Source organism: Methylophaga thalassica MP (assembly GCF_000214595.1).
GTDB lineage: Bacteria > Pseudomonadota > Gammaproteobacteria > Nitrosococcales > Methylophagaceae > Methylophaga > Methylophaga thalassica.
Map to the genome: position 1 here is coordinate 749,728 of NZ_AFIG01000003.1, position 57,671 is coordinate 807,398.

Sequence of the window (57,671 nt, forward strand, 5' to 3'; positions counted from 1 at the left end):
TGATTTTAACACAGCTTTTGAAGTTAGATGCTTGTCCAAAATCATTGCAATGGTTACTCTAACCATAGATATCTTATAACTCTCTTGGAGGCACCTCTTATGGCTGACAGCAAACACTGTCGTTTACTGATTTTAGGCTCTGGTCCTGCGGGCTACACTGCTGCGGTTTATGCAGCCAGAGCAGCATTAGAGCCCGTATTGATTACCGGCATTGAACAAGGTGGACAATTAACCACGACCACCGATGTTGATAACTGGCCGGGTGATGATGAAGGTGTCCAGGGACCAGAACTCATGCAGCGTATGCAACGTCACGCTGAACGTTTCGGTACGGATATCATCTTTGATCATATCCACACGACTGATTTATCTCAGCGTCCATTTCGTTTGATTGGTGACGCGGGTGAATATACAGCCGATGCCTTAATCATCGCGACAGGCGCCTCTGCAAAATACTTAGGTATGGAGTCTGAAGAAGCGTTTAAAGGTCGTGGTGTTTCTGCTTGTGCAACTTGTGATGGTTTCTTCTACAAGGGTCAGCATGTCGCTGTTGTTGGTGGCGGCAATACGGCTGTTGAAGAAGCGTTATATCTATCGAATATTGCCTCAAAAGTGACTGTTATTCACCGTCGTGACTCCTTCCGTTCCGAAAAGATTTTATCGAATAAACTGTTGAAAAAAGCAGAAGAAGGTAATGTCGAAATATTATGGAACCATACACTGGATGAAGTATTAGGTAACGATTCTGGTGTGACCGGCATCCGGGTGAAAAGTACAGAAGATGGTTCAACTCAGGAAGTCCCGGTTCTCGGTGTGTTTATTGCGATTGGTCATCAACCTAACACCGGCATATTCAAAGGCCAGTTAGAGATGGAACATGATTACATCATTCTCAAAAAAGGCACTCAAACCAGTGTCCCTGGCGTGTTTGCTGCTGGCGATGTATCCGATCCTATTTATCGTCAGGCGATTACATCTGCTGGCGCCGGCTGCATGGCAGCATTAGATGCAGAACGCTTTTTGGATAATGATTAAATAATACGATTAGGGGGCTTAACCAGCCCCTTTTTCATGAGGGAATAACATGAAATATCAGCACATTTTGATTGCGACGGACTTTTCAAAACAAAAAGATATGATCTGTGCAAAAGCGCGTGAACTCGCTGAACAGCATCAGGCAAACCTCAGCATCTGCCATATTATTGAAGACTTTCCTCTAACCGACTTTGCTTATGAACCAATGATAAGCGTCGATATCGATATGCGTGATGCCCTATTGGAATCTGGTAAAAAACAACTGGCAACGCTGGCTGAAAGTTTATCGATTCCTGCAAGTCAGCAGTGGGTTGAATTAGGCACGCCAGGACATGACATCGTCCGTGTTGCTGACGAAAATAATGTTGATCTGATTATTGTTGGTTCACATGGTCGACATGGCTTTAAGCGTCTTTTGGGCTCAACAGCTAATGCGGTACTTCATCACGCTCACTGTGATGTGCTCGCTGTCAGACTTAAGGACGACTAATCGTTGAAACCATCCAACCTGTTGAGCACGGTAAAATTACCGGGCTTTATGAGCTTTATTGCCGTGGCTTTTATCAATGCGATGGTTGATCTGGGTCATAAGATTATTATTCAAAATACCATTTTCAAAATTTATGATGATCAAACACAGGTTGCGCTGACTGCCGTTGTTAACGGACTTATTCTTTTACCCTTCATTTTTTTATTTACACCGGCAGGCTTTCTGTCAGATCGCTTTTCCAAACCCTTTATCATGAGAATCTCGGCTTTCTCAGCCATCATCATTACACTGTTAATTACATTGGCTTACTATCAGGGATGGTTTGTTTTCGCCTTTTTCATGACATTGATACTTGCCATCCAGAGTGCAATTTATTCTCCAGCAAAGTATGGCTATATCCGACAACTGGGCGGTGATGCTCACTTATCTCCTGCCAATGGTTTTATTCAGGCAACCACGATTGTTGCTATCTTAACCGGGATTATTGTCTTTACCGTATTATTTGAATGGCTTCTGCTCGATCAGACCTATCATAATGAAGCCAGCTTAATCAGACACATTGCTCCTGCCGGTTGGCTTTTGGTGATTTTATCTGTTGTGGAATGGCGATTGGCTTGTCGCTTAGCTGATATCAACATTGCATCTACTTCACATCAATTTCCCTGGAAAGATTACGTAAAAGGTCATTTACTGAAAACCAATGTGAAACAGCTAAAAACAAACCCCATTATTTGGTACTCCGTGCTGGGGTTATCGTTTTTCTGGGGGATTTCGCAAACCTTTCTTGCCGTATTCCCTGCTTTTGCAAAAATCGTCCTGGCTGAAAATAACACGATGATTATTCAAGGACTACTGGCTTGCTCTGGCATCGGCATCGTTGTTGGCTCTATGGTCGCTGGAACCGGAGAAAAAGGCCATATCAAAACATCTTTTATCCCTGTCGGTGCTGTCGGGATGAGTCTCATTCTTTTTATTATTCCTGCATTACATACTGTTTCAGCATTTGCGGCGGCGATTTTTAGCTTTGGGCTTTTTGGTGGCCTGTTTATTATTCCATTAAATGCGCTTATTCAGTTGCATTCCCCCGAGCAACATTTGGGTACCATACTGGCTGGTAATAATTGGGTACAGAACATTGTCATGACCGCGTGTCTTGTCATTACTTTCATCGCAGCTCAAGCCATGTTGTCCAGTAAATTGATATTAATGGCTTTGCCCATCATCACATCACTGTTGGCTTGTTTCGTGTGGCAACACAGTAAACAAGCACGATATACTTGATTTAATTAGAGAATTAGTGAATTCTCTTGGACAGTTGCCTATATGGATACCAGCACGTGAGTAAAACATTGTCGTTTCCCCCCGTCTATAAACACGAGTTTCAACAGGCCTCAGAAAACTTACGCCAAAGTCTATTATTGGCGAACCGCCACAAAACCCCCATCACCCCTGTGAACTATGCGGTTTGGTATGAATACGTCTCGGGCGATAATCAGGCTTTGATGAACAGCATTGATACTCGTTTAAAGAAAAATGAAGCAATTACCCCAGAAGTCACGCAATATCTTTATGAAAAATATGTATTAATGGGGATGCCTGAACGGCTTAATAATACCAATAATGGCCTAAAACTCGTTGTTGATAATACTCTGGAAAACCTGAGTAAGGTGGAAGCAACCGCTTCTCAATGCAGCCAGGGTTTAACGCAAAGCCAGGCACAACTCGAAACCTGTAATGATATTGATGAACTCAAAACGCTGGTCAACCAGATCCTGATAAACACACAACAGATTAGCAGCAGCAGTGGCGAATTGAAGAGTGAGTTAACACGCTCGACGGAAGAGATTATGAAACTGCGGCAAGAATTGGAAAGCGTAAAAGAAATGGCGAGAACAGATAGTCTGACCGGACTATTAAATCGTGGCGCCTTTGACAATGAACTGCAGTATTTATGCAGCAAAGGTTACACGTTTTCGCTTGTGTTGTTTGATATCGATAACTTCAAAAGAGTCAATGACAACTTTGGACATTTATTAGGTGATAAAGTCCTGCAATATTTTGCCTCCCTTTTAAAAAATCAGTGTAGCGACATACATCTGGCCGCACGATTCGGAGGGGAAGAAATGGCTATAATATTCATGCATTCCAGTCTCGAAGAGACGTTTATGATTACAGAGAGTATTCGTGAAAAATTTTCTGAAAGCCGCCTGAAGAAAAAAGGCAGTGATGAATCTATTGGTCAGGTAACCGTTTCAGCAGGCATCAGTAGCTTCCAAGACAAGGATAGCCCGATTAGTTTGATTGAACGCGCCGATCAAGCACTTTATCGCTCGAAAACGGGCGGTCGTAATCAGGTAAATTTTATTTAAAATGGTAAAACGTCGAATTTAAATAATCGACCACAGTGCGTTTTTGTTGTTCAGTCCATGTAACATCAGCCGCTTTGACACAATAAGATACCCTTTTCTCAAGTCCCGCCAGAGTTTTCACTGTCTTATCGGTTCGACTGTAGAGCTGATAAGGATCTCCTCCTCCAAGGGAAGCATGACACTGCAAACAAGCAGTATCATGCAACTGTTTACCATCAGCGTACACAATACTGCTTAATAATAGTCCGCTAGCAAAGACAATTATTTTTTGCCACATCTCAGGCAGAATTCGTTTGTAAGTTAGCGATCCGCATTGCTGCAGGAGGATGCGAGTCATAAACAGCAGAAACCAGCGGGTCAGGTGTTAAGGTACTGGCATTTTCTTTATATAAAGCGACTAGTGCAGCAATCAAATCATCCGCACTTGATACTGAGGCGGCATAGGCATCTGCTTCGTACTCATATTTACGAGACAGTGACGTCATCAGCGGATGTAAAAAGAACATAAATACCGGAATAACTAACATGAACAAGGCCAAAGCCATGGCATTTGATTGCTGGCTGACACCTAAGCCTTCATAAAACCATGTCTGATTAGATGCCCAGCCAAGAAGCGCCAGGCCGATCAGACTAATCACAGCCATAACCACCATATTTTTCACCACATGCTTACGACGGAAATGACCTAATTCATGGGCAAGAACCGCTTCGATCTGATCTTCATTCAGTGTGTTAAGTAAAGTATCAAAAAAGACGATACGTTTATTACTCCCCAACCCTGTGAAGTAAGCATTGCCATGACCACTGCGGCGTGAGCCATCCATCACAAAAATACCCTGGCTTTTAAAACCGCATCGCGCTAATAGATTTTCTACCCGTTGCTGTAAAGCAGCATCATCCAGCGGTGTAAATTTATTAAATAGCGGTGCAATAAAAGCGGGATAAGCCCACATCATAAATAAGGCGAAACCAATCCATGCCGCCCATAGATACAACCACCATAACTCACCGGTGCTTTGCATCATCCACAGTGCCACCCAAATCAGTAAAGCGCCCATGATCAGCGTTAATAGTGTTTGCTTAATAAAATCTGAAAAAAACAATGCGGGTGTATTACGGTTAAAGCCAAATTTATCTTCTAAAACAAAGGTTCTGTAATAAGAAAAAGGTAAATCTAATAACGATCCAATAACAATAAAGCTCAATAAAAACAGAACGCCCGTCAGCATGGACGACAATCCCAGACCATCCCAAGCATTAGAAAGTAATGCCAGACCACCGCCAAATGTCCATGCCAGGAGAATAATCACGCCATAGATATTTTCTTTACGTCCAAACCGACCTTTCGCCACGGTATAGTCTGCGGCTTTTTGGTGAGCACTCAGACTGATTTGATCCTCAAACGCTTTAGGAACCTTATCGCGATGGGCCTGAACGTGTTTACCTTGCCGCATTGATAACCAGAGTTCCGTTGCCGTCATCAAAAACAAAGCCGCTAAAAATATCCAGCTAAATTCGTTCATAAATTTATGTCCAATTTGAATCTTTATAAAATGTCATGCAGAGTAGCCTTTGATACAATCTGTGGCAAGTTAGTTCAATCAGTCCAAACCCAACTCAACAAAAAGACGGAGATCATGGCCAAAAGTAAAAATAATCTCATCTGGATCGACCTGGAAATGACCGGTCTTGATACCAATAATGACTATATCATTGAAATTGCCACCATTGTGACAGATGCACAACTCAATGTCTTAGCTGAAGGCCCTATTTTAGCCATTCATCAGGATGATGCCATATTAAATGGTATGGATGAATGGAATACTCGCCAACATGGCAAATCTGGTCTGGTTGAACGTGTTCGCAACAGCTCGCTCAACGAGGCTGAAGCCGAACAACAAACCATCGAGTTTCTGAAGAAATACGTTCCTGCCGGTGTCTCACCCATGTGTGGTAACAGTATCTGCCAGGATCGTCGTTTTCTGGCGCGCTGCATGCCAGAACTCGAAGCTTACTTTCACTACCGTAATCTTGATGTGAGCAGCCTGAAAGAACTGGCTCGCCGCTGGGCGCCAAAAGTGGAAAAGAGTTTCAAAAAACGGTCTTCCCATCTGGCAATGGATGATATCAAAGACTCCATTCGTGAGCTGGAACACTATCGAGAATATTTCATCAAGCTTCCCGAAGCCGAATAAACACAGTTCACATTGATTTCACAGATAGCGCGACAAGCTATCTGTGAAATTATTTAGTGAACCATTGTGACCCATAATAAAGCCACTCTTCCTCGTAAAATCTGCCCTGTCTGCCAACGTCCTTTTAGCTGGCGTAAGAAATGGCAACGCGACTGGGACAATGTTATTTATTGCTCACAACGCTGTCGTCGTCATCCTCGCTCATCACTATTAGCCTATGACTAAACTGAGCAGTTTCCCCGAACACATGATTCTATTGGACTGTGAGACCACAGGTGGTCGTGCCAGTCACGATCGCATTACAGAAATAGGTTTGATCGAAGTTATTGATGGTGAAGTGAAGGATAAATGGCAAAGCTTAATTAATCCTCAGCGGCCGATTCCTCCCTGGATAAGCAAAATTACCGGAATTGATGATGCGATGGTGATTGATTCACCCACATTTGATGAGATTGCCAGTGAATTGTACGAACGATTGCAAGGCACGATTCTGGTCGCCCATAACGCACGTTTTGACTACAGTTTTTTGAAGCAAGAGTTCAAACGTGTTGGTTATGATTATTCTGCAAAAACCTTATGCTCTGTAAAACTGAGCCGACGGGTGTATCCACGGCATCAGGGCCATAGTCTGGATAAAATCATCCAGCGTCATCAGATTGATATTCCAGACAGACACCGCGCCATGGCCGATACCGATGCCATCCTGTCTTATTTCACAATTATTCAGCAACAAGTTGATGAAACACTGATACAGAAGAGCATCGCCGAGATATTAAAACGCCCCAGTCTGCCCAGTCATTTAGATAATCAGCTCATACAAAAATTACCAGAAGGTCCAGGGGTATATCAGTTTTATGACGAAAGTGGCGCACTCCTCTACATTGGAAAATCCGTCAATATCAGAGAACGTGTACTCAGTCACTTTTCTGCCGATCACAGACATCATAAAGAACTGGATATCAGTCAGCAGTTGCATCATATTGACTGGATAGAAACACCCTCCGACTTTGGCGCGCAGTTGCTGGAAAACAGTTATATCAAACAAACTTCACCGCGTTATAACCGTCGTCAGACGAAGATAAAAAAACTGTACCAAATCAGCAGAACAATTAACAAAGGAGGTTATGCTGAATTAGATGTCATTCTGGCCGATATGACAGCTGCCTCTGATATCACTAGCAAATACGGTTTATTTCGCAGTAAAAAGCAGGCTCAAACAAAATTACTGGCCTTAATTACTCAATATAAATTGTGTCAACGTCTCTGCCATATTGAAAAGAAATCGTCTGGCAGCTGTTTTGCTTACCAACTAAAAAAATGCCTGGGAGCGTGTTGTGCTAAAGAGCCAGCACAGCGCTATAACCTGCGTGTTGATATGGCCTTGAGTCATATCAAAAATCAACAATGGCCTTGGTCAACGCCCATCATCGTTGCAGAACAATCAACATCAACACAGTCTGATGTCACTCACTATCATCTTATCGACCAATGGCGTTATTTGGGGCAAGTGGATAAACAAAATGAGCCACAAACCTATTTAACGAATCAGCAGGGCCCGATATTCTTTGATATCGATACCTACAAGATTTTATTACGGTTTTTGACTCCCGCTAAAGCCGCTAACTTTCCTTATCTGACAATTCATCCCCTGGAACATCAATCACCTATCATCATGGATGGTTGGGGTTAACGGTCATGAGACTCAATCTTATTCTGGGTGATCAACTTAACTGGGACAGTCTCATCTGGCAGGATATTGATCAGAAAAATGATATTTTCTGGATGGCCGAAATATCGCAAGCCTCACTGCAGCCGCCCTCCAATAAACAACGCAGCGTAGTGTTCCTGTCAGCCATGCGCCACTTTGCCGAAGACATACAGAAAAAACATTTTCAGTTGCTTTATTCCCCCATTACCGATGATTTAAGCTCGTTCACTGATGCCCTCAAAAAAACCTTTACTGAACATAAGATAGATCGAGTTCGCTGCGTGCTCCCCGGTGATTACCTGGTGATGCAGGAAATTGAACACGCGGTTAAGCATCATCAGCTAGAGATAGACTGGTTAAAAGACGTACACTTTATCGCTAAACGGGGAGAATTCAGTCACTGGTTAAAACAACGTAAAAAGCCCACTATGGAATACTGGTATCGTCATTTGCGAGAGTCACGCCAAATCTTGATAGATAATGGCAAACCACAGGGCGGCCAATGGAATTTTGATAAATCAAACCGGCAAAGTTTTTCCAAACAAGGTCCCGATGTCATTAAGGAAAGTCCTAATTACGGCATTGATGAGATCACACAAGATGTCATCGATACGATAAAAAAAGACTTCTCTCAATTGCCCGGCACTATCGATACTTTTAACTGGCCAGTGACCCGTCGCCAGGCCTTGATTCAACTACGGCATTTTATTGATCATTACCTGCCTTTTTTTGGTGATTACCAGGATGCCATGTGGACTGAACAGCCTTTTTTGTATCATGCCCGACTCTCCGCCAGCCTGAACCTTAAATTACTACAACCGCAGGAAGTTATTCAGGCCGCTGAACAAGCCTATAAAAATGACAAAGCCCCGCTTAATGCTGTTGAAGGCTTTATTCGACAAATACTGGGTTGGCGTGAATATATCAGAGGGTTGTACTGGGCATATAGAAAAGACTGGCTTCAGTTTAATGCACTCAACGCCGAGCGTGATTTACCCGATTTCTATTGGACAGCAGACACCGATATGCAGTGTTTGCATCAAGCCGTAAAACAAGTGCTTGATCATGGTTATGGTCACCATATTCAAAGGCTAATGGTGACAGGTTTATTTGCCTTGCTATGGCAAGTTGATCCGAAACACATTCATCACTGGTACCTTGGCATGTATGTGGATGCGGTCAGTTGGGTCGAGGTGCCGAATACGATCGGTATGAGCCAATATGCGGATGGCGGTATCGTTGGCAGTAAGCCTTATATTGCCAGTGGCGCTTATATCAACCGCATGTCGAATTATTGCCAGCATTGTCCATTTGATCCGAAACAAGCTTCTGGTGATAAAGCCTGCCCTTTTACTACACTGTATTGGTTTTTTATTGATCAACATAATGAGCTTATCAGCCATAACCCTCGGCTTGCGATGCAGGCGAAAAACTGGGCAAAAAAATCAAACAGCGAACAACAAGCCATCCGTGAACGTGCCGAATGGCTATTTCAACATCTCGATACAATGAACAAGGAAGCCTAATGTCAGCATCACAGTTAGTCTGGTTAAGAAATGATCTGCGTTTAGATGATAATCCAGCTATTGCACAGGCCCAGCAACTTGGCGATATTCAGGTTCTTTTTATTGCCACCGCCAAACAATGGCGACAACATGATGAGTCTGATGCCAAATTAGGGCTAAAAGCGGCCTCGATCAATGATATTTGCCAGAATCTTGCCAAGAAAGGCATAGCGTTCACGTTGATAGAGGTCGATTATTTTGCTGATGTAGCAGACGCTTTACTGGCTTTTTGCCAGCAAAATAAAATTGAGGCGGTGTGGTTTCAGCAGGAAACAGCACTGGATGAATGCAGACGTGATGAACAGGTCAGTCAGACATTATTAGAAAACCATATCGAATGCCATGCACTAGAGTCAGATTTACTGGTGCCGGTGCCGGTGCTTACTCAAAAGGAGGAACCTTATAAGGTATTTACCCCCTATTACCGAAGCTGGCGAACGCTTCTTGAAGACCGAGCCCGGCCACCTTATGACGAACCAGCCAAACAAGGTAAAGCTATTGAGGTAAAAAACATCAATCCTGACTGGGCTGGCAAATACCGTGACGATTTATGGCTCGCTCAAGAAACTGAAATCCTGCAAAAGCTTCAACAGTTTTGTCAGAAAAAACTCAAAGCCTATCCGGACAAACGCGATTATCCGGCGATGCCAGCAACAAGTACTCTGTCACCTTATTTATCGCTGGGACGAATCGGTCCAAGACGGTTATTACATACCATTCAATATTATTGTGCAGAGCAGAACCTGCATTGGCAGGATAATGACTGGTTAAGGGAGCTCGCCTGGCGCGACTTTTACCGGCAATTACTGATCCACTTTCCTGAGTTGAATAAAGAAAAGCCTTTCAAGCCAGAAACAGACAAACTGAGCTGGAATGATAACAAGTCTGAATTTGAAGCATGGTGTCAGGGCAAAACCGGATTCCCGATTGTCGATGCTGCCATGCGTCAATTAAATCAAACCGGCTGGATGCACAACCGTTTACGAATGATCGCCGCCAGCTTTTTAACCAAACTCTTATTTATTGACTGGCGTCAGGGCGAAAAATATTTTATGCAAACCCTTATTGATGGTGAATTTGCTGCGAACAATGGTGGCTGGCAATGGAGTGCATCCACCGGCTGTGATGCGGCACCGTATTTCAGAGTCTTTAATCCTCAGCGACAATCAGAAAAATTTGATCCTGATGGTGAGTTTATCCGGCGGTTTGTACCGGAGCTAAAATCACTGTCTGCAAAACAGATACATTCGCCAACGTCAGCACAGCGAAAAGAGTTTGGTTATCCAGAGCCCGTTGTGGATTACAAAAAAGCCCGACAAGAAGCGATATCAGCGTTTGATGCATTAAAGTAACGGCAAAACAATCACTCTAAGTATTTGATATTCGTTTGATTTAACATATGATTCGCTTATGTTCTATGGTGAATCAGACGGTTATATTGATCCAGCTCTGCCGAAGCTGGATCCAAAAGCACTAACCCAATTACAACAACAAGCGGCGAAGGATCTGGCAAAACGTACCATTCCTGGTGGTGTAATTGTATTGCTAGCCTTGCTTATTTCAGCGTATTACTCTCCCATCATTGATGATGCCCCGCTTTTTACCTACGTCTTATTCGCTTTTATGGGTATCGTTTTTTTATGTCGCCTGTATGTCGTGCTTTCATTTTTAAAAGAACCGCAAGCACTGGATAAATGGCTAAAACAACTGTTTGCTGTCTTTTTTATTTCCGCGACCACATGGGGTATCTATGTCGCGGTATGCCTTTATCTCTATCAAACCTTGTTTACCAATATGGTGATTCTGATGTTTACCATCGGGATTGGTGCGGGCGCATTAACCAGTTTATTTATATGGAAACGTCTCGCTCAGATGTATTTGTGCATGATATTTCTGCCTATCATTTTGTCCACAGTGCTTAAATGGAACTTAAGCACCATCAGCATATTGTTTGGGCTGGTTTCATATATGATTTTTTTGCTGGTACAGGCAACCCGTGCTAACGCAGAGTACTGGCAGTCACTCTATTTAACCAAAATTCTTCAGCAACAAACTTCTGAGCTTATGATGGCAAAAGAACAGGCTGAAACAGCCAATCGTGCCAAAACAGAGTTTTTATCCAGCATGAGTCATGAGTTAAGGACCCCCCTTAACGCCATATTAGGCTTCACTCAGCTACTCGCCACCGATCCTAAAATGCCTCTTCGTTCTCAGCAGGCTGAAAGTCTTGATCATATTATGGTAGCAAGCAAACACTTACTAACATTAGTCAATCAAGTGCTCGATCTGGCAAAAGTCGAAAGTGGCCATCTGGATTTGACGCTCAAGCCGACAAATATTGGTGCCATCGTCGCCGATTGTATCTCGCTCGTAGACACACTGGCTAAGCAGAAGCAGATCAAGTTTGTGATCGCCGACGATCCGGCGGTATTTGTCTATGCTGATCCCATGCGTTTAAAACAAATCCTAATCAATTTACTCAGTAATGCCATCAAATATAATCGTCAGGAAGGCCGTTTAATGCTCGAATACAAAAAGCAGGCGGATTCACTTCGTGTGCTGGTTATTGACACCGGGCCAGGTATTTCCCATGAAAATCAACGATTACTGTTTTCAAGTTTTTCTCGGTTGGGACAAGAAAATTCGACCACTGAAGGCAGTGGTGTAGGCCTGGTCATCACCAAAAAACTCATTGAGGCAATGGGGGGACGAATTGGCTACCAAAGTAAAGAACAGCTTGGCTCGACCTTTTGGTTTGAACTCCCATTAGCAAGCAATGCCGAGTCCTGATCACTGCTTCAGCGCAACAACTAATAATTTCAGTTCTTCACTAATAGTGGTTAAGCCTTTTCCAGACTGACCAATACCCTCAATATGTTGATTCACATCAATGGAGCTTGATTTAATCTGCTCTGCAGCTCTGGCAATATCATCAACAGTCGCAGTTTGCTGTTGGGTGGCCACAGCAATCGATGAATTCATTTGTGTGATGTTATCCATTGCAGAAACAACGGGTGCCATGGCGAGATTTGCTTCGTCAGTCTGTGTCGCGCATCGTTTCGCAGCCGAACTCTGGCGGCCAATAATATTTGTCGCCTCAGCACCTGAACTGGTGAGTTGATCAATGATGGCTTTGATTTCTTCTGTTGACTCCGTGGTTCTCGATGCCAGCAATCGAACTTCATCTGCCACAACGGCAAAACCTCTGCCATGCTCACCGGCTCTGGCAGCCTCAATAGCGGCATTTAATGCCAATAAATTGGTTTGTTCTGCAACACTCTGAATCACTTCCAGTACAGAGTGAATATTTTGACTGTTTTGTTCCAAGCGATGAATAACCGCTTCTGCATCAAGTAGATCCTTAGCTAACTGTTGCGTTGCGTTTGATGCTTCGCTGAGTTTATGCCGGGCAGAATGTGTTGCCTCGTTTGCTTGCATCACATGTTCTGATGCATCTGTTGCATTATTGGCGACCTCTTTAAAAGAGTATGACAACTGCATCACGGCAGTAGCCACTTGATCGGTACTATGCTGCTGTTGCTGTGTAAGAGTGGATGTCGCCTTTGATTCTTCTTGCAAAGATCGACTCGCATCAATCAATGTCTGAGCCTGGTGATCTAATTTATCTATCAAGTCGCCAAGATAGTGCTGAAGGTGAAGTGCTGCCTCGACCACTGAGTTGGTTTCAGCAAAAGCGAGTTCAGAGGTCAGACTCTGCTGATAATGGCCATTGAGCATGGCTTTAAAAAAGGTATCGAGTTTAAGCAAAAACCGCATCAGACGACTCTGCATGACAAACTGCAGACAAAGGGCCGGAACAATAAAGAGTCCAGCAAATAAAATCATCCATTGCAAACGCTGAGTGATATCAGCTTTTATCTGACCTATATGCGCTTCATACGTTGCCAGCCTTGCTTGAAACGCTAGCATTTTCTGGTTTAACGCTTCTCTACTGACTGTCACTTGCTGTTGCATAGCCAAAGTATTGTTAAGTTCTTTTTCGTAACGCTGAGTCAGACTTTGCAATGACGAGATACTGAGATCACCTAACTCATCAGGTTCTTCAGGTATTAATGCTTCTTCATCGACTTCTGTGTAGACGCCAAAACGCGGCATCGCTTTTAATTGATTAACGAGGTCAGCAAAATGTTGATTTTCGTCTAATAAGCTTTTCTCAATCGCCTTATCCTGAGTCTCAAAATAACGTTGACGATAAAGTGAAATTTGATTCAGGCTATGCTCAAGCTCTACCAACACTTGAAGAAAATCAGCAATCTGTGATGCAGGGGTGGCTTCTGCTTTTTCCGCATATCGGTTCAAACTCAGCAAGTCACCGTTACGTTCGCGTTCATTATTCATCAATAAAGTTTGTGGATTAGCTGAAAGTTTGCCTGCAGAACGTACCTGCTGCACTTCTGCTTGTAATGCGTCGATGCCTTCTTGAATTGCGCTATTATCTGACTCGCTTAACCAATCAAACGTCTTTGTTTTCATGGTATCGAGCTGATTTTCCGCATCCTGTAATAAATTAGCCTGTCCCGAAGCCAGGTAACGCTCGAGCAAAATCCGTGTATCTATGTCAAAGGCATTACGATACTGCTTGAATTCCTGAGTGATTTGATAAGGTTTATCCAGTTGGTACCATCCCCATACGGCGACAGCAGATGACAGAATGAGAGCAAAAACAATAACAAAGGTAATCAGGCGGGAAACAAACGATAACTTCACTTAATTTCTCAGCAGTTAAAAACGTGCTGAGTTTATAGCCCTTCAATGACAGCTTTATGACACCTGATGCTGCTGTAACGCCCAGTCAATGTGTTCCTGCACCATATCTGACACTTGATTTGAGCGGCTCTGTAATGCCTCAATAACTGACTGGCTCGTTTTCGCATTACCTAAAGCAACCGCAATATTTCGTAACCAGCAATCATAACCAATTCGCCGTACCGGACTCCCTTCCAGTCGGGATAAAAAAGTGTGCTCTGACCACATAAACAGGTCAACAAGCTGAGGCGCATCTAAGCCATCGCGGGGTAAATAGTCTGATTCCGTGGTGGCCTGTGCATATTTGTTCCAGGGACAAATCAATTGGCAGTCATCACAGCCATAAATTCGATTGCCCATTAAAGGTCGAAACTCTTCAGGTATGGCGCCACGTAACTCAATCGTTAAATAAGAAATACAGCGACGCGCATCCAGTTCATATGGGGCAACAATGGCTTGCGTTGGACAGATATCAATACAAGCTGAACAACTGCCACAATGAGCAGAAACAGACTGCGTCGCCGGTAGCGGTAAATCGGTATAAATTTCGCCTAAAAAGAAGTAAGAACCGTGATCACGATTAAGTACATTGGTATGTTTTCCTATCCAGCCGAGTCCTGCCTTTTCGGCAATGGCTTTTTCCATGACCGGCGCGCTATCTGTAAATACCCGATAGCCAAACTCGCCGACCTCTTTTTGAATATGCTCGGCCAGTTTTGCGAGACGTTTTCGCATCAATTTATGATAATCACGGCCAAGGGCATAACGTGATACAAACGCCTTCTCACTGTCATTAATCACCGACCACGGTTCGGCTGCTTGCCCTGGCCAATAATCCATTCTGACGCTGATAACACTGAGTGTTCCCTCAACTAGCTGTGCTGGGTGTGTGCGCTTACTCCCATGCTTTTCCATAAAGGTCATCTCGCCATGAAAACCTTTTTCCAGCCAGTTCTGTAAATGTTTATCGGCTGCAGACAAGTCAAGATCACTGACGCCCAATGCCTGAAAACCAAGCGAGCGCGCCCAACGCTGCATACGCACAATAAAATCTTGCCAGTTGATATCGCTGTTTTGTTTGTCCATGAACCTATTATAAGCTGTCAGCATTGAATGACAGGACTCATCTTATGCACACACTGCCGGACAATTTATATACAGCAGCGCAAACCCGTGAAATTGATCGCAGCATCATTGAAGATCATCACATTAGCGGTAGCGAACTGATGTCGCGTGCGGCAAAAGCCGCTCTGGATATTTTGGTCAAAACCTGGCCTCGGACCAAATACATCATCGTGCTGTGTGGTGCCGGTAATAATGGTGGTGATGGTTACGATCTCGCGCATCAAGCCATTAATCAGGGTTTCAATGTCGATGTTATCGAACTGGGTAATCCCGATAAAATGAGTGAAGAAGCTTTGAAGGCCAGGCAAGGCTTTTTGAGCACGGGCCAACAAGCACAACCATTTAATGGTGACATCAAGGACGCTGACGTCCTCGTTGATGCCTTATTTGGTACAGGCTTGGATCGCCCGGTCACTGGAGAGTATGCAAAAGCGATTGAAGCCGTGAATGCTAAGACCCACACTCCGGTGTTATCTATCGACATCCCTTCCGGTCTGAATGCGGATACTGGAAAGATTATGGGAGTAGCGGTTCAGGCTGATGTTACCGTTAGTTTTTTAGGCTTGAATCAGGGCTTGTTTACTGGGGATGGGCCTAATCTATCTGGCTGCATTTATTTTAATGATTTGGATGCACCGGATACGGTATACGAAACAATTCCTACTGCAACCAAACTGGCTCAGTTCGAACATTATCAGTCACTTCTAAGCCCGAGAGCACGCTCAGCCCATAAAGGAGACTTTGGGCATTTACTGGTTGTGGGTGGTAATCAGGGAATGTCAGGTGCAGCCAGGATTTGTGCAGAAGCTGGCGCGCGAACAGGGGCGGGGCTTATTAGCATTGCGACATATCCTGAACATGCCAACTGGTTAAATATTGACCGCCCGGAATTAATGGTTAAAGCCATTCATTCAGTTGATGACTTAACATCGCCATTAGCGAAAGCATCAGTGATAAGTTTTGGACCGGGACTGGGCCAAAATGCATGGTCTGAAACCTTATTTAACACACTTATCAATACAGATAAGCCGATGGTCATTGATGCTGATGCCTTAAATTTATTAAGTCAGCATCCCCATAACAAGCCCAATTGGATACTCACGCCCCATCCAGGTGAAGCAGCCAGGTTACTCGGCACCAACAGCAGTGAGATAGAAGCCAATCGCTTTCAGGCAGTTAAACAAATTCAACAAAAATATGGCGGTGTGGTCGTGCTTAAAGGCGCCGGCACACTGATTTGTGATGGTCAAACAACGCTAGTCTCAACCGCGGGCAACCCCGGTATGGCAAGTGGTGGTATGGGAGATGCCTTGACCGGCATTATCGGCGGATTACTCGCGCAGAAAATGTCACTCTTTGACGCCGCCAGCCTTGGTGTCATACTTCACGGTATGGCAGCCGACAGAGCGGCTAAAGAACATGGAGAGCGAGGATTACTGGCATTAGACTTATTACCTCACCTCCGCCACCTGTTGAACTCAAAATAAGAAAATAACGTGCATAGATACCTCGACAACGAACAAGCTACGCTTGATTTAGGCAGAGAACTCGCCTTAGTTGCGCCTGCCCAGCTTTTTACTATCCATCTTGAAGGTGAACTCGGCGCCGGGAAAACCACCTTTACCCGCGGCTTTGTGCAGGCTTTAGGTCATCAGGGCAATGTCAAAAGCCCGACCTATACCCTGGTTGAGCATTATCAGCTCAATAACCGTGATATTTATCATTTTGATTTATACCGGCTGAGTGACCCAGGTGAACTCGAGTTCATGGGCATCGATGACTATTTCCACACAAATGCCATTTCACTGATCGAGTGGGCTCAAAGGGGTCAGGATTTTTTACCGCCACCCGATCTGATGATTCAATTGACGTATCAATCCAAAGGAAGACAGGTCGATATTCAAGCGATGACAGCTTTGGGTGAAGAAGTCTGTGGAAAACTTCACAAATAGTTCAACTTTCCTTTGTATCTCATTTATTTAGAAAGAAAACTTGATTTTAATTTTAAGCAAAGAGAAAATAACCCCCAAGTGATCATAAGGGTGTTGAGATGGTCCGTCTCCTGCTAAGTTTTTTTCTACTATATGTTTCAGTGCCTGCTTTGGCTGATGCGATTCAAGGTCTTCGTGTATCTGCTGATAACCAGAGTGCCCGTTTAGTCTTTGATCTTGATAATAAAGTCAGCTACAAAGCGTTTACATTAGCTAATCCTGATCGTCTGGTGATCGACTTGAAAGGCTTTCAACAACGCGACAAATTAACCATACCATCGTTAATTAATACGCCGATTAAAGCCGTGCGTTATGCCGCATATGATCAAAACACACTGCGCGTCGTCTTGGATTTAGCACATGAAGTGCAATATCAGGTTCAGTCCTTACCGCCACAAAAAGATTATCCGAACCGTTTAGTCGTCGATTTAAGCTATACAAACGCCCAGCTCAAACAATCCATTGCTGCAGTCAAAGATGAAGCGTTGAATAAGCCTGCTGCCACCGTGACAAATAAAGTTGAACAACAACAAAAAATCATTAAAACCAATAAAATTCTGCCGCGAAGGGACATCATTATTGCCATCGACCCTGGCCATGGCGGCCAGGATTCAGGCGCATTAGGTCCTCATGGCACCAAAGAAAAAGACGTTGTCCTGTCTATTGCCAAAAAGCTTGCCTACCTGGTGGATAAAGAACCGGGAATGCGTTCTTACCTGACACGAGACAGTGATGTATTTATCAGCTTAAGACAACGTATTCGTCGTGCCCGCGAAAATGGCGCCGATATGTTTATTTCTATCCATGCTGACGCCTTCACTAACCGCAATGCCAGAGGTTCTTCGGTTTATGTCCTATCCAGCCGCGGTGCCAGTAGTGAGGCTGCTCAAATCCTTGCTGACCGCGAGAATGCGGCTGACTTAGCAGGTGGGATCAGTCTGGAAGATAAAGACGACTTATTAGCGTCGGTGTTACTCGACCTTTCTCAAACGGCGAGTTTGGAAGGCAGTCTGGAAGTCGCTGAAACCGTATTATCCGGTCTAAAACGCGTAGGGCATGTACACAAAAAGCATGTAGAGTCCGCAGCCTTTGTGGTGCTCAAATCGCCTGATATCCCTTCTATTCTGGTTGAAACAGCGTTTATTTCTAATCCGGAAGAAGAACAGAAACTGAAAAATGCTAACCATCAAAATAAACTGGCACATGCGATGATGGTCGGTATTCGTAATTATTTTCAAAAAAATCCCCTGCCAGGAACCAGTATGCCGCAGCAACATATAGTGAGCCGTGGTGATACTCTGAGCATGATAGCTCAGCGCTATCAGGTCAAAATGGCAGACATTAAATCAGTCAATAATCTGGCCTCATCCGAAATTCAAATTGGTGATGTGTTAAAAATCCCCTAAACCTCTTTGAATCCATACGTTAAACTCTAGCGTATGAACGAAACCAGAATTCACGCTCTCCCACTTCATCTAGCCAATCAGATTGCGGCTGGTGAAGTGGTAGAGCGTCCCGCTTCCGTACTCAAAGAGCTTGTTGAAAACAGTATTGATGCCGATGCAAGCCAAATTGATATCGTCATTGAAGGCGCGGGAAGCCAACTGATTAAAGTCACCGATAATGGTAGTGGTATTCACCCTGAAGACTTAGCTTTAGCCTTAAGTCGTCATGCCACCAGTAAATTACATAGCAGCGAACAACTCAGCGTGATCGGTAGCTTAGGCTTTCGTGGCGAAGCATTACCCAGTATCGCTTCAGTGACGCGTTTAAGCCTCACATCCAAGCAAGCCGAACAAGACTGTGCCTGGCAAGTGCGTTCAGATCAGTTACAGCCAGAGCCAGCAGCTCATCCAGATGGCACCACCGTTAGTGTAGCGGAACTGTTTTTTAATTTACCGGCACGTCGTCGTTTTCTGCGAAGTAATAAAACCGAGCTTCACCATCTTATTACCACCTTCTATCGACTCGCATTAAGTCGCTTTGACATTGGTTTCAGTGCCCGTTTTGATGAACAGACTTCGATTAAATTACCTGCACTCAAGTCAGCTCATGCGTACTCACAAAGACTGGTAAAAATCTGTGGTCAGGCCTTTGTTCGTGATGCCAACTACCTGGAACAGTCTTTTGAAGACATTCATTTATCTGGTTGGGTCAGCAAAGCCTCTGCCCACCGAGCTCAAACCGATGTGCAATATTTCTTCATCAATGGCCGTGTGATCAAGGACCGGGTGATTAATCATGCCATTCGTCAGGCCTATGGCGAATTGCTGCCATCTGGTCGCCAGGCAGCTTATGTTTTATACCTGACCATGCCGTTAGACCGTGTTGATGTCAATGTACACCCAACCAAGCATGAAGTCCGTTTCAGAGATGCACGTTTAATCCATGGGCTTATCAACAAGGCGATTCAGGAAGCACTGCAAGAAACTGAAGTAAAAAATAATCGTCAGACGGAATTAACGCTGCCAGAAAATATACACATCAATGAGCAGGCGTCGACATATCAGACAGAAACAACAACGATAGAAAAATCGGCCAGTCTTAAAAATAAGATGACGGTTCGAGCTGATTGGTCAGCCGCATCGATTTTACATAACCGTTTTATTGTTATTCATGCTCCAGAACCGGCGCTAATTGATCTGCAACAAGCGGACAAACGTATTCGCCAACAACAGTTTAAGCAAGCTATTCACAACAACAATGTGAGCTCCAGACCGATTCTAGTCCCTGTTCGTTTTCCTCTGTCCGCCTCAGACATCAATAAATTCCAGGGTTTTAAAACCCGTTTATCTTCTTATGGTGTTGAGTTTGAAGTGGATGACACTTCGCTGACAATTAAACGTATTCCATTTCTTTTATCTCAGGTTGCCTTGCCTGATTTAGTTAGTCGCTTAGCAGCAATACTCGATGAAAAAAACAGCGATAGTCACGCGTTAATCACCGATGAACTAATACGCTTAATACCGGACAATCCCATCCATAACCTTGAACAGGCAAAACCGATTATCGAACGGGTGCTCAGTAATAGCATTGAAAAAACACAGTGCTATCGTAAACTTGATCCTAGCTTACTGACTGGCTTATTCTCATCTTAATAATAATGACACAACTCCAGAGAGAAATATTATGGCTAAGTCTGCTCGTTCAGCCCCATCCCTTGTCCCGGCAATTCTTGCCTTAATTGTACTGGTCGGATTAGCGTATTTACTTTTTGCTGACTTACAACCCTCCCGCACCGAGCATACGGTTTCGCCTCCGATTGAAATTGAAGATCCGCAAATAGAAGAAGTCACCATCGAACCTGTTGCACCTTCCGAAGATCAACAAGCGATTACCGAGAAAGAAGCTGAACAATTTGTTGACCACCTGGGTAGTAAAGCTGTCACGCTGGATGGCAAACAGGGTGAGTTCGTCCGTAAAGACGGTACGATTGTGATTCCAAAAGTAGAAAAACGTGACACAACTATCGGTCAGCTACTAGCCGATAAAAGCCTTAGTCCTGACACCCCTGTCACCATCGAATACACCGAGACCGAAAAACAACAAACGACAATACAGGCACTTGATGACAGCACTGAAGATAAAAACACGATTGTCACCATAGAAAAAGCTGACGGCAGCCAGCAACAAAGCCCATTGATAGATTTAATAAACGATAATAATATCGATAAAAATGCACAAATTACCGTGATTAACAAACAGGCCATCCAGAAAAAAACCACGATTGGTCAATTATCACAATCCGAACTCTCCCCCAAGCAGGCCATTCACGCAGAAATCGATCGAGGCTCTATCGAGTTGTCAGTGAATGATATTGTCAAATCAGGAGGTTTGGATGACAACGCATTGTTTTACCTGCATCGCGTTACCGAAGCTGATCGTCAAGGATTATGGGGCATTATTCAGTCAGGTTTGATTCAGCGTTTTCGCCAAGGCCTAACCCTTGAAGGCATAGGTATTAATAAAGATCTGGTTCGAGTCACCATCCCTGCTGATGCCGATGAACCTTTACCCACCGGCCTAAGCTCATTTCTTGGCAAAATATTGAATAATAAAGTGGAATCCAGCTACATCTATAACTACACCACCAGCACGATGGGACATAATCCGGATCTTATCTATCCAGGACAGCAACTGATTTTGATTCATTTCTCCAATGATGAGTTAAAACAAATCTATCAATTCTTTGCTGATCAACGAAACGAGCAAGCACAAACGTTTGCCATTCACTGATGATTTTAGAAATCGCCTTTTTTGTTGTTGTATTGCTGATTATTGGTGTGGCCTTTTTAATCCCGTTTGATTAAATGGTGTTTACACCTGACTCACTTTCCTTGTCGGCGTTAAATCGTCCATAGCGCAACATCACGCTTGGCAGCACTAATAAATTCAATATCGTCGATGAAATCAAGCCACCGATGATAATGCTAGCCATGGGTCCCATGATTTCACGGCCGGGACTATCTGAGTTCATTGCAATCGGTAACATCGCTAGCGCCGTCACTAAAGCGGTAATCAGAATCGATGGTAAACGCTCCTGAGCACCACGAATGGCGGTATCCAAATTCCATTCCGCCCCTTCTTCTATCACCATATATTGATAATGTGACACCAACATAATCGCATTACGCAAGGTAATCCCAAAAAGGGTGACAAAACCGACTAATGAACCGATAGACAAGACGCCGTTCGTTAATACGACGGCCAGCACGCCGCCGACTAAAGAAAACGGTAAGTTGATTAACACCAGCAACATATTACGAAAGCTTTGTAATGCCACAAAAAGTAACAACAACACCGCTACACCCGCCAAGGAGGAATGCACAATTAAATCCTCACGCGATTGTGCTTGTGCTACCGCTGCGCCCGTAAATTCGGGATAAATATCCGCTGTAAATGCCACTTCTTTATGAACCCGTTGCTTAAGCTCAGTAAAGAAAGAGCTTAAATCACGATCGGTGACATTGGCAGTGACGGTCTGTAAACGCTGTGATCCGCGATGCTGAATCATATGACGTCCAGAGACCTGTTGAATGGTCGCAATATCCAGCAAGCGCAACATCACCCCATCAGGAGTCTGAATGGGTAAATTTCTTAATTGTTGGGGTTGTCGACGCAATCTTTCGGGCAGAACCACAACCACATCAAACACCTGATTGCCTTCATAGACCTGGCCGACTACAGCACCATCAAAGCCTGTTTTAACAGCCTGCATCACCTGCGCAGGACGTAAGCCCCAATAGGCCAGTTTGTCTAAATCCAGCCTAACCTCGAGCTGAGGCTCGCCAGGTGGCGCACGCAACTGTACATCTGCCGCGCCATCAATATCCCTGATAACTTTGGCTACTTCTTGCGCTGTCTGATCTAAAGCATCCAGATCTTTGCCATAAATATTCACCACAATCGGTGAGGTATAACCAGAAATCGTTTCATCAATACGTTCGGTTAAAAACGTATTCACTTCTGAATTCACACCGGGAAACGCTTCTAATATCTCACGAATTTCATCCAGAACCCGCTGTTGTGATGGACCATCCATCGGTTCCAGATCCACTTCATACTCGCTGTAGTGGGTACCAAAGGTATCCGCACCACGCTCAGCACGCCCCGCCCATTGTGACGTTGAACGAACACCGGGTATTTCCGCCACACGTTGCTCAATACGGCCGCCGATTCGCAAGGATTCTTCAATGGATGTCCCAGGCACACTGGCAGTATGAATAATGTAATGACCTTCTCGTAACTCGGGTAAAAAACTTCCCCCTAAAAAAGGCAGTATTGCTAAGCCCGCTAAACAAAACCCAAGCACCCCCAATAATGTCACTCTTGGAAAACGGCTTATCGATGATAAAAGACGGCCATAAACGGGTTTAATCATCCTCACCAATGGTGGCTCGTCATGACTGACATCTCCCGCCCGGGTCAGCAAGATATGGCAAAGCGCAGGCGTGACAGTCAATGCCACCGCTAATGAGGCAAAAATAGCCAGAATATAGGCTTCACCCAACGGCTCAAACATTCGTCCGGCAACACCACTCAAGGTCAATAAGGGCACAAATACCAGCATCACAATAAAGCTGGCATAGACGACAGAACTCCGTACCTCCATCGACGCTTGATACACCACTTCCATCGCAGGTTTTGGCTTCGCGAGTAGCGCGTTTTGTCGTAAGCGACGAAAGATATTCTCAGTATCAATGATAGCGTCATCCACCACTTCACCGAGCGCAATCGCCAGCCCCCCCAACACCATAATATTGATGTTGATGCCAAACTCTAACAGCACAATCATGGCCGTAAATAAGGACAGTGGAATGGCTGTCATCGAAATAACAGCGGTACGGATATTAAATAAAAACAAAATCAGCACCAGCATGACCAGCCCACCACCGACCATCAGATGCTCTTGAATATTATGCAAGGAGGTCTGGATGTAATTAGCAGGCCGGAATAAGTCATCATGCAAGACCACACCTTCCGCAGCAAAGCCATCTTTGAACTCATCTAAAGCCGCTTCAATACCTTCGGTCACCGCCAGCGTATTGGCTTTGTACTGACCAATCACCATTAGAACAACAGCCGGTTTACCACCAATAGCTGCACCGCCGATTGTGGGCGCTGGCGCTTCTTTCACTGCTGCAATATCACCCAGCCGTAAAACAGTATTTCCCTGTTTTCTGACAACAACCTTGGCTAGCTGCTTGGCATTAAGTGGTTGTCCGCTGACTTGAATGGTCATCCGCTGATTCTGATTTTCAATAAAGCCCGTGCCCATAATGCCGGTGGCTTGTTGCGCCACAGTCATCACTTCATCGAGCGAAATACCATATTTCGCTAATTTGCTGGGGTCGATTTGAATTTGCAATTGGCGTTCATGGCCACCAAACACATTGATATCTGCCACACCATCAACACTCAACAACCGCGGAGCAAGCGTCCAGTCAACAAGTGAGCGCAGTGTCATTAAGTCTTGTGAGTCCGAGGTCAGACCAATGGTCATAATCGTGCCCGACGAGGACTCTAACGGCACCATTAATGGCGACCCAACACCTGCAGGCAGAGCGTCTTTCAAGCCTAACAAGCGTTCAGACACTAACTGTCTGTCCAGATAAATATCTGTACTGTCGTAAAACGTCAGAATCAGTACCGAAAGGCTGGGAATAGATTGTGAGCGGATAGACTCCATACCCACCAGCCCACCCAGGGCATTTTCTAAAGGCTGGGTCACCAACACTTCGACTTGCTCAGCCGTCAGCCCCTGCGCTTCTGTTTGAATAATGACTTGTTTGGGTGCAAATTCTGGAAAGATATCCAGGCTGGAATTAGATAGCTTATATATGCCATAGATCAATAGCATGGAGGCTAACGCCACGACCACACCCCGAAAGCGCACTGAGAAAGCAACGACTTTAGACAACATACAGCTACACCTCGGTCAGCAGACAATTAGAGAAGACGTGTTTAATCATCATCGTCCTCATCATGAATCTGCCAGCGGAACTCTTCGGATAACAACATTTGTGCGCCTGAAATCACCAGTTGATTTCCTTCTTCAAACTCATCCTGAATAAAAATGCCACCCGCGACCAGCTTGCCATCACTCAAAGGAATGCGTTTATAGCTGGTCTCATCCAATTGGATATACGCCCACGGTTGCCCTGAATACCATACGATCGCTTCATCCGGAATATGGAAACCAGAATCAGGATCACTATTTTCTGGAATCCAGGCATCCAAGCGCATCCCGAGACGAAGCTTGCCGGTCGCAATCCGGAAGTAATAGGTTTCACCCTGGATTTGTTTTGCACTGATATAGGCTGGAGAAACGAAATAGGCTTTTCTTGCTGATGCACGGTCGCCGGCACGTGAAACCCGAATCACATTCACATCGGCTGGTAAAGACGATTCCATCGGCAGGGTTACCATCAATAATGTGTCGTGACGATTGATTAGTCTCTCCAGCTCTTTGGACGATTTATCCATGACCCAGTTTGCTATGGATTCGCCCCAACTTTGAATAAGCTCTGTTTTAGCATCTTCCAGCTGAAACTCCGCAGAGTCGAGATTGGCTTTTGCCTCGCGCCAACTGGTTTCAGCATAAATCACATTTTTACTGGCTACACTTCCGGTGCCCTTAGCCAACTTTTTCAACCTTTCCCATTCGAGTCGATCTGCATTTTCAGTTACCTTCGCGATGGTGACAGCCGAACGAAGCTGATTGAGTCGTGAGCGCCATTGAATCAGCTCACGAATATCCACCACTTCGGCATAGGCTTTAAATTCAGGGAACAATAAGCTCTTAGTCAGCTTAAGCGTTTGGATACCAGTATAAGGGGCTGTTTCCTCATCTAGTTTGACAATCAGAGGCCGATTTACATCATCGTCTTGTTCAATCTCGTCATCGTCGTCATCACTATCCGCCAGGTGCTGAGTGGAAATAAACGTTTTAAATCGCTCAGTCCAGGATGTATCCGATAAAAATCCCACTACAATAAACGCAAGAGCAGCCAGAATTATCAACGACCAGAACCATTTTTTACTTGATGCCGACATTCAGTTATCCATTGAATAATCAATAAAAATAGCTGGTCATTAGAGCATGCCCCTCATCACTGGACAAGTCCGGAACAGAATTAATGATGATTTCCCCTTGACATCATTACTGTCAGAGGGTTTAATACGCACCCTTATCGGCTCGATAGCTCAGTTGGTAGAGCAAGGGATTGAAAATCCCTGTGTCCCTGGTTCGATTCCAGGTCGAGCCACCATGAATTCTAAAGAACCCAGATTTCTAAAAAGAAGCTGGGTTTTTTATTGTCTGTCACTTTTGTTGCATATTTTCCACAACAAATTCTCGCCCCTGTCAAAGACATCTATCACTCACTATTCCGCTATTTCGCCTAACAAACATCACTGACAATGTGGTAAAAAAAACACAGAAATGTGATTTTCTCGTCAAAATAAAAAAAATTGTTGTAAAAGTGTTGCAATAGATTTTTTTATATGCAAAATAGCTAACAACCGAGACATACTCCGGTTACGAGAGAGACTTAAAGTAATCTGTTAACAATTAGAAGGTGAAACAGAATGAAATTATTAAAAAAATCAACACTGGCTACATTAGTCGGTGCAGCAGCATTAACAGCTGCTGGTGCAGCTAACGCGACAATCGTTGTCGGTGGTGAAAACGGCTACGAATTCAGCGTTGACGGTAACATCAACCAATTCTTCATTGCTAGCGATCAAGATAGCGCAAGTGCCAGTGCTAACCGCGATCAAGATAACCAACAAGTAGCTAACGGTCTGTTACCTACATTCTTTGGTTTCAATGTTGCAATGCCTGAAATCAATGGTCTTAAAGTAGCAGCACGTGTTTCTATCTCACCATCAACAAACAATGGTAGCTATGTAAACTCTGATGCAGCTATGGAACAACGTGAAGCGTTTGCAACAGTAGACGGTTCATTCGGTCAAATTATGTTAGGTAAAGGCTTAGGTCTTTATTCTGCTAACAACATCCTGTTAGACCAAACTTTATACGGTGTGGGTGCAACAGGCTTAACAGCTGCTGGTGATCAAAACACTGGACAAACATCCTTAGGTCGTATCGGTTACGGTTATGAGTATGCTAACTGGCGTTCACAAATCCGTTATACCACACCTGATATGAACGGCTTTAAAGCTGCTGTTGCAGTAATGGATTCTGATGATTTCTTGACTGCTAAAGTGGTAAACTCATCTACCACATCTAATCAGTTCGAAAAAGACGCTCGTTATGAAGCATCTTTAAGCTATGCAACAGCATTTGACGGCGGTTCTATGAAACTGTGGTTAGATGGAATGACTCAAGACGTTCGTTACAGCAATGCAACAGGTAGTGAAAAATCTGACGCATACACCGTTGGTGGTCAGTTAGTATTCGGTGGCATTGAAGCTGTTGCTGCATACTACGACAGCAAAGGCCAAGGCGTTAACGGTTTAGGAACTGGCGCGTTTACGGCTGACAACAAAGCTCGTGAAGGTGATGGTTACTATGCACAGTTAGGTTACCGTTTTGGTGGTCAAACTTTTGTTGCTGCATCATACGGTAAATCAACATTAGACAGAGATAGCGCTAACACAGTTGCTGGTGGTGTTGCTGACTTAGATACTAACTCTATGACAACCATTGGTATCTACCATGATGTTACAGCTAACCTGAAACTGGTTGCTGAATACTCAAAAATCGAAACTGAATACCACATTCAGTCTTCTGATGACGAAGTTGATGTATTATCACTGGGTGGTTTCATCAGCTGGTAAGCTAATCTGAAACGATTCACTTGAATTGATTCAAAGCTTAATAAAAGAGCCTCAACCTTTGGGTTGGGGCTTTTTTTTATCGCTATCATTGTTATTATTCAATACATCCCTCCCTATATCTGCTGGGTATTCGGGCTATTAACTTCATCAGATGAATATTAACTCGCCCAATTTTGGGGCTTATTGATGTGCTGATGATTCTTTTTAGTGCACAAGAATAAAACCAACCTTCTTTTTGCATCGCCTTCAAAATAAAAAATTAACAGACTCCAATCATCCTTTTATTCTTTTTATACTCTGTTCGCATTGCGCAAAGCACCGTCTATCAGGCTTATCCAGTCATTTTTATTAATTCATCAATAAGCCAATTTTGTTCTCTTACATCCCTGCCCCCACCTGCTGGCATACATAGTGCAACTGTCAGTATTACCAAATTGGTAAATCGTAATACTAACCGGGGTATCTAAAAATGAAAAAAAGACTATTTCTCTCTCTTTTTGCAGGTTTCTTACTCGCAGGAAATGCTAACGCTGAACCATTGAAAATTGGCTACAGTGACTGGCCAGGCTGGGTTGCTTGGGAAATTGCTATTGAAAAGCACATGTTCGAAAAAGTCGGCGTGGATGTGCAATTTGAATGGTTTGATTATGTGGCCAGTATGGATGCTTTTGCTGCAGGTCAGTTAGATGCGGTCACCATGACCAATGGTGATGCTCTGGTAACAGGCGCAACTGGTGCACAGAATGTGATGATTTTGATTAATGATTACAGCAACGGCAACGATATGATTGTTGGCGCACCTGGCATTAATTCCATCACCGATCTGAAAGGTAAAAAAGTCGGTGTTGAACTGGGCTTTGTTGATCATTTATTGCTTCTAAATGGCTTGGAAAAAGCCGGTATGACAGAAAGTGATGTTGAGTTAGTCAATGTCCCGACCAATGAAACACCACAAGTATTGGCATCAGGCCAAGTTGATGCCATCGGTGCTTGGCAACCAAACTCAGGTCAGGCTTTGCAACTGGTTCCAGGCTCTAAACCTATCTACACCAGTGCTGATGAACCAGGCCTGATCTATGATGTGCTCGCGGTATCACCATCAAGCTTAGCGGCTCACAAAGATGAATGGAAAAAAGTCATTGAAGCCTGGTATATGGCCGTTGATTACTTAAATGACCCTAAAACACGTGATGATGCCATCAGCATCATGGCTGCGCGAGTTGGTGTCGAACCTGAGGTTTATAAAGCCTTTATCGATGGCACAAAGATTTTGACCAAAGAAGAAGCACAGGCCTTTATGAAAAAAGCGGATGGTTTTGGTTCTTTGTATGGCTCAACTGAAATTGCAGACCAGTTTAATGTTGACAATAAAGTCTATGCAGATAAACAGACTGTCGAAAATTATATTGATCCATCCCTTTTATTAGGCGAGTAAACCGTTAACGGGTACCGGCGCCTCTGTCGGTACCCCTCTCCTCCTGATTTTTTATGTCATGACCAGGCAGGGGATCGTGTTGTCTGAAAATAGCAAAGGTACTGTTTATGTCACTCTTTTCAGTTAATAAACCGCTTGAGCCACGTAGTCGTAAGTTGGTGACTATCAGCAGTTTTGTATTACCTATTCTTATCTGGTGTCTGGTCAGTTATGTACCGTTCATCTGGCATCCGGAAGTAGAAATCACCACACCAGGCTCAGTGAACTATTTCCGTGAAGGTATGTTGGTCGATAAAACGGTTTTTAATGCCGAACGTGACAAAGCTTCTGCAGCAGGTAAAGCCATACCAGAAGGCATACCTGCCAACCCAATTTATTTACCTGCACCTCATGAGGTATTAACCGCTTTCTATACATCATTTACTACCGAGCCCAAACGCAGCAGTGAGCTTTGGTTACATGAAAGTCTTTGGAGCAGTATTCAGGTTATTTTTTATGGCTTTCTTTTGTCATCCATTATTGGTATCCCGCTAGGAGTGCTGGCTGGCACCTATGACTTTTTCTCTCGCTTATTTGAGCCTTTTATCGAATTCTTTCGCTACCTGCCAGCTCCCGCCTTTGGCGCTTTAGCGGTGGCGATTCTGGGTATTTATCAAGCCCCAAAAATTGCCATCATTTTTATCGGTACCTTTTTCCAACAAGTGCTGATCGTGGCCAATACTACTCGTAAACTTGACCCGGCTTTACTTGAAGCAGGTCAAACCTTGGGAGCCAATAACCGCTCCATGCTGTTTCGCATTGTATTACCAGGCATTTTGCCAGATCTGTATCGGGATACTCGCATTCTGCTCGGCTGGGCCTGGACTTACCTGATTGTGGCCGAGTTGATCGGTACCAGCTCAGGCATCACCTGGTTTATCACTCAGCAAGCTCGTTACAAAAACTTCGACAATGTGTTTGCCGCCATCATGATGATCGGCATTTTAGGCCTGACCATTGATTTATTACTCGCCTGGTTTGGACGTCGTCTCTTCCCATGGCAAAAAGCAAATTAGGAGCCCGATATGAGTGAATCAAACTTACCCGATTATCGCGTTCAGTCAGAGGCTGTCCGGGATCGTTTCGCCCGCATCAAAAAGCGTCCGGTGACGATGGAAGTTGCGGGATTAAGCAAAACATTCCAAAGCCGACATGGCACTGTTACTGCCCTGAAAGACATTAACCTGACTATCCATAAACGTGAATTTGTCTGCGTCATTGGACCATCAGGCTGTGGTAAATCGACTTTAATTCGAATTCTGGCGGGCCTTGAACAAGCTACGGAAGGCGAAGTAAGACTGGATGGAAAAGTGGTTGATAAACCGGGGCCAGAGCGAGGCATGGTATTCCAGGGTTACACCTTGTTCCCATGGCTAACCGTCAAGAAAAATATCATGTTCGGTCTGATTGAATCTGGCTATGACAAAGGTACTGCAGAAGCCGAAGCCAGACAGTGGATCGAGTTAATTGGCTTGTCACGCTTTGAGAACAGCTATCCACATCAACTCTCTGGCGGTATGAAACAACGAGTGGCGATTGCCAGAGCATTAGCCAATAAACCCAAAGTGCTGTTGATGGATGAGCCCTTTGGTGCACTTGATGCACAAACACGCAGCAAAATGCAGGCTTACCTGATGGAGATATGGAAAAACATCGATGTCACGGTGTTTTTTATCACCCATGATTTAGATGAAGCCATTTACTTGGCTGATCGCATTCTGGTGCTGAAAGCGAATCCAGGCGAAGTACAAGAAGTCATTGAAGTCGCCGTTCCACAACCGAGGCATCCGGAACAATTTTTATCCCCTGAATTTATCGCAACCAAAAAACGCCTGGAAGAACTGATTCATCCTCCCAAACAGGAGGATGATGACGATCATCTGAATCTTGTTCGCATGGTGCCGGTAAATGATGAAGTTGGGAGTGTTTTCTAATGTATGAATTAGCACAAATGACCTGGGAAGAAGTCGCAGAAGCTGTCAAAAGTGGCGTGGATACGGCTTTACTTCCAGTTGGCGCAACTGAACAGCATGGACCACATATGGGTTGCGGTATGGACTCAGCTATTGCTGACACCTTGTGTAAAGAAGTCGCAAAACAAACACCTGTCATTTTATTACCGACACAACCCTATGGTTGCTCAATAGGCCACTCAAAACGCTGGCCCGGCACCATGGCACTTAATCCTAAAACACTGATTGATGTTATTTCAGATATCGGTGATTGGGTGGCGTCTTCAGGTATTAAACGGTTGTTACTGATCAATGGTCATGTGACGAATGCTGCCCCACTTCGTTGTGCGCTGGAAATGCTCAGGGCACGTCATGACGACTTAATGATCGGCCTTGTGCATACCGCTCAAATTTCAGAACGAGTTCGACAAGCCCATCATGATGATGCGGAAGACTGGCATGCCAATCAGGCTGAAACAGCCTTGATGATGGCTTTACATCCCGAGTTAGTGCGTGAGGATAAATTACTCGACGCTGACGATCCGGACCGAACCGATGGCTGCGTGTTCAGCCACCCTGTCAATCGCACCAGTTTAAATGGTGTGACAGGCAAACCATCCACAGCAACTAAAGCGGATGGTGAAGCACTTTTTTCATGGATGTGTGAAGACTTATCTCAACTGGTGATGAGAGCAATTAAGGAACAACCGCCGCTTGATCAAAGCTACCACCAGTCTCTCTTATAAACCGTTAACCAAAGAAGGGTAATCTCATGATTAACATCAAAACTGATGATGAAATCAAAAAAATACAAGAAGAGTTAAAAAGCAAAGGCGTGAAATACTGCATGGGCACCTATGTGGATATCCACGGTGTTCCTAAAGGTAAAGTCGTGCCGCTCTCTCATTTACATCATATGGCGCATGGCTCAGAACTCTACACTGGTTATGCCGTGGATGGCTTGGGCCAACAACCTAATGACGATGAAATCGCTTCTGTGCCGGATCTTGATCACATCATTCAAATGCCATGGCAGCCTGAAATAGCCTGGATGCCAGCCGATAATACGCTTTACAAAAAGCCGTATATGCTGAGTACTCGTGTGTTACTTAAGTCGGTACTCGAGCAAGCAAAAGAGCTGGGTTATGGCATGAATCTGGGTATTGAAGCAGAAGTTTATCTGGTGAAGAAAAATGCCGACGGGACTTTATCAGTTCCCGATCCTGATGACAAATTGAAAAAGCCATGTTACGACACTCGTGCTTTTTTAAGTAATTTCAGTTGGTTAGATAAAATGGCCACCAGCATTGACGATCTCGGTTGGGGACTTTATTCCTTCGATCATGAAGATGCCAACGCTCAGTTCGAGTTCGATTTTAACTATGCTGATGCCGTTACCAGTTGCGACCGCTTTACTTTCTTGAAAATGATGGCAAAAGAATATGCCAAACAGGAAGATCTGTTAGCCACATTCATGCCTAAACCTTTCTCGAACAAAACAGGCACGGGCGCCCACTTCAATATGTCGCTTTATGATCTGGAAACAGGAGCCAATCTGTTCCAGTGTAAACCGGAAGAAGATGAGCACGGCTTAGGTTTAACCAAATTAGGTTATCAATTCATCGCCGGTGTTTTAAAACATGGTCCTGCTTTGTGTGCAGTGTTTGCCCCCACAGTGAATTCATACAAACGTTTGGTTCGCCAAGGTGATATGCCTTACTTCACTTGGGCACCGGTCTTTAACTCATTTGGTTCAAATAACCGCACTAATTCGGTTCGTGTGCCTATGGGGGGTGGCCGTTGTGAATCTCGTAATGCGGATGGCGCTGTCAATCCATACCTTGCAGCTGCCTTAGTTTTAGCTGCTGGCCTGGAAGGCATTAAAGAAGGGCTTGATCCCGGCAAACCTCAGGAACGTAATCTGTATGAATTAACCGAAGCGGAGCGTGAAGAATTAGGTATTCAGTTCTTACCAAGAACGCTTGATGAAGCGATTCAGGCATTCGCTGCCGATCCCTTTGTAGAAGAAGTATTGGGTAGTGAGTTGAGAAACGAGTTTATTCGCTATAAACAAGCCGAGTGGAATGAATATCACACGGTGGTTAGCGCATGGGAAGTTGAACGCTACAGTCATTTATTTTAGACAGAGAAAGGTATCACCCCAGCCAAAAGCTGGGGTGATAGCCTTATATCACTAAACAATAATGATGACATACGCCAGGAGTTCGTATGAGCAAAGAAAAAGTCAGCCGTATCAGCATATCCTTACCAGAAAGTCTGTTAGAAGGTTTGGATGAGATGGTCAGCAAGCGTGGTTTTGAAAGTCGCTCTCAAGCCATTTGTGACATGATCAATTTACAAATTAATGAGCACCGTGCTCAACAAGGCGATACCGTGATGACGGGTACGGTTAATCTGGTTTATAACCATTCAGTCCCAGGTTTGCAAAAGCGCCTTCATGATCTCCAATACGAATATATTGATGAAGTGATTAGCAACCTCAATGTCAATTTAACCCATACCAACACACTGTCGGTCATTCTGGTACAAGGTCCAGCTAATCGCCTGAACATGATCGCTGACAAAATGATTACGCTACGTGGTGTTGTCTACGGCCGACTATTATTGAACGCCGATATTATTCCCCCGATCCACCCTCTACCGCCCAAACAAACTTAAAGCTATTGTTACTCTCGTTGTCAGTTGACCGAATGCTATGGATTCAGTAGTTTTATATTTTGCAATAAAATCACTGGCCAAAACATGACTGATACAAGCTTTCTCCCACCGCTCATCGCAGCGATTCAATCTGAAATTATTAACAATGAAGCAGAAATCTCCGCACTGGATCGTGCAATAGGTGATGGTGACCATGTCACCAATCTGTTACGTGGACTTGAAGCTGTTGCTAAACTGAATGATGAACTGGTTCAGCTTGATTGGTCAGCCGCCTTGATGAAAATTGGCATGACACTCATGTCCACCATGGGCGGAGCCTCAGGTTCTTTACTCGGCTCAATGTTTGTCAGTATGGGAAAAGCGGCCAAAGAGCAGGAACTGGATCTAAATGGAATGACAGCTGTTTATTCGGCGGGTGTTGAATCCATAAAAGCCCGAGGCAAGGCCGATATCGGTGAAAAAACCATGCTGGATACCCTGATTCCAGTTATGCAATCATTGCAAAGCGATACCGAACAAAATGCAGATAAAACGACTGTTTTAAGCAATATTAAAACTGCCGCTACACAAGGCATGCAATCGACCAAAGATATGCTGGCAACCAAGGGAAGAGCATCATTTTTGGGTGAGCGCGCCCGCGGCCACATCGACGCAGGCGCCAGAACTTCTCAGTTAATTCTCTGTGTTATTGCTGACGAACTCAGCAAAATTTAAATACCCCAACGTAATGCTGCAGTATGAACAGGTGCATCCCAATATTGCAGCATTTCATCGTCCATCAGCGTTAAGGTAATTGAGCAACCCGCCATATCCAGTGACGTAGTGTAATTTCCGACCAGTGATCGAACAATTTTTATACCACGCTCTTCAAAAAACTGTGCCGCCAAATCATAAACCAGATAAAGCTCCATTAATGGTGTCGCACCAAAACCATTGATATGCAGTAAAACGCGTTGATCTTTTGTTGGTTTTAACTCTTCATCAATCGCTTTAGCGAGTATGTGAACAAGATCATCGGCCGTGGTCAGACTCATCACCTCTCGTCCGCGTTCTCCATGAATACCAACGCCCATTTCGACTTCATTATCCGAGATATCAAATGTAGGCTGCCCTAACGCTGGCACGGTACAACTGGTCAAAGCCACCCCCATAGAGGCAGTTGAATTGACGACTTTGTCACCAAGCTGTTTACAGGCAGCTAAATCTGCCCCGGCTTCTGCTGCAGCGCCGACGATTTTTTCAACAATCAACGTGCCAGCCACACCTCGGCGTCCAGTACTATGATTCTTAGGTAAAGACACATCATCATTCACCAGCACTGTTTCATGGGGGCAATCCAACATTTCAGCGGCAATCTCAAAGTTCATCACATCGCCAGCATAATTTTTAACGATAAATAAAACACCCGCGCCATTTTCTACTTCTTGTGCCGCCATCAGCATTTGGTCGGGTGTTGGAGAGGTAAACACTTGCCCAGGACAAGCGGCATCTAACATGCCTTTTCCCACCAACCCAGTATGCAATGGTTCATGGCCAGCGCCACCGCCAGAGATTAAAGCCACTTTGTTTTCAGGCTTATTTTTTCGAGTGACATAATGGGGCTGATGATTGAATTGAATAATATTGCTATGCGCTCTGGCAAAACCATTCAAACTTTCTTCAAGAACACTTTCCACACCATTAATCAATTTTTTCATCTCTCGCTTCCTTTTTTGTTTTCTTTAATTTTCCAGGGCTTTTGTTAATGCTGCCAAATCATCCAAAATCCATGTTGGCTCATAATCAACCTGCTTAACATCCTCAGCCGAAGACACACCGGTTAAAACCAGCACGCTACGGATTCCCGCATTAACGGCTCCCAGAATATCGGTATTAAGACGGTCACCAATGGCAATGGTGGTGTCTTTTGTCGTGCCTAAAATTTTTAATGCCTGTTCATACAAGATAGGTTCAGGCTTACCAATAGATATCGGTTTCACGCCGGTGACTGACTCCAGCGCTGCTAACACGCCACCATTACCCATCACTTCACCAAGCTCGGTAGGCAAAGTGGAGTCCGAATTTGTCGCATAAAAAGCAGCGCCTGCATTAATATTTAATGTCGCTGTTGCCAACTTATCCCACGTTAATGTGCGATCAAGTCCGGATACAACAATATCCGCTGTTCGACCCGTGATTCCTTTTTCAGGCTGGTCTACTTCATACAAATCGGTCAGTACAAAATCATTTTCCAATAAGGGTTGTTTTAACCCGTCTTCACCAATAACAAATACACGTTTTTTATCCGCGGGTAAGTGTTCGCATAAATAACTTACCGTGGCCATACTGGAAGTCAGAATTTCCTTAGCCTCGACCTCAATATTCATTGAGGATAATTTTTCGATATATTGCTGCTGAGTCAAACTGGCATTGTTCGTCGCTAATACAAAAGGTATCTTCTTTTCCCTGAGTAACTGAAAAAAGTCCCCTAATCCGAGCATCGCTTTATTACCATGCCATAGCACCCCATCCATATCGATAATTAGACCAGCCACGTTATCTAAATAGACCGCAGATTCTGTATTCAAAATATATCCTCGCAACTATACAATCTGGTCACAGAGAGTCGCATACTGCAAATCATTGTGTCTAGTGATAAAAATGATGATAAATGTCGAGATTGAGTCAAAAATTGACAGCATCTGTCGATCTGCTTTATAGTCTGCGAGCGTATTTTCAACGTAATAACTCATAAATTAAATTAATTAGGAGCATGTCAGCATGGCAAAAGCACTTATTCAAATGGCACTGGATTCTCTGGATTTCGATCAAACAATCGCGCTTGCAGAGCAAGTTGCTCCTTACGTCGATATCTTAGAAATTGGTACACCATGCATCAAGTACAACGGTCTTGAACTGGTTACTGCACTGAAAAGCAAATTCCCTAACAACCTGATCCTGGTTGACCTGAAAACAATGGACGCTGGTGAATACGAAGCAACTCCATTCTACGAAGCAGGTGCTGACATCTGTACAGTATTAGGTGTTTCTGACAAAGCGACAATGGGCGGCGTAATCAAAGCAGCTAACGCTAACAACGCTGAAGCTCAAATCGACTTAATCAGTGTTAAAGACAAAAAAGCAGTTGCAACTGAAGCAGCTCGTAACGGTGCTCAAATCATCGGTGTTCACACTGGTCTTGACGCTCAAGCAGCAGGTCAAACACCTTTCGCTGATCTGAAAGACATCGCTAGCTTAAACTTAGGTGTTCGCATTTCAGTTGCTGGTGGTTTGAACAAAAACACTATTCAAGACACTGTTCGCGCTGGCGCGACAATTGTTGTTGTTGGTGCAGCAATCTACGGTGCGGATTCTCCAGCTGAAGCAGCTAAAGAATTACGTGCTTTAGTTGACGCAGCATAAGCACTAGCATTGCGTTAAGCAGAAAATGAAACGAGTGGTCGTTGACCACTCGTTTTTTTTCATGCTCACCTGATTAATTTATTAATTTAAATAATCAGGTAAGATAGTGGTTATTGGTCATTGATAATAATTATGATTTTAATTGACCAATCTCAAATTCAAACGGATTAATCGTATTGCATGTCGACTTCTGGCATTTTTGCTTGAGTTTTTCCGACTTGCCACGATTAATCTAAAATAGTAATTTACCCGTTGCACCAACCTCGTTATGTTGGGCAGATGGGGTTAAAATGTAACAGGGGTATAATATTATGAGTGATAAAGGTTTCTTTGCATCAGTTTGTGGATTTTTTAAAAGCCTGTTTTCATCAAGTCCTAGTCCTGCTCCAACCAGCAGCGCTAAGCAAAGCCCAGCAGCAAAAACAGCAAATGATGGTTTGACAGGTGTTGAACGCTATATCAGAAACCAAGCAAATAGCGGTTCAAAACTGACTGGTGTTGAAAAATATATTAGAAATAAAACCACATCTGTAAAAGTGTTAACAGGTGTTGAGCAATATATTCGTAATAAAGCACAAGCAAAACCAATGACAGGTGTTGAACGTTATATTCAAAACAAAGGTTAAACCTGACCTTACACACTAAAGATTTATGGCAAAGCCGGGCAACATCCCGGCTTTGCCGACATAATAATCAATAAAATCAACCATACAGTCAGCGTTAGATGCGATGGCTGTTAATTTTTAACTTAAAAATTAAAGGTACGAAACATGGCTACTTTACTTGATCAGCTTAAGGAAATGACCGTTGTTGTCGCCGATACTGGTGATATTCAAGCTATCGAAAAATTTACACCTCGTGATGCTACAACTAACCCTTCACTGATTACTGCTGCAGCTCAAATGCCACAATACCAAGGTATTGTTGATGACACATTGAAAGCAGCTCGTGAAACATTAGGTGCTGACGCGCCTGCATCAGAAGTGGTTTCACTCGCATTTGATCGTTTAGCAGTTTCATTTGGTCTGAAAATTCTGGATATCGTTCCAGGTCGTGTATCTACAGAAGTTGATGCTCGTCTGTCTTTTGACACCGAAGCGACCATTGCTAAAGGCCGTGACCTGATTGCTCAATACGAAGCAGCTGGTGTTTCACGTGAGCGTATCCTGATCAAAATCGCAGCAACCTGGGAAGGTGTTATGGCTGCTAAAGTACTGGAAGAGGAAGGTATTCACACTAACCTGACTCTGGTATTTGGTCTGCACCAAGCTGTTGCTTGTGGTGAAAATGGTATCCAACTGATTTCACCTTTCGTAGGTCGTATTCTTGACTGGTACAAAAAAGACACTGGTCGTGATTCTTATGAACCTGCAGAAGATCCAGGTGTTGTTTCTGTTACTCACATCTACAACTACTTCAAGAAATTTGGTTTAGAAACTGAAGTAATGGGTGCGAGCTTCCGTAACGTTGGTGAAATCACTGAATTAGCAGGTGTTGATCTTCTGACTATTTCTCCTGCTTTACTGGACGAATTACACTCAACTGAAGGTGACTTACCACGTAAGTTAAATGTTGAAGATGCCAAAGCATCAGATGTTGAACGCATCGATATGACTGAAGAAACATTCAAAGCTATGCACGCAGCAGATCGCATGGCAACTGAAAAGTTACAAGAAGGTATTGATGGTTTTGCTAAAGCACTTGAAACTCTTGAAGAGTTGCTGGCTAACCGTCTTGCAGAACTGGAAAGCTAATTCATCAGAATTAAATTTCCCCGTATTCAGCCCACTCCATTTGTGAGTGGGCCCGAATGCAGCAGGGTCAGTGAAATTGACTTGTCACTGATTTCTGCATATAGTCCCGCTTCACCTAAGCAAGCGTGATAACAATAATTTTTACTATAAATTAGGAGTATGTAACATGGCTGAAATCCAAATGGCTCTTGACTCATTGGACTTTGACGCAACAATGGCTCTGGCTGAACAAGTAGCGCCATATGTCGATATCCTTGAAATCGGTACACCTTGTATTAAATACAACGGTTTGAAACTGGTTAAAGCATTGAAAGCAGCTCACCCAGACAAAAAAATTCTGGTTGACCTGAAAACAATGGACGCTGGTGAATACGAAGCAACTCCTTTCTTTGAAGCTGGTGGTGACATCACTACAGTTTTAGGTGCTTCTGACATGGCTACAATGAAAGGCGTTATCAAAGCAGCTAACGCTAACAACGCTGAAGCTCAAATCGATTTAATCGGTGTTGAAGATAAAGCTGCTGTAGCTAAAGAAGCTGCTGCTAACGGTGCACACATCATCGGTGTTCACACTGGTCTTGACGCACAAGCTGCAGGTCAAACACCTTTTGAAGATCTTAAAACTATCGCTGGTTTAGGTCTGAACGTTAAAGTTTCTGTTGCTGGTGGTATCAACAAAGATACAATCCAAAGCACAGTTCAAGCTGGTGCTGACATCGTTGTTGTTGGTGCGGCTATCTACGGCGCTCCATCTCCAGCTGAATCTGCAAAAGAACTGCGTGCATTAGTTGACGCAGCATAAGGATTAGAAAAATGACAATGCATCGTGATCTAGTTGTAAACAAAATCACTGATATTTTAGGGGCTACTGACAGTTCTCTTGAAGCTGAATTCGTTGCTATGTGTGATGATGCTAAACGCATCTTCATTACAGGTGCCGGACGTTCACGTCTTGTTGGTAACTTCCTGGGTATGAGGTTGATGCATAGTGGTTACACCGTATACGTTCAAGGTGAAATCAGCACACCTAGCATCCGTGAAGGCGATTTATTAATCGTTATCTCAGGTTCAGGTGAAACAACTCAGTTGGTTTCATTCGCGAACAAAGCTAAATCAGAGAACGCAAAAGTAGTATTAATCTGCTCAAAAGCAAGTTCAACGATTGGTGATATAGCGGACAAAACAATTCAAATTGGTAACGATGATAGCTTTGCTCCTACTAAGGGCATGCCTATGGGTACTATGTTTGAATTATCGACATTGATTTTCTTGGAAGCCATCGTTTCTCATCTTATCCATGAGAAAGGTATTCCAGAAGAAGAAATGCGATACAGACACGCTAATATGGAATAATCACTTTTCCTTAGCAGTAAAAAAAGAAACGGGTAACTTTCGGGTTACCCGTTTTTTTTATGTCTACAGTTCAGATAGAGCTTATATCTCTGACGCTGTATAATGCTCTGATACTTATAACTCACTAATCGGTTTTAATAGAGATATGTCAGCAAAAACACTTTACGATAAGCTTTGGGATCAACATGTCGTTCGCTCTGAGTCAGATGGCACTACAGCTTTACTGTATATCGATCGCCATCTTGTTCATGAAGTGACATCACCGCAAGCCTTTGAAGGCCTGCGTTTAGCTGACCGTAAACCCTATCGCCTAAACTCTATTTTAGCGACACCGGATCATAATGTTCCTACTTCACATCGCGAGCAAGGTATTGCTGATCCTATTTCACGTTTACAAGTAGATACGCTCGATAGCAACTGTGTCGAATTTGGTATCACTGAATTTGGATTAAATGATTTACGACAAGGTATTGTGCATGTTGTTGGCCCTGAGCAAGGCGCAACACTGCCTGGTATGACGGTAGTTTGCGGTGACTCTCACACTTCAACACACGGTGCTTTTGGTGCTTTAGCTTTTGGTATTGGTACTTCCGAAGTTGAGCACGTTATGGCCACCCAATGTCTGATTCAACGTAAGTCCAAAAATATGCAAGTGCGCGTTGAAGGTCAGGTTAAACCCGGCATCACAGCCAAAGACATTGTCCTTGCTATCATTGGAGAAATTGGCACTGCTGGTGGAACAGGCTATGCCATCGAATTTGCCGGTGAAGCGATTCAGGCCTTAAGTATGGAAGGTCGCATGACCGTCTGTAATATGACCATTGAAGCTGGCGCCCGCGCAGGTATGATTGCGGTTGACGATACCACCATCAACTATCTGAAAGATCGTCCTTTCTCGCCATCTGGTGAAAACTGGGAGAAAGCGGTTAAAGCATGGCGTGAATTACACTCTGATGATGGCGCCCATTTTGATAAAGTCGTCGTACTGAAAGCAGAAGATATCAAACCTCAAGTCACATGGGGCACGTCGCCGGAAATGGTTGTATCGGTTGATTCGGCTATTCCTGATCCCGTCAAGGAATCAGATGCAGTAAAACGCAATGGCATGGAAAAAGCACTTAAATATATGGGCCTACAAGCCAACCAAGCGATTACTGACATTTATCTGGACCGTGTGTTTATTGGTTCTTGCACAAATTCACGTATCGAAGACTTACGTGAGGCAGCGGAGGCCATCCAAGGTGGAAAGGTCGCTGCCAGCGTCAAACAAGCTATGGTTGTTCCAGGCTCAGGTTTAGTCAAACAACAAGCTGAGCAAGAAGGTTTAGATAAAATTTTTATCGAAGCGGGATTTGAATGGCGTGATCCTGGCTGTTCCATGTGCCTGGCCATGAATGCGGATCGTCTTGAAGCAGGTGAACATTGTGCCTCGACATCTAACCGTAATTTTGAAGGACGTCAGGGTCAAGGTGGCAGAACGCATCTTGTCAGTCCAGCAATGGCTGCGGCAGCTGCAATCGCAGGTCACTTTGTTGATATCACACAAAACCTATGATTGATTATTTGGCTGTTCAATCTGAATTAAACACTTTTCGTGATTTTTTACGATGGTCAACATCCCGCTTCAATGAAGCGGGATTATTTTTTGGCCATGGTAATGAAGACGCTTTTAATGAGGCATCGCAGCTCATACTGAGTGTTTTACACTTGCCTGTAGACGCCTTACCTGAAGTCTTTTTAGATGCCAGACTGACCCAAGATGAAAAGCGTGCATTGCTTATTGCCATTGAAAAACGCGTTGAAAAGCGTATTCCCTTACCGTACCTGACAAATGAAGCCTGGTTTGCAGGCCTACCATTCTTTGTCGATGAGCGAGTTCTTATCCCCCGCTCGCCTTTTGCAGAGCTGATAGAAGCGCAATTCCAACCATGGCTTAGTGAGCCTGACTCGGTATTCACTATTTTGGATATGTGTACAGGAAGTGCTTGTATTGCTATTGCGTTAGCCATGGCTTTTGAACAAGCGGAAGTGACAGCGAGTGATATCAGCACAGATGCCCTTGCTGTAGCAGAAATAAACCGCAAGAAACATGGATTAGAGGACCACTTACACCTTATTCAATCAGATATCTGGCAAGCTTTTCCAGCTGACGCAAAATACGATTTGATCGTGAGCAATCCCCCTTACGTCGGGGCTGATGAAATGGCCTCTATTCCAGAAGAGTACCGGCATGAACCGGTCTCAGCTCTCGAAGCCGAGGATAATGGACTGGCCTTAGTAGAAAAAATCCTGCTTGGGGCCGCAGAGCACATGACCGACCAAGGTTTATTATTCGTTGAAGTGGGCAATACCGATTTGGCGGTCGATGATAAATGGCCTGATATCGCGTTTACATGGCTGGAATTAGAAAACGGTGGTCATGGCATATTTATGCTGGATAAAGCCGCATGTGAACTATTTAAGCAGCGTTATGGCTAATCATTATCACTTAATTCAGGCACGACCTCAGACTCAACATAAACTCTGACACAATTTCGACCCGCCATTTTAGCCTGATACATGGCTTTATCTGCTAACTCGAATAAGCTATTTAGATTATCATTGTCTGCCTGCCTTAATTGGGCAATGCCAATACTTACCGTTACTTCCAAATTGGCAGGTTTTAACTTATTGAGGCGCTGTACCATTCGTTCCATCATATTTTTTGCCGATACCAGATCACACTCCGGCAATAAAAGCACCAACTCATCTCCTGCCCATCTGGCAACCAGATCCACATCACGTACATGGCGTTTCATCCACGAACCCAGCTCAGATAACATCTGGTCTCCCCGCTCAAATCCATGACGCTCATTAATATCTTTCAGATGATCAATATCAATGACAGCAAGAGATAAGCAACGATTAAACCGATAAGCTTCACTGAAATATTTACTCGCGAACTCTCTCAGAGCGTGCCGATTAAACAATCCCGTCGTTTCATCCAGCATGGCAAGACTATGCAAAGACTTTTGTTGTGTACGAAGCTCCTGCGTTGTTTGATAACTGGTTATATGATTGAAAACGCGCTGTCTCAATTCTTCTCGCACAATCGGTTTCGACACATAATCATTAACACCGAGATGGAATAATTCGATCTTACGGGACATATTATCGAAACCTGATGTCGCGATAATCGGCACATTACTATATTCACTCTGCATACGCCGGATTTTACGCACTAAGGTGATACCACTCATACTGCCTTCAAGCATAATGTCAGTGATAACCAGATCGTAGTCCCCACCTTTAAACGCTTCCCATGCACTCTCAGCATAGTTATAAGCGTCTACATCAAGTCCCATATCTGTTAATAAGTCGATGATAATGGTTTGCAAAACCCGGGAATCTTCAATAAATAACACCCGACCACTTAATTGTCGCGACTCTCGCTGGCTCAGACGAGATAGATAAGTATCCATTTCAGCCATATCATTTTTGCTGAAAATATCGGTAGCACCAGCCAATAAGGCTTGTTTGAGAATTTTAGAATTGTCATGTTCTGTTAAGACCAGCAAGGTGGCAAAATCATAACCACTTAGAGCTCTTAGCTGACTACAGAATTCACTGCTGGCATAGTCGGGTAAGTTATCAGAGCAACAAACTAAACGATACCTCGCTTGAGCAGCCTTGCCTAAGCCATCAGCTCCACTCTCTGCTGTCTCAACATTAAAACCAGCAGACTCTAATAAATCGATCATATGCTCACAAAACATTGGTGAGCTATCTATAACTAACGCGTTTAGCATATTTCTCTAAATTCCCGAGTAATACAAATTAATCCATTAATTTTTTATGCAACGTTACCATCAAATGCACGCCTTCGCGAGTAAGCGCTTAGTAAAAGTTGTTCTCAGATAAAACCCTCTTGGATTCATCAAAATAGTTTCGCCTGAAATATCGGAGCTTTTTGCCAAGATACGACTATGAGCCGCTTTCGGTCTAACCTGTAAATACTGGCCTTCCCTTGCCGTTAGCTCTGACTGTTCACCTAGCGCTAACCGGTCCATTAACTCTTCCCAGTCAGCCTTTAAAATTTCTTCTTCAATCTGATCTGGCTGCCATAACCAACCCGCGCCGATATAGCGTTCAGCAAGTGGAATGGACGACTCCGCCTCAACCGGAAGCCAAAGCACATGTGATAGCTTTCGTTTGACCCAGCTTTCCTGCCATGTCAGCGCTTCGTATTCACTCAATGACACTGTACAAACATACGTCGACTCTTTAGGTTCACCATGCGCGTTTAATGGTAATGTTTTCAGCTCAATACCTAGTGAAATAAAGTCTGGCTCTGCCTGATTGCCCGCATCAGCACCAAGATAGGATTCTAATAGCTGACCAACCCAGCCTTTATTTCTCAACAAATCTGCAGGCACCCGACACCCTACCTCTTGAGCAATCTGTCCTAGGCTTTTTCCAGCTATGTGATGACAACGTTGCATCAGGTCATCGATTGATTGTGGAGCAGAATTTCTAACCATCGTTTTACCAAATTTTCATCTTGCTGCAGGCATGATAACCTAGCCACCTTTATCACGCTTGAGAGAGACAGTGAAAGCATTATCTATCAAGAATCTAAGTAAAACGTATCGTAACGGATTGCATGCATTAAAGAACATTAATCTCGATGTAGAACAGGGTGATTTTTTTGCATTACTCGGTCCCAACGGTGCGGGCAAGTCAACCACTATTGGCGTGGTTACTTCGCTAGTCACAAAAACCAGTGGCTCCATTCAAGTCTTTGACACCGATTTGGATATCGATGCTGAGCAAGCCAAAAGTTATATAGGACTTGTGCCGCAAGAATTCAATTTCAATGGCTTTGAGCAGGTAAAGCATATTCTGGTTGCGCAGGCAGGTTATTATGGGATGCCCGCCAGCGAGGCAGAACCCAGAGCGGATGAACTACTCAAACAACTTGGACTATGGGAAAAGAGGCACACGCCTTCTCGATCACTGTCTGGCGGTATGAAACGTCGCCTGATGATAGCCCGCGCTCTGGTTCACAATCCACGTCTGTTGATTCTGGATGAACCGACCGCAGGTGTTGATATTGAACTGCGTCGCTCCATGTGGACATTCCTCAGAAAGATTAATGCCGAAGGCACCACCATCATTCTGACCACCCACTATTTGGAAGAAGCCGAAAGCTTATGCCGTAATATTGCGATCATTGATAAAGGCCAGATAATCGAAAATACCGATATGAAGTCTCTATTAAATCGGCTGGATAAAGAAACCTTTGTTTTGGATCTCAAACACTCGCTTCAACACCCCTTTGAGCTTGATGGCTTTGATTATCATCAGATTGATAACACCACGCTGGAAATCGAAATCCACCGAGGTGAATCACTGAACACGGTGTTTGAACAACTGACTCAAAAAGGTATCGAAGTCACCAGTATGAAAAATAAAGTGAACCGTCTGGAAGAATTATTTCTCAACCTTGTTGAGAAGTCGGAGTAAAACCTATGACACCAACTCGTCACCAAAGACACTGGGTCGCGTTTTCAACCTTGCTATTTCGTGAAATCCGCCGCTTCTTCAGAATCTGGCCGCAAACGATTCTGCCACCGGCCATCACCATGACCCTGTATTTCATCATTTTCGGCAATCTGATCGGGAGTCGAATTGGGGAAATGGGTGGCTTTAGCTATATGGAATATATCGTACCGGGTATCATCATGATGGCCGTTATCAATAATGCCTATTCAAATGTGGCCTCTTCATTCTTCAGTGCCAAATTCCAAAATCATATTGAAGAGCTGATTGTCGCCCCTATCCCAAATTATTTAATTCTCGCTGGTTATGTAGCCGGTGGTACAGCACGGGGCCTATGTGTGGGGATGATAGTCACGCTAGTATCGCTTTTCTTTACGCATCTACCGGTAGAGCATATTTTTATTACCATCAGCATGGTATTTCTGAGTGCGGTTTTATTTGCGCTGGGCGGTTTTATCAATGCAGTTTATGCACGCAGTTTTGATGAAATTGCCATCATCCCAACATTCATTCTGACCCCATTAACCTATTTGGGCGGGGTATTTTATTCGATTGATTTATTACCCGACTTTTGGCAAAACGTGTCACTGCTAAATCCTATTTTGTACATGGTGAATGCTTTCCGCTACGGCATGTTAGGTATTTCAGATATCCCTATCATGGCGGCATTTAGCATTATTATGTTGTTTATAGTGGCCTTAACCGCATATGCCTTATATCTGTTGAAAAAAGGTACCGGGCTTAGAAACTAGACGTTATCGACCAGGCTTAGCGCTTGTTGAAGTGTATGGATGCCAGCATCGGGCAAATGGGCATTCTCACTTAAGTGCCGCCGCCAGCGACGGGCTCCAGGCTGGCCCTGAAATAAACCCAATAAATGTCGGGTGATGGATTTCAGTGGTCGGCCCTGTTTCATTCTTTGCTCGATATACGGCAACATCGCCTCAATCACTTCATGTCTGCTCAATATATAGTCAGAACGCTGGTTAAAAATAACGTTATCCACGTCAGCTAGCAGATAGGGATCATGGTAAATCGCCCGTCCAACCATTGTGCCATCGACATGTTTCAGATGTTCCTGAACCTCCACCAAACTATGAATACCACCATTGATATCAATATGTAGCTCGGGGTAGTCCTTTTTGATTTGATAAACGCGCTCATAATCCAGTGGCGGCACATCACGATTTTCTTTTGGACTTAATCCTTTGAGCCATGCCTTGCGCGCATGCAGAATGAAAGTTTCACAACCGGCTGCTGACACAGCATCAATAAAATCGGTCAGAAATTGATAACTATCCTGTTCATCAATCCCGAGTCGGGTTTTAACAGTGACAGGAATATTCACGGCGTTTTTCATCGCTGCCACACCCTCCGCCACTAATTGAGGTTCAGCCATTAAACACGCGCCAAAACTGCCTGACTGGACACGGTCGCTTGGGCAACCAACATTCAGATTAATTTCACTATAACCCGCATCCTCTCCCATTTTTGCACACTCAGCTAGAGCAGCAGGCTCAGAACCACCAAGTTGCAAAGCGAGAGGATATTCCGTTGCATCATGAGCTAAAAATCGTTGTCTATCGCCATGAATCAACGCCCCAGTAGTCACCATTTCCGTATAAAGCAAGGTATGTTTCGAAATGAGCCGTAACAGATAACGAAAATCACGGTCGGTCCAATCCAGCATCGGCGCAACAGATAATTTTCTAGATTCTATAAAAGATAATGATGATGACATGATTCAATTAACGTAGATTAATGGGACATTTTCTCAAATCAGCACGCAAAAATCTGCTTATAACGATTATTTATGACACACACACATCCTGATGGCTTTCATTACACCATTATTCGCAGTTCACGCCGAAAGAGTATGGCGCTTGTTATCAAGCAAGGTGAGGTCATTGTGCGGATACCAGCGAAACTTGCAGTCAGCACCGCACAGCATTTTGTAGACAAAAAAAGTTACTGGATAAAACAAAAGCTTCAGCAACGGCCAGTAACACAAGAAAAAGTTTATGCCAATGGCGAGTCTTTTTTGTTTTTAGGCGAAACCTATGAATTAAAAATTCATAACTCCAGCGCTGAAAATACAATTAAGCAAGAAGACAATCTGATACAACTCTATACAAAGAAAAAAGATATGACAGCAGATGGCATTAAACGCCAGCTGGAAAAGTGGTACCGACAGCAAGCCAATACAATCCTGACATCACGATTTTTTCAATTGGCTGAAGCTCATCAATTCTCGCCTAAAAGTCTTATCGTCAAAACATACAAAGCCCGCTGGGGGAGCTGCTGCCGTTCGGGTGAGATTCAGCTCAATTGGAAGCTCGTCATGGCGCCTGAGAAAGTGATCGAGTACGTCATCCTGCATGAGCTTTGTCACCTTCATCATCACAATCATTCAGCGTCTTTTTGGCAGTTGGTGGCTGATGTTTGTCCCACATTTAGAGAGCACAAGCTGTGGCTGAGACAAAATGGAGACAGATTAACCCTCTAGGCCGCGCGCTGTGACGATTTTGTGAAGATAAATAAGCTTGAAAAATTCTCTATATAGATTAATATGTCCTTTCGAATAAGGAACGCTGCAACAGGTCATTCACCTGCTAGGCTTATTCAATACTTAATTATTTAAACTGCGTTCATTATTAACAGGTAACTGATAGTAATGAGCGAGATTTATTCCCCCTCAAATAGCACAACTATCATTACCACAATCTCATTGTAATGAGGAAGTTGACTATGAGTAGCAATTATCTTTTCACTTCTGAATCTGTATCGGAAGGGCATCCAGACAAAGTTGCCGATCAAATTTCAGATGCTATCCTGGATGAAATTCTTCGTCAGGATCCCCATGCTCGCGTTGCTTGCGAAACCTTAGTAAAAACTGGCACCGCCATTGTTGCAGGTGAAATCAGTACATCGGCATGGGTCGATCTGGAAGATGTCGTTCGTAAAACGATCACAGATATCGGTTATAACAGCTCCGATGTTGGTTTCGATGGCCAAACTTGTGCTGTTATGTCATTGATCGGTAAACAATCCTCTGACATCGCGATGGGTGTAGACAGAGACACCGAAGAAAATCAGGGTGCCGGCGATCAGGGCCTGATGTTTGGTTATGCCAGTAACGAAACCGACGTCTTAATGCCCGCGCCCATTACCTATGCACATCGTTTGGTCAAACGCCAATCTGAAGTTCGCAAAAATGGCGAATTGAGCTGGTTACGTCCGGATGCGAAAAGTCAGGTCACATTTGTTTACCAAGATGGTAAGCCAGTCGGTATTGATGCTGTTGTCTTATCAACACAGCATAGTCCGGATATTTCACAAGCGGATCTGCATGAAGCCGTCATGGAAAGCATTATCAAACCGACGCTGCCTGCTGAATGGTTGTCTGCCAATACAAAAATCCATATCAATCCTACCGGCCAATTCATTATCGGTGGTCCTGTCGGTGACTGTGGTCTGACAGGAAGAAAAATCATTGTCGATACCTACGGCGGCATGGCTCGTCATGGTGGTGGGGCTTTCTCTGGTAAAGATCCATCAAAAGTCGATCGTAGTGCCGCTTATGCAGGCCGTTATGTGGCGAAAAATATCGTTGCCGCCGGTTTAGCAGATCGCTGTGAGATTCAGGTGTCTTATGCAATTGGTGTTGCCGACCCAACATCAATTAGTGTTGAGACATTCGGTACTGGAAAAATTTCTCAAGAGAAGCTGGTCGCGCTGGTACGTGAACACTTTGATTTACGTCCGGTTGGCTTAATTAAGATGCTTGATTTGATCAAACCGATCTATCAACCAACAGCAGCATACGGTCACTTTGGTCGTGAAGATGTTGATTTTAGTTGGGAAAGAACGGATATGGCAGAAGTATTACGCGATGCTGCCGGTTTATAAAAGAATTTGAGGAAATGAACGATGGAATCACCAATAGAAAACTTAACACCTGACTACAAAGTTGCAGACATCAGCCTGGCTAAATGGGGTCATCAAGAAATTAAAATTGCTGAAAGCGAAATGCCAGGATTAATGGCATTACGTGAAGAATATGCAGGCCAAGCACCACTGAAAGGTGCACGCATTGCTGGTTGCTTACACATGACAATCCAGACCGCTGTGTTAATTGAAACACTGGTCGAACTCGGCGCTGAAGTTCGCTGGTCATCGTGCAATATTTTCTCCACACAGGATCATGCTGCAGCGGCTATTGCTGATCAGGGTATTCCGGTATTTGCCTGGAAAGGTGAAACAGAAGAAGAAGCCATCTGGTGTATCGAACAAACGATCATGGGTCCAGACAACTGGCGTCCTAACCTGATTCTGGATGATGGTGGTGACTTAACCCAAATCATGCATGATAAATATCCAGAATTATTAAAAGACGTTAAAGGTCTGTCGGAAGAAACCACTACAGGTGTTCACCGTCTGTATGAAATGATGAAAGCAGGTACATTAAAAGTGCCAGCCATCAATGTGAACGACTCAGTGACCAAATCTAAATTTGATAATTTATACGGCTGTCGTGAGTCATTACTGGACGGTATTAAACGTGCTACTGACGTGATGATCGCCGGTAAAATCTGTGTTGTTTTAGGTTACGGTGATGTGGGTAAAGGCTGTGCTCAAGCGTTCCGAGGAATGGGTGCGACCGTTTTTGTCACTGAAATTGATCCCATCTGTGCGCTTCAAGCCAGCATGGAAGGCTACCGTATTGTCTCTATGGATGATGTTGCTGCTATGGGTGATATTTTTGTCACCACTACCGGTAATATTGACGTTATCAATCACGGTCATATGCTGAAGATGAAAAATGAAGCGATCGTTTGTAACATCGGTCACTTTGATTCTGAAATTGATGTCGCTTCATTACGTAAATACGAATGGGAAAATATTAAACCTCAGGTAGACCATGTCATTTTCCCTGACGGCAAACGTATTATCCTGCTTGCAGAAGGTCGTCTGGTTAACCTCGGTTGTGCAACGGGTCATCCAAGTTTTGTGATGTCTGCTTCATTCACCAATCAGGTCATGGCACAAATTGAACTCTGGCAGAACGCTGACAATTATGAAAATAAAGTCTACGTTTTACCGAAGAAACTGGATGAAAAAGTCGCACAACTGCACTTAGGTCGAATTGGTGCCAACCTCACCACCCTGACTGATGCACAAGCGAAATATCTGGGACTGGAAAAAACAGGTCCGTTCAAGCCTGAACATTACAGATATTAATCTTTAATCAATGTAAAACTGGGCTGGTTTATCAGCCCAGTTTTCTAATTTAAGTTACTGATATGGCAAAAAATCTCACACTGAGTTGCGAATTCTTCCCGCCCAAAACTGAAAAAGGCATTGCTAATTTAAGCGCTGTCAGAGAAAAGCTTGTGCCACTGAAGCCTGAGTTTTTTTCCGTCACCTTTGGTGCTGGAGGTTCAACACAAGACAATACTATGGATGCGGTAATAGACATCCAAAAACAGCATGCAGTGACTAATATTGATGCAGCACCCCATCTTTCTTGTGTGGGCTCTTCCGCTGAACGTATCCGTGCTCTCCTTGATACCTATCGCAATAATAATATCCATCGTATCGTCGCACTTCGTGGTGATTTGCCTTCAGGTATGCAAGCACCTGGTGACTTTCGTTATGCCAATGAGCTGGTTGAGTTTATTCGTGCAGAGACGGGAGACTTTTTCACCATTGAAGTAGCTGCCTACCCTGAAGTTCATCCGCAAGCTCAATCTGCAGAGGATGACCTGATTAATTTCAAGCGAAAAGTCGATGCAGGCGCAAATAGTGCTATCACACAGTATTTTTACAATATTGATGCTTACCGCTATTTTGTTGATAACTGTCAGAAACATGGCATAGACATCCCGATTATTCCAGGGATTATGCCCATTAATAATTTCACCCAACTAGCTCGATTTTCAGCAAATTGTGGTGCAGAAATCCCGCGTTGGTTACGTAAAAAACTTGAAGCATTTTATGATGATAGCGCTTCAATGAATGCTTTCACTGTTGATTTTTTGACTGACTTTACTCAGCAGCTAATCGAGCTCGGTGTACCCGGCATTCATTTTTACACGATGAATAAAGTTGACCCGACTCTGACTATTTGTGATCGTTTAGGGCTGATTAAATAAATCTTGAGTTAAGATTTTGTATGTAGCTGTAGGCAATGGCACAAGACTTGCGGTAACATATTTACATGGTCGTAAAAACACATAAAGAATTCTCGTGAAACCCTCATTACAGCTGCGTGTAGGCCAGAGTCTATCGATGACTCCGCAATTACAGCAAGCCATTCGTTTGCTGCAATTGTCGTCGCTTGAGTTACAGACAGAAATTCAGGAAGCGCTGGAGAGCAATCCTTTACTCGAAGTGGAAGAAGACTTTGACTTCGATGAGAACGCACGTAAACCAAGCACTGAAGATCAAACAAGTCGTGAAATCAGTGAACTTGAAAATCAAAACATTCCTGAAGATCTGCCCGTCGATAGTCAATGGGAAGATACCTACGATTATCAGCCTATCAGCACTAATAACAGCAATGTTATCCATGATGGTGATATGGAAAGGGAAAATCAGGATGAAAGCACCGATTCACTGCAGCAACATCTGCTCTGGCAAATGCGGCTGACTCATTTCACAGAAATTGAAGAAGCCATCGCGACAACCATCATTGACTCGATTGAAGATGATGGTTATCTCAAAACATCATTAGAAGAGATTCAAGCGAGTTTAGGTGAAGAGTTTGCTGAAATAGAGCTGGATGAAATCGAAACGGTGCTGCATCGTATTCAGCACTTTGATCCCGTCGGAGTGGCAGCCCGTGATTTACGCGAGTGTTTGCTGATACAACTTCGTGTTTATGAAGAATCAGGTTTACCTCATATTGATCTGATGAAAGAGCTTATCGATAAACATCTCGATACTCTGGCCAAACGTGACTATGCCCAAATCAAACGTGCTCTGAAAGTCTCAGATGATGAACTCACCGAATTGGTTCGTTCCATTCAGCTGTTAAACCCTCGTCCTGGCAGTCAAATTCAAACAGATACCACGGAATATATTGTTCCAGATGTCTATGCAAGAAAGCTTAAGGGCCAATGGGTGCTCTCACTCAATCCCGATAATGCACCGCGTTTACAAATTGCCGAACATTATGCGCAACTCATTAATCGAGCCGATAACAGCGCAGAAAATACCTACCTGAAAAATAATTTGCAGGAAGCACGCTGGTTTCTAAAAAGCTTACAAAGTCGCAATGAAACCCTATTAAAAGTGACCGAAGCGATCATCGAAAGACAAAAAGATTTTCTCGACTTTGGTGAAGAAGCCATGAAACCGCTAGTTTTAGCTGATATTGCTGAAACTGTAGAAATGCATGAATCCACAATTTCCCGTGTAACAACCCGCAAATACCTCCATACACCGAGAGGAATTTTTGAACTGAAATACTTTTTCTCCAGTCATGTCAGCACAGATGCCGGCGGAGAATGTTCAGCTACAGCCATTCGCGCTATCATCAAGAAACTGGTTGCCGCAGAAAATCCACGGAAACCATTGAGCGACAGTAAAATTGCCGATATCCTCGGAGAACAAGGCATTAATGTCGCCAGACGGACAATTGCAAAATATCGTGAAACGTTGGCAATAGCGCCATCGAATGAGCGAAAACGACTGGTGTAAACCAGTTATCATCACTCAATAAGGAGTCCATCATTATGCAGTTAAATTTAAGCGGACAACATATCGAAATCACTGACAGCTTACGCGATCACGTCAACAAAAAATTCGAAAAATTGACTCGCCATTTTGATCACATGACCAATGTTCATGTTGTGTTATCAGTAGAAAAACAACGTCAGAAAGCAGAAGCCACTGTTCATGTAAGTGGTGCTGATTTGTTCGCCTCAGATGAAAATGAAAACATGTACTCTGCTATTGAGAATTTGGTGGCTAAACTTGATCGCCAAATCATCAAGCATAAAGATAAAATCACCGATCATCATCAATCTGTCGGTGCCGATATGAAGCACAACGTCAACTAAACGAGATTTTTTTATGCTAATTGCCGCATTATTGGTTAATGCTGACAGTATCAGCTTTCATGACAATGCCACGAGCAAAAAGAAAGTACTGGAAAACTTAAGTCAAAAGTTAGCCAGTAATACTAACGCGACAACAGCAGAAAAAATATTCCAGGTCTTATTGGAACGTGAACGGCTCGGAAGTACGGGCCTCGGTAAGGGCGTGGCTATCCCCCACGCCCGGGTTCCGGGCTTAACACATACCATTGCTGCTATGCTGACACTGGAAACGCCAGTGCCGTTTGAGTCTGTCGATAATCAACCCATCGATATTGCTTTTGGTTTACTCGTACCAGAAGAAGATACAGATCATCACCTACAGCATTTATCACGTCTTGTTACTCTATTTCGTGATCCTGATATCTGTCAGAAGTTGCGTAACGCAACAAGCGCCGAGCAAATTTTCGAACTACTCCTTTCTATCGACGAAGATTAACCATGGCCCAGGCAATACAAACCAACTCACACTATGGAGTAATGGTTTGTGTCAATGGCTCAGGCGTATTGATTAGCGGTTCCCCCGGCATAGGGAAAAGTAGTCTGGCTTTGCAGTTAATCATTGAAGGTCATCAATTAGTCGCTGATGATGTGATTGACCTCACTATTGAAAAAAATCAACTTATTGGTCGTTCTCCCTCACTATTAAAAAGCCTGCTTAACACACGTGAACTTGGCACCATTAATATCGAACACCAGTTTGGTCCAGCACATGTCACTGATTATGCTTCGCTTCACTATCAGCTGATCCTGCATGAAAAATTAACACTGGATAGTCAGTTGGAAGGCAACCAAAGCAATCAAACTATTCTTGGTATTAATATTCCAACACTACATTTGTCGTTATCTAATCCGGTACCAGTGCTCATTCGCCTGTTAACCTGGTTAAACATACAACAGTCAACAAATGATGCCAATGAACAGTTAAAATATCGCCAACTACAGCAAATTCAGCAGTGATGATTTCACATTAACTTGATGACATGCGGTATATCCATTACATTCATTACCGTTACAAGACAGAGGCTGAGCCGATTTGTCTATATACAGCTTTGGCTGTTTTTTTAGAGAGCTAATATGACCGTAGGCATTTTACTTGTTTCGCACAATAACATCGGGACAGAGCTGATTAACACTGCACGCCAGATGTTATCTTGTTGCCCGCTTCCCACCAAAGTGATTTCAATCCAGACCAAAGACAATCCTGAAGCAATACGTTTGGAAATGGATGAAGATCTAAAAAAACTTGATCAAGGTCACGGTATTCTCATACTGACTGACATGTTTGGCTCAACGCCAAGTAATATAGCCTGTGCAGTATCTGACAGAACAGATATCCGTGTTGTTTCAGGCTTAAACCTACCCATGTTGATACGCGTTTTAAACTACCCAGCCCTAAACTTAGAAGAACTTGAAATCAAAGCCTTGAGTGGCGGTCAAGAAGGTGTAGTTCGCTGTCATCACACAGGCTACTCAAGAAAATGATGACAAAAACATTCACAATTATTAATAAACTCGGCTTACATGCACGAGCAGCAGCTAAATTTGTCACTACTGCTTCCGCTTATGATGCTGAGATTACCGTTACCAGAGAAAACAGAACAGTCAATGGTAAAAGCATCATGGGTGTGATGATGCTGGCTGCGGCAAAAGGATCACAAATCACTGTGACCGCTGAAGGTGATGATGCTGAACAGGCTTTGCAAGCGCTAGATACCCTTATTAATGATTTTTTTGGAGAAGGTGAATGACGCTTGAGCTACAAGGAATTGGCGTCTCTCGCGGCATTGCTATGGGCCGAGCCCATATTCTTTTTCACAATCAGCCTGATGTCCGTGAATATTTAATCCCCGCCTTTGCAATAGAGCAAGAAGTCGACCGTTTTCTCGATGCCATTGATCAGGCAAGACAACAGTTAAAATCCATTCGTAATCATATTCCGGCCAATGCACCTGCTGACGTGACATCCTTCATTGATACCCATTTATTGATGTTGAATGACTCATCACTAAATAAGATTCCAGTAGATATGATCCGTCAGCGCCGCTGTAATGCCGAATGGGCCTTACAGTTGCAACGTGATGCGTTGATTAACGTTTTTAATGAGATGGATGATCCTTATCTGCGTACACGTCGAGATGACGTTGATCATGTGGTCAATCGAATTCACCGTATTCTGGCTGATCAGGAAGTCGCGGATCATGAAATTCCAGATGGTCGGCTAAAAGGCCATATTATTATTGCTGAAGACCTGACGCCAGCGGACACTGTGCTTATGCAGCACCAAGGTATTGTTGCCTTCGTGACAGAGCATGGTGGTGCGACGTCTCACACCACCATTCTGGCAAGAAGTCTGGGCATCCCGGCTATCGTCGGTGTCGAATCTGTTCGTCGTTATGTTCAGGATAATGAACCGCTGATTGTTGACGGTGAGACTGGCGTTATGTTGCTCGGGGCAGATGAACGCACACAGTATGAATATGAAGGCCGTTTAATTGCTTTTCGTGAACATATCTCATCGCTGAGTCGTTATAAGTCTCAACCCACAAAAACACGAGATGGTAAATCAGTCACATTGTTAGCCAATGCTGAGTTACCGGAAGATGTAACCACAATCAGCAGCGCCGGTGCGCAAGGTATTGGACTGTATCGTACCGAGTTTTTGTACATGAACCGCCTGTCACCACCTGAGGAAGAAGAACAGTTATCGGCCTATCGCGATGTGGTTGAAGGCATGAATAATCAACCGGTGACAATTCGAACATTCGATTTGGGGGCAGACAAAACCGTTGATGGTGGGCGTAACCTCAATCAAACTGTAGTGACTAACCCAGCTTTAGGTATGCGCGCCATTCGATTATGCCTGAGCCAACCTGCCATGTTCCGCACCCAACTGCGCGCAATTCTTCGCGCTTCTGCTTTTGGCAAAATCAAAATCATGTTCCCGATGATTTCCACCATGAATGAACTGCTCCAAGCGAAGAACCTGCTTGAGCAATGTAAGCAGGAACTGGATAAAGAGCATCTTGAATACGATCATCATATTGAAGTGGGCGCCATGATTGAGATTCCGGCAAGTGCGGTTTGCGCAGAAATATTTGCGCAACAGGTAGACTTTCTCTCTATTGGTACCAATGACTTAATCCAGTACACACTGGCCATTGACCGTATTGATGATCATGTTAACTATCTTTATGACCCATTGCATCCAGCTGTATTACGTCTGATATATATGACGCTGCAGGCGGGAAAACTGCATAATGTGGATGTGTCTATGTGTGGTGAAATGGCGGGTGACCCTCGTTATACAAGACTTCTACTGGCCATGGGATTAGAAAACTTCAGTATGCATCCCAATGCCATACTCGAAGTAAAACAGGTAATCAATGAAACTAACTTGAATGAACTCCCCGTTAACACATTGGATATTATGAATACCAGTGACCCACTAGAGCTGGATTTATTGCTTGAAAAAATTAACGGCCCGTCTCACTAAATAATGAACCTGTGCTGACACCAAATCGTATATTATGGGTGTCAGCACTCACCTTATAAAACCTCTGAATCTCCTTAGTTTCTTTGCTCACGAAGCATTTCACGCTATTCAGCAAGTGGCAAGCAAGCTAGAATAAGCACTAATCACAATCCTAAAAACCTCCGTTGTTGAGAACTGGATATGTCTGAGCTGGACCACGATCACGCCCTGAATCAATCTATTAATGCTTTATCTGATGCCCTGCAAAGTGGACGTTTTGTCAGAATGCGTAGGTTATTAGCAGGACTACATCCAGCCGAAACAGCGCATCTTCTTGAATCTTTACCGCCTAACGAGCGGAAAATCTGCTGGCCATTAATTAATCCTGA

General features: G+C 43.9%; 55 protein-coding genes, 1 tRNA gene and 1 riboswitch (1 of these 57 running past the window's edge). Of the genes, 45 read left to right on the forward strand and 11 right to left on the reverse strand.

Features of this window, described 5'->3' with window-relative positions; all coding sequences use genetic code 11:
* Nucleotides 1-99: 99 nt before the first annotated feature.
* The 4 genes from trxB to MAMP_RS15240 are packed head-to-tail and all read left to right on the forward strand — an operon-like array spanning nt 100 to nt 3,894.
* A complete protein-coding gene (gene trxB, locus MAMP_RS15225; protein WP_007146995.1) occupies nt 100-1,035 on the forward strand; it encodes a thioredoxin-disulfide reductase in 936 nt (311 codons plus the stop codon).
* Between the two features lie 49 nt (nt 1,036-1,084).
* Nucleotides 1,085-1,525: a universal stress protein gene (locus MAMP_RS15230; RefSeq protein ID WP_007146996.1), complete on the forward strand. Its 441-nt coding sequence runs from the start codon at nt 1,085-1,087 to the stop codon at nt 1,523-1,525.
* A 3-nt stretch (nt 1,526-1,528) separates the two neighbouring features.
* On the forward strand, nt 1,529-2,806 hold the full coding sequence (locus MAMP_RS15235; RefSeq protein ID WP_007146997.1) for an MFS transporter: 1,278 nt from the start codon (nt 1,529-1,531) through the stop codon (nt 2,804-2,806).
* Between the two features lie 56 nt (nt 2,807-2,862).
* Nucleotides 2,863-3,894, forward strand: coding sequence for a GGDEF domain-containing protein (locus tag MAMP_RS15240; RefSeq protein WP_007146998.1), 1,032 nt, complete (start codon nt 2,863-2,865; stop codon nt 3,892-3,894).
* Here MAMP_RS15240 and MAMP_RS15245 read toward each other — a convergent pair.
* Together MAMP_RS15245 and MAMP_RS15250 are read right to left on the reverse strand one after the other, a co-directional pair.
* Nucleotides 3,887-4,171: a c-type cytochrome gene (locus MAMP_RS15245; protein WP_007146999.1), complete on the reverse strand. Its 285-nt coding sequence runs from the start codon at nt 4,169-4,171 to the stop codon at nt 3,887-3,889. The two genes, MAMP_RS15240 and MAMP_RS15245, sit on opposite strands and share 8 nt — an antisense overlap.
* Before the next feature lies 1 nt (nt 4,172).
* Entirely contained in the window at nt 4,173-5,417 is a 1,245-nt protein-coding gene (locus tag MAMP_RS15250; RefSeq protein WP_007147000.1) for a M48 family metallopeptidase, read from the reverse strand.
* Nucleotides 5,418-5,531: 114 nt separating this feature from the next.
* Between MAMP_RS15250 and orn the strand changes: the two genes are divergently transcribed.
* The 6 genes from orn to MAMP_RS15805 all read left to right on the forward strand — a co-directional run bounded on the left by orn (nt 5,532) and on the right by MAMP_RS15805 (nt 12,152).
* The gene (orn, locus tag MAMP_RS15255) at nt 5,532-6,089 is read left to right on the forward strand and encodes an oligoribonuclease (protein WP_007147001.1); all 558 of its coding nucleotides are present in this window, start codon (nt 5,532-5,534) and stop codon (nt 6,087-6,089) included.
* 66 nt (nt 6,090-6,155) lie between these two features.
* Nucleotides 6,156-6,314: a DUF2256 domain-containing protein gene (locus MAMP_RS16000; protein ID WP_007147002.1), complete on the forward strand. Its 159-nt coding sequence runs from the start codon at nt 6,156-6,158 to the stop codon at nt 6,312-6,314.
* 22 nt (nt 6,315-6,336) lie between these two features.
* Nucleotides 6,337-7,779 (forward strand): exonuclease domain-containing protein, encoded by a 1,443-nt coding sequence (locus MAMP_RS15260; protein ID WP_007147003.1) that lies wholly within the window; start codon nt 6,337-6,339, stop codon nt 7,777-7,779.
* 5 nt (nt 7,780-7,784) lie between these two features.
* Nucleotides 7,785-9,323 carry a cryptochrome/photolyase family protein gene (locus tag MAMP_RS15265; RefSeq protein WP_007147004.1) on the forward strand — a complete coding sequence of 513 codons (1,539 nt, stop codon included), beginning with the start codon at nt 7,785-7,787 and terminating at the stop codon, nt 9,321-9,323.
* Nucleotides 9,323-10,714 (forward strand): deoxyribodipyrimidine photo-lyase, encoded by a 1,392-nt coding sequence (gene phrB / locus MAMP_RS15270; protein ID WP_007147005.1) that lies wholly within the window; start codon nt 9,323-9,325, stop codon nt 10,712-10,714. Before MAMP_RS15265 ends, phrB begins: the two co-directional genes overlap by 1 nt.
* A gap of 58 nt (nt 10,715-10,772) precedes the next feature.
* Nucleotides 10,773-12,152, forward strand: a complete 1,380-nt coding sequence (locus MAMP_RS15805) for a sensor histidine kinase (RefSeq protein WP_007147006.1) — start codon at nt 10,773-10,775, stop codon at nt 12,150-12,152.
* Here MAMP_RS15805 and MAMP_RS15280 read toward each other — a convergent pair whose 3' ends face one another.
* On the reverse strand, nt 12,153-14,090 hold the full coding sequence (locus MAMP_RS15280; protein ID WP_007147007.1) for a methyl-accepting chemotaxis protein: 1,938 nt from the start codon (nt 14,088-14,090) through the stop codon (nt 12,153-12,155). It lies immediately after the preceding gene.
* Between the two features lie 54 nt (nt 14,091-14,144).
* Nucleotides 14,145-15,215: a tRNA epoxyqueuosine(34) reductase QueG gene (gene queG / locus MAMP_RS15285; protein ID WP_007147008.1), complete on the reverse strand. Its 1,071-nt coding sequence runs from the start codon at nt 15,213-15,215 to the stop codon at nt 14,145-14,147.
* A 44-nt stretch (nt 15,216-15,259) separates the two neighbouring features.
* Between queG and MAMP_RS15290 the strand changes: the two genes are divergently transcribed.
* The 5 genes from MAMP_RS15290 to MAMP_RS15310 all read left to right on the forward strand — a co-directional run bounded on the left by MAMP_RS15290 (nt 15,260) and on the right by MAMP_RS15310 (nt 21,481).
* Nucleotides 15,260-16,741: a bifunctional ADP-dependent NAD(P)H-hydrate dehydratase/NAD(P)H-hydrate epimerase gene (locus tag MAMP_RS15290; RefSeq protein WP_007147009.1), complete on the forward strand. Its 1,482-nt coding sequence runs from the start codon at nt 15,260-15,262 to the stop codon at nt 16,739-16,741.
* A gap of 9 nt (nt 16,742-16,750) precedes the next feature.
* On the forward strand, nt 16,751-17,206 hold the full coding sequence (gene tsaE, locus MAMP_RS15295; protein WP_007147010.1) for a tRNA (adenosine(37)-N6)-threonylcarbamoyltransferase complex ATPase subunit type 1 TsaE: 456 nt from the start codon (nt 16,751-16,753) through the stop codon (nt 17,204-17,206).
* Nucleotides 17,207-17,304: 98 nt separating this feature from the next.
* Nucleotides 17,305-18,651: an N-acetylmuramoyl-L-alanine amidase gene (locus tag MAMP_RS15300; protein ID WP_040576642.1), complete on the forward strand. Its 1,347-nt coding sequence runs from the start codon at nt 17,305-17,307 to the stop codon at nt 18,649-18,651.
* 33 nt (nt 18,652-18,684) lie between these two features.
* A complete protein-coding gene (gene mutL, locus MAMP_RS15305) occupies nt 18,685-20,343 on the forward strand; it encodes a DNA mismatch repair endonuclease MutL (RefSeq protein ID WP_007147012.1) in 1,659 nt (552 codons plus the stop codon).
* 31 nt (nt 20,344-20,374) lie between these two features.
* A complete protein-coding gene (locus tag MAMP_RS15310; protein ID WP_007147013.1) occupies nt 20,375-21,481 on the forward strand; it encodes a hypothetical protein in 1,107 nt (368 codons plus the stop codon).
* A 70-nt stretch (nt 21,482-21,551) separates the two neighbouring features.
* Here the strand turns inward: MAMP_RS15310 and MAMP_RS15315 are convergent, their stop codons facing one another.
* Together MAMP_RS15315 and MAMP_RS15320 are read right to left on the reverse strand one after the other, a co-directional pair.
* Nucleotides 21,552-24,668, reverse strand: coding sequence for an efflux RND transporter permease subunit (locus MAMP_RS15315; RefSeq protein ID WP_007147014.1), 3,117 nt, complete (start codon nt 24,666-24,668; stop codon nt 21,552-21,554).
* 41 nt (nt 24,669-24,709) lie between these two features.
* Nucleotides 24,710-25,801, reverse strand: a complete 1,092-nt coding sequence (locus tag MAMP_RS15320) for an efflux RND transporter periplasmic adaptor subunit (protein ID WP_007147015.1) — start codon at nt 25,799-25,801, stop codon at nt 24,710-24,712.
* Between the two features lie 139 nt (nt 25,802-25,940).
* On the opposite strand from MAMP_RS15320, the gene MAMP_RS15325 reads away from it, so the two are divergent.
* The 9 genes from MAMP_RS15325 to dhaL all read left to right on the forward strand — a co-directional run bounded on the left by MAMP_RS15325 (nt 25,941) and on the right by dhaL (nt 34,369).
* Nucleotides 25,941-26,016 (forward strand) — tRNA-Phe (locus tag MAMP_RS15325).
* 319 nt (nt 26,017-26,335) lie between these two features.
* Complete coding sequence (locus MAMP_RS15330) at nt 26,336-27,550, forward strand: porin (protein ID WP_007147016.1); 1,215 nt, start codon at nt 26,336-26,338, stop codon at nt 27,548-27,550.
* A gap of 469 nt (nt 27,551-28,019) precedes the next feature.
* Entirely contained in the window at nt 28,020-28,985 is a 966-nt protein-coding gene (locus MAMP_RS15335; RefSeq protein WP_007147017.1) for an ABC transporter substrate-binding protein, read from the forward strand.
* 107 nt (nt 28,986-29,092) lie between these two features.
* Nucleotides 29,093-30,040, forward strand: coding sequence for an ABC transporter permease (locus tag MAMP_RS15340; protein WP_007147018.1), 948 nt, complete (start codon nt 29,093-29,095; stop codon nt 30,038-30,040).
* Nucleotides 30,041-30,049: 9 nt separating this feature from the next.
* Nucleotides 30,050-30,958 carry an ABC transporter ATP-binding protein gene (locus MAMP_RS15345; protein WP_007147019.1) on the forward strand — a complete coding sequence of 303 codons (909 nt, stop codon included), beginning with the start codon at nt 30,050-30,052 and terminating at the stop codon, nt 30,956-30,958.
* Nucleotides 30,958-31,722: a creatininase family protein gene (locus MAMP_RS15350; RefSeq protein WP_007147020.1), complete on the forward strand. Its 765-nt coding sequence runs from the start codon at nt 30,958-30,960 to the stop codon at nt 31,720-31,722. Before MAMP_RS15345 ends, MAMP_RS15350 begins: the two co-directional genes overlap by 1 nt.
* A gap of 26 nt (nt 31,723-31,748) precedes the next feature.
* Nucleotides 31,749-33,119, forward strand: a complete 1,371-nt coding sequence (glnT, locus tag MAMP_RS15355) for a type III glutamate--ammonia ligase (protein ID WP_007147021.1) — start codon at nt 31,749-31,751, stop codon at nt 33,117-33,119.
* Nucleotides 33,120-33,205: 86 nt separating this feature from the next.
* Entirely contained in the window at nt 33,206-33,655 is a 450-nt protein-coding gene (gene nikR, locus MAMP_RS15360; protein ID WP_007147022.1) for a nickel-responsive transcriptional regulator NikR, read from the forward strand.
* Nucleotides 33,656-33,739: 84 nt separating this feature from the next.
* Complete coding sequence (gene dhaL, locus MAMP_RS15365) at nt 33,740-34,369, forward strand: dihydroxyacetone kinase subunit DhaL (protein ID WP_007147023.1); 630 nt, start codon at nt 33,740-33,742, stop codon at nt 34,367-34,369.
* Here the strand turns inward: dhaL and dhaK are convergent.
* Together dhaK and MAMP_RS15375 are read right to left on the reverse strand one after the other, a co-directional pair.
* The gene (dhaK, locus tag MAMP_RS15370; protein WP_007147024.1) at nt 34,366-35,352 is read right to left on the reverse strand and encodes a dihydroxyacetone kinase subunit DhaK; all 987 of its coding nucleotides are present in this window, start codon (nt 35,350-35,352) and stop codon (nt 34,366-34,368) included. The genes dhaL and dhaK overlap by 4 nt on opposite strands.
* A 24-nt stretch (nt 35,353-35,376) precedes the next feature.
* The gene (locus MAMP_RS15375) at nt 35,377-36,222 is read right to left on the reverse strand and encodes an HAD-IIA family hydrolase (RefSeq protein WP_007147025.1); all 846 of its coding nucleotides are present in this window, start codon (nt 36,220-36,222) and stop codon (nt 35,377-35,379) included.
* 193 nt (nt 36,223-36,415) lie between these two features.
* Here MAMP_RS15375 and hxlA (MAMP_RS15380) point away from each other — a divergent pair, with 193 nt between their 5' ends.
* From hxlA (MAMP_RS15380) to prmB, 7 genes are all read left to right on the forward strand, one after another.
* Nucleotides 36,416-37,057, forward strand: coding sequence for a 3-hexulose-6-phosphate synthase (gene hxlA / locus MAMP_RS15380; protein WP_007147026.1), 642 nt, complete (start codon nt 36,416-36,418; stop codon nt 37,055-37,057).
* Between the two features lie 311 nt (nt 37,058-37,368).
* Nucleotides 37,369-37,683 carry a hypothetical protein gene (locus MAMP_RS15385; RefSeq protein WP_007147027.1) on the forward strand — a complete coding sequence of 105 codons (315 nt, stop codon included), beginning with the start codon at nt 37,369-37,371 and terminating at the stop codon, nt 37,681-37,683.
* 144 nt (nt 37,684-37,827) lie between these two features.
* Nucleotides 37,828-38,811, forward strand: coding sequence for a transaldolase (locus tag MAMP_RS15390; protein ID WP_007147028.1), 984 nt, complete (start codon nt 37,828-37,830; stop codon nt 38,809-38,811).
* 166 nt (nt 38,812-38,977) lie between these two features.
* The gene (gene hxlA / locus MAMP_RS15395; RefSeq protein WP_007147029.1) at nt 38,978-39,613 is read left to right on the forward strand and encodes a 3-hexulose-6-phosphate synthase; all 636 of its coding nucleotides are present in this window, start codon (nt 38,978-38,980) and stop codon (nt 39,611-39,613) included.
* A gap of 11 nt (nt 39,614-39,624) precedes the next feature.
* A complete protein-coding gene (gene hxlB, locus MAMP_RS15400; protein ID WP_007147030.1) occupies nt 39,625-40,164 on the forward strand; it encodes a 6-phospho-3-hexuloisomerase in 540 nt (179 codons plus the stop codon).
* Nucleotides 40,165-40,309: 145 nt separating this feature from the next.
* Nucleotides 40,310-41,719 (forward strand): 3-isopropylmalate dehydratase large subunit, encoded by a 1,410-nt coding sequence (gene leuC, locus MAMP_RS15405; protein WP_007147031.1) that lies wholly within the window; start codon nt 40,310-40,312, stop codon nt 41,717-41,719.
* Nucleotides 41,716-42,642, forward strand: a complete 927-nt coding sequence (gene prmB / locus MAMP_RS15410) for a 50S ribosomal protein L3 N(5)-glutamine methyltransferase (RefSeq protein WP_007147032.1) — start codon at nt 41,716-41,718, stop codon at nt 42,640-42,642. The genes leuC and prmB overlap by 4 nt, the downstream gene beginning before the upstream one ends.
* Here prmB and MAMP_RS15415 read toward each other — a convergent pair.
* A complete protein-coding gene (locus tag MAMP_RS15415; RefSeq protein ID WP_007147033.1) occupies nt 42,639-43,952 on the reverse strand; it encodes a GGDEF domain-containing response regulator in 1,314 nt (437 codons plus the stop codon). The two genes, prmB and MAMP_RS15415, sit on opposite strands and share 4 nt — an antisense overlap.
* A 60-nt stretch (nt 43,953-44,012) precedes the next feature.
* Complete coding sequence (mutH, locus tag MAMP_RS15420; RefSeq protein WP_007147034.1) at nt 44,013-44,684, reverse strand: DNA mismatch repair endonuclease MutH; 672 nt, start codon at nt 44,682-44,684, stop codon at nt 44,013-44,015.
* 70 nt (nt 44,685-44,754) lie between these two features.
* Here mutH and MAMP_RS15425 point away from each other — a divergent pair, with 70 nt between their 5' ends.
* A complete protein-coding gene (locus MAMP_RS15425) occupies nt 44,755-45,669 on the forward strand; it encodes an ABC transporter ATP-binding protein (protein ID WP_007147035.1) in 915 nt (304 codons plus the stop codon).
* A gap of 5 nt (nt 45,670-45,674) precedes the next feature.
* Nucleotides 45,675-46,457 (forward strand): ABC transporter permease, encoded by a 783-nt coding sequence (locus MAMP_RS15430; RefSeq protein ID WP_007147036.1) that lies wholly within the window; start codon nt 45,675-45,677, stop codon nt 46,455-46,457.
* Here MAMP_RS15430 and dusA read toward each other — a convergent pair.
* Complete coding sequence (gene dusA, locus MAMP_RS15435; RefSeq protein WP_007147037.1) at nt 46,454-47,446, reverse strand: tRNA dihydrouridine(20/20a) synthase DusA; 993 nt, start codon at nt 47,444-47,446, stop codon at nt 46,454-46,456. The genes MAMP_RS15430 and dusA overlap by 4 nt on opposite strands.
* Nucleotides 47,447-47,518: 72 nt before the next feature.
* Here dusA and MAMP_RS15440 point away from each other — a divergent pair, with 72 nt between their 5' ends.
* The 12 genes from MAMP_RS15440 to mgtE form a co-directional block, all read left to right on the forward strand.
* On the forward strand, nt 47,519-48,211 hold the full coding sequence (locus tag MAMP_RS15440) for a M48 family metallopeptidase (protein WP_007147038.1): 693 nt from the start codon (nt 47,519-47,521) through the stop codon (nt 48,209-48,211).
* Nucleotides 48,212-48,282: 71 nt separating this feature from the next.
* A riboswitch (S-adenosyl-L-homocysteine riboswitch) is annotated at nt 48,283-48,362 on the forward strand.
* Between the two features lie 91 nt (nt 48,363-48,453).
* The gene (metK, locus tag MAMP_RS15445; RefSeq protein ID WP_007147039.1) at nt 48,454-49,614 is read left to right on the forward strand and encodes a methionine adenosyltransferase; all 1,161 of its coding nucleotides are present in this window, start codon (nt 48,454-48,456) and stop codon (nt 49,612-49,614) included.
* Nucleotides 49,615-49,635: 21 nt separating this feature from the next.
* Nucleotides 49,636-50,946, forward strand: a complete 1,311-nt coding sequence (ahcY, locus tag MAMP_RS15450) for an adenosylhomocysteinase (RefSeq protein ID WP_007147040.1) — start codon at nt 49,636-49,638, stop codon at nt 50,944-50,946.
* Nucleotides 50,947-51,008: 62 nt separating this feature from the next.
* Nucleotides 51,009-51,860, forward strand: a complete 852-nt coding sequence (metF, locus tag MAMP_RS15455) for a methylenetetrahydrofolate reductase [NAD(P)H] (RefSeq protein WP_007147041.1) — start codon at nt 51,009-51,011, stop codon at nt 51,858-51,860.
* Nucleotides 51,861-51,954: 94 nt separating this feature from the next.
* Nucleotides 51,955-53,409: an RNA polymerase factor sigma-54 gene (locus MAMP_RS15460; protein ID WP_007147042.1), complete on the forward strand. Its 1,455-nt coding sequence runs from the start codon at nt 51,955-51,957 to the stop codon at nt 53,407-53,409.
* Nucleotides 53,410-53,444: 35 nt separating this feature from the next.
* Nucleotides 53,445-53,771, forward strand: a complete 327-nt coding sequence (gene hpf / locus MAMP_RS15465) for a ribosome hibernation-promoting factor, HPF/YfiA family (protein WP_007147043.1) — start codon at nt 53,445-53,447, stop codon at nt 53,769-53,771.
* A gap of 13 nt (nt 53,772-53,784) precedes the next feature.
* Complete coding sequence (locus MAMP_RS15470) at nt 53,785-54,246, forward strand: PTS sugar transporter subunit IIA (RefSeq protein ID WP_007147044.1); 462 nt, start codon at nt 53,785-53,787, stop codon at nt 54,244-54,246.
* 2 nt (nt 54,247-54,248) lie between these two features.
* Complete coding sequence (locus tag MAMP_RS15475) at nt 54,249-54,767, forward strand: HPr kinase/phosphorylase (protein ID WP_007147045.1); 519 nt, start codon at nt 54,249-54,251, stop codon at nt 54,765-54,767.
* A 117-nt stretch (nt 54,768-54,884) separates the two neighbouring features.
* The gene (locus MAMP_RS15480; RefSeq protein ID WP_007147046.1) at nt 54,885-55,292 is read left to right on the forward strand and encodes a PTS sugar transporter subunit IIA; all 408 of its coding nucleotides are present in this window, start codon (nt 54,885-54,887) and stop codon (nt 55,290-55,292) included.
* Complete coding sequence (locus MAMP_RS15485) at nt 55,289-55,558, forward strand: HPr family phosphocarrier protein (protein WP_007147047.1); 270 nt, start codon at nt 55,289-55,291, stop codon at nt 55,556-55,558. Before MAMP_RS15480 ends, MAMP_RS15485 begins: the two co-directional genes overlap by 4 nt.
* Nucleotides 55,555-57,303, forward strand: coding sequence for a phosphoenolpyruvate--protein phosphotransferase (ptsP, locus tag MAMP_RS15490; RefSeq protein ID WP_007147048.1), 1,749 nt, complete (start codon nt 55,555-55,557; stop codon nt 57,301-57,303). The genes MAMP_RS15485 and ptsP overlap by 4 nt, the downstream gene beginning before the upstream one ends.
* Before the next feature lie 180 nt (nt 57,304-57,483).
* Nucleotides 57,484-57,671, forward strand: the 5' end (the start) of a protein-coding gene (mgtE, locus tag MAMP_RS15495) for a magnesium transporter (protein ID WP_007147049.1). It continues 1,171 nt past the right edge of the window; only the first 188 of its 1,359 coding nucleotides appear in the window; its start codon is at nt 57,484-57,486; its stop codon lies beyond the right edge, outside the window.

Bases quoted from the DNA above. Each gene is read 5' to 3' on its own strand.
- hpf (WP_007147043.1), top strand. From the start codon at position 53,445: ATGCAGTTAAATTTAAGCGGACAACATATCGAAATCACTGACAGCTTA.
- MAMP_RS15335 (WP_007147017.1), top strand. From the start codon at position 28,020: ATGAAAAAAAGACTATTTCTCTCTCTTTTTGCAGGTTTCTTACTCGCA.
- MAMP_RS15290 (WP_007147009.1), top strand. From the start codon at position 15,260: ATGCACACACTGCCGGACAATTTATATACAGCAGCGCAAACCCGTGAA.
- phrB (WP_007147005.1), top strand. From the start codon at position 9,323: ATGTCAGCATCACAGTTAGTCTGGTTAAGAAATGATCTGCGTTTAGAT.
- hxlA (WP_007147029.1), top strand. From the start codon at position 38,978: ATGGCTGAAATCCAAATGGCTCTTGACTCATTGGACTTTGACGCAACA.
- hxlB (WP_007147030.1), top strand. From the start codon at position 39,625: ATGACAATGCATCGTGATCTAGTTGTAAACAAAATCACTGATATTTTA.
- prmB (WP_007147032.1), top strand. From the start codon at position 41,716: ATGATTGATTATTTGGCTGTTCAATCTGAATTAAACACTTTTCGTGAT.
- MAMP_RS15485 (WP_007147047.1), top strand. From the start codon at position 55,289: ATGATGACAAAAACATTCACAATTATTAATAAACTCGGCTTACATGCA.
- MAMP_RS15805 (WP_007147006.1), top strand. From the start codon at position 10,773: ATGTTCTATGGTGAATCAGACGGTTATATTGATCCAGCTCTGCCGAAG.
- MAMP_RS15250 (WP_007147000.1), bottom strand. From the start codon at position 5,417: ATGAACGAATTTAGCTGGATATTTTTAGCGGCTTTGTTTTTGATGACG.
- MAMP_RS15340 (WP_007147018.1), top strand. From the start codon at position 29,093: ATGTCACTCTTTTCAGTTAATAAACCGCTTGAGCCACGTAGTCGTAAG.
- MAMP_RS15480 (WP_007147046.1), top strand. From the start codon at position 54,885: ATGACCGTAGGCATTTTACTTGTTTCGCACAATAACATCGGGACAGAG.
- MAMP_RS15330 (WP_007147016.1), top strand. From the start codon at position 26,336: ATGAAATTATTAAAAAAATCAACACTGGCTACATTAGTCGGTGCAGCA.
- MAMP_RS15310 (WP_007147013.1), top strand. From the start codon at position 20,375: ATGGCTAAGTCTGCTCGTTCAGCCCCATCCCTTGTCCCGGCAATTCTT.
- mutH (WP_007147034.1), bottom strand. From the start codon at position 44,684: ATGGTTAGAAATTCTGCTCCACAATCAATCGATGACCTGATGCAACGT.
- MAMP_RS15345 (WP_007147019.1), top strand. From the start codon at position 30,050: ATGAGTGAATCAAACTTACCCGATTATCGCGTTCAGTCAGAGGCTGTC.
- orn (WP_007147001.1), top strand. From the start codon at position 5,532: ATGGCCAAAAGTAAAAATAATCTCATCTGGATCGACCTGGAAATGACC.
- metK (WP_007147039.1), top strand. From the start codon at position 48,454: ATGAGTAGCAATTATCTTTTCACTTCTGAATCTGTATCGGAAGGGCAT.
- queG (WP_007147008.1), bottom strand. From the start codon at position 15,215: ATGGACAAACAAAACAGCGATATCAACTGGCAAGATTTTATTGTGCGT.
- MAMP_RS15230 (WP_007146996.1), top strand. From the start codon at position 1,085: ATGAAATATCAGCACATTTTGATTGCGACGGACTTTTCAAAACAAAAA.
- metF (WP_007147041.1), top strand. From the start codon at position 51,009: ATGGCAAAAAATCTCACACTGAGTTGCGAATTCTTCCCGCCCAAAACT.
- mutL (WP_007147012.1), top strand. From the start codon at position 18,685: ATGAACGAAACCAGAATTCACGCTCTCCCACTTCATCTAGCCAATCAG.
- MAMP_RS15260 (WP_007147003.1), top strand. From the start codon at position 6,337: ATGATTCTATTGGACTGTGAGACCACAGGTGGTCGTGCCAGTCACGAT.
- MAMP_RS15385 (WP_007147027.1), top strand. From the start codon at position 37,369: ATGAGTGATAAAGGTTTCTTTGCATCAGTTTGTGGATTTTTTAAAAGC.
- MAMP_RS15440 (WP_007147038.1), top strand. From the start codon at position 47,519: ATGACACACACACATCCTGATGGCTTTCATTACACCATTATTCGCAGT.
- MAMP_RS15430 (WP_007147036.1), top strand. From the start codon at position 45,675: ATGACACCAACTCGTCACCAAAGACACTGGGTCGCGTTTTCAACCTTG.
- leuC (WP_007147031.1), top strand. From the start codon at position 40,310: ATGTCAGCAAAAACACTTTACGATAAGCTTTGGGATCAACATGTCGTT.
- trxB (WP_007146995.1), top strand. From the start codon at position 100: ATGGCTGACAGCAAACACTGTCGTTTACTGATTTTAGGCTCTGGTCCT.
- MAMP_RS15320 (WP_007147015.1), bottom strand. From the start codon at position 25,801: ATGTCGGCATCAAGTAAAAAATGGTTCTGGTCGTTGATAATTCTGGCT.
- MAMP_RS15470 (WP_007147044.1), top strand. From the start codon at position 53,785: ATGCTAATTGCCGCATTATTGGTTAATGCTGACAGTATCAGCTTTCAT.
- ptsP (WP_007147048.1), top strand. From the start codon at position 55,555: ATGACGCTTGAGCTACAAGGAATTGGCGTCTCTCGCGGCATTGCTATG.
- nikR (WP_007147022.1), top strand. From the start codon at position 33,206: ATGAGCAAAGAAAAAGTCAGCCGTATCAGCATATCCTTACCAGAAAGT.
- dhaL (WP_007147023.1), top strand. From the start codon at position 33,740: ATGACTGATACAAGCTTTCTCCCACCGCTCATCGCAGCGATTCAATCT.
- MAMP_RS15415 (WP_007147033.1), bottom strand. From the start codon at position 43,952: ATGCTAAACGCGTTAGTTATAGATAGCTCACCAATGTTTTGTGAGCAT.
- MAMP_RS15245 (WP_007146999.1), bottom strand. From the start codon at position 4,171: ATGTGGCAAAAAATAATTGTCTTTGCTAGCGGACTATTATTAAGCAGT.
- MAMP_RS15475 (WP_007147045.1), top strand. From the start codon at position 54,249: ATGGCCCAGGCAATACAAACCAACTCACACTATGGAGTAATGGTTTGT.
- dusA (WP_007147037.1), bottom strand. From the start codon at position 47,446: ATGTCATCATCATTATCTTTTATAGAATCTAGAAAATTATCTGTTGCG.
- ahcY (WP_007147040.1), top strand. From the start codon at position 49,636: ATGGAATCACCAATAGAAAACTTAACACCTGACTACAAAGTTGCAGAC.
- MAMP_RS15265 (WP_007147004.1), top strand. From the start codon at position 7,785: ATGAGACTCAATCTTATTCTGGGTGATCAACTTAACTGGGACAGTCTC.
- MAMP_RS15315 (WP_007147014.1), bottom strand. From the start codon at position 24,668: ATGTTGTCTAAAGTCGTTGCTTTCTCAGTGCGCTTTCGGGGTGTGGTC.
- hxlA (WP_007147026.1), top strand. From the start codon at position 36,416: ATGGCAAAAGCACTTATTCAAATGGCACTGGATTCTCTGGATTTCGAT.
- MAMP_RS15390 (WP_007147028.1), top strand. From the start codon at position 37,828: ATGGCTACTTTACTTGATCAGCTTAAGGAAATGACCGTTGTTGTCGCC.
- dhaK (WP_007147024.1), bottom strand. From the start codon at position 35,352: ATGAAAAAATTGATTAATGGTGTGGAAAGTGTTCTTGAAGAAAGTTTG.
- glnT (WP_007147021.1), top strand. From the start codon at position 31,749: ATGATTAACATCAAAACTGATGATGAAATCAAAAAAATACAAGAAGAG.
- MAMP_RS15300 (WP_040576642.1), top strand. From the start codon at position 17,305: ATGGTCCGTCTCCTGCTAAGTTTTTTTCTACTATATGTTTCAGTGCCT.
- MAMP_RS15350 (WP_007147020.1), top strand. From the start codon at position 30,958: ATGTATGAATTAGCACAAATGACCTGGGAAGAAGTCGCAGAAGCTGTC.